At 66.4% G+C, this 56,868-nt stretch carries 52 protein-coding genes and 1 pseudogene (2 of these 53 only partly in view); 24 read left to right on the forward strand and 29 right to left on the reverse strand.

Annotated elements, in window-relative coordinates; translation table 11 throughout:
• The 3 genes from ACGFH6_RS26270 to ACGFH6_RS26280 all read right to left on the reverse strand — a co-directional run.
• Positions 1-723: the 5' end (the start) of a hypothetical protein gene (locus tag ACGFH6_RS26270; protein ID WP_393388893.1), read on the reverse strand. Its footprint begins 3,051 nt before the window's first position; 723 of the gene's 3,774 nt are visible here — the first part of the coding sequence; it begins with the start codon at positions 721-723; its stop codon lies beyond the left edge, outside the window.
• Positions 724-1,830: 1,107 nt separating this feature from the next.
• The gene (locus ACGFH6_RS26275) at positions 1,831-2,160 is read right to left on the reverse strand and encodes a hypothetical protein (protein WP_393388896.1); all 330 of its coding nucleotides are present in this window, start codon (positions 2,158-2,160) and stop codon (positions 1,831-1,833) included.
• Between the two features lie 25 nt (positions 2,161-2,185).
• The gene (locus tag ACGFH6_RS26280; RefSeq protein WP_393388898.1) at positions 2,186-2,446 is read right to left on the reverse strand and encodes a hypothetical protein; all 261 of its coding nucleotides are present in this window, start codon (positions 2,444-2,446) and stop codon (positions 2,186-2,188) included.
• A 370-nt stretch (positions 2,447-2,816) separates the two neighbouring features.
• Here ACGFH6_RS26280 and ACGFH6_RS26285 point away from each other — a divergent pair, with 370 nt between their 5' ends.
• Both ACGFH6_RS26285 and ACGFH6_RS26290 read left to right on the forward strand, forming a co-directional pair.
• The gene (locus tag ACGFH6_RS26285) at positions 2,817-4,202 is read left to right on the forward strand and encodes a helix-turn-helix domain-containing protein (protein WP_393388901.1); all 1,386 of its coding nucleotides are present in this window, start codon (positions 2,817-2,819) and stop codon (positions 4,200-4,202) included.
• Positions 4,199-5,089, forward strand: coding sequence for a phosphotransferase enzyme family protein (locus ACGFH6_RS26290; protein WP_393388903.1), 891 nt, complete (start codon positions 4,199-4,201; stop codon positions 5,087-5,089). The genes ACGFH6_RS26285 and ACGFH6_RS26290 overlap by 4 nt, the downstream gene beginning before the upstream one ends.
• Before the next feature lie 13 nt (positions 5,090-5,102).
• Here ACGFH6_RS26290 and ACGFH6_RS26295 read toward each other — a convergent pair whose 3' ends face one another.
• Complete coding sequence (locus ACGFH6_RS26295) at positions 5,103-5,726, reverse strand: exonuclease domain-containing protein (RefSeq protein ID WP_393388906.1); 624 nt, start codon at positions 5,724-5,726, stop codon at positions 5,103-5,105.
• Positions 5,727-5,890: 164 nt separating this feature from the next.
• On the opposite strand from ACGFH6_RS26295, the gene ACGFH6_RS26300 reads away from it, so the two are divergent.
• A complete protein-coding gene (locus tag ACGFH6_RS26300) occupies positions 5,891-10,294 on the forward strand; it encodes a hypothetical protein (RefSeq protein ID WP_393388909.1) in 4,404 nt (1,467 codons plus the stop codon).
• 289 nt (positions 10,295-10,583) lie between these two features.
• Here ACGFH6_RS26300 and ACGFH6_RS26305 read toward each other — a convergent pair whose 3' ends face one another.
• Entirely contained in the window at positions 10,584-11,117 is a 534-nt protein-coding gene (locus tag ACGFH6_RS26305; protein WP_393388911.1) for a hypothetical protein, read from the reverse strand.
• Between the two features lie 660 nt (positions 11,118-11,777).
• On the opposite strand from ACGFH6_RS26305, the gene ACGFH6_RS26310 reads away from it, so the two are divergent.
• The 4 genes from ACGFH6_RS26310 (at position 11,778) to ACGFH6_RS26325 (ending at position 16,463) form a co-directional block, all read left to right on the forward strand.
• Positions 11,778-11,978: a hypothetical protein gene (locus tag ACGFH6_RS26310; protein ID WP_393388914.1), complete on the forward strand. Its 201-nt coding sequence runs from the start codon at positions 11,778-11,780 to the stop codon at positions 11,976-11,978.
• Positions 11,979-12,584: 606 nt separating this feature from the next.
• A complete protein-coding gene (locus ACGFH6_RS26315; RefSeq protein ID WP_393388916.1) occupies positions 12,585-13,778 on the forward strand; it encodes a hypothetical protein in 1,194 nt (397 codons plus the stop codon).
• Complete coding sequence (locus ACGFH6_RS26320) at positions 13,771-14,463, forward strand: hypothetical protein (protein ID WP_393388919.1); 693 nt, start codon at positions 13,771-13,773, stop codon at positions 14,461-14,463. The genes ACGFH6_RS26315 and ACGFH6_RS26320 overlap by 8 nt, the downstream gene beginning before the upstream one ends.
• 104 nt (positions 14,464-14,567) lie before the next feature.
• Positions 14,568-16,463: a hypothetical protein gene (locus ACGFH6_RS26325; protein WP_393388922.1), complete on the forward strand. Its 1,896-nt coding sequence runs from the start codon at positions 14,568-14,570 to the stop codon at positions 16,461-16,463.
• 1,520 nt (positions 16,464-17,983) lie between these two features.
• Here ACGFH6_RS26325 and ACGFH6_RS26330 read toward each other — a convergent pair.
• Positions 17,984-18,562, reverse strand: coding sequence for a dihydrofolate reductase family protein (locus tag ACGFH6_RS26330; protein ID WP_393388925.1), 579 nt, complete (start codon positions 18,560-18,562; stop codon positions 17,984-17,986).
• Positions 18,563-18,628: 66 nt separating this feature from the next.
• Positions 18,629-19,504 (reverse strand): AraC family transcriptional regulator, encoded by an 876-nt coding sequence (locus ACGFH6_RS26335; protein ID WP_393388928.1) that lies wholly within the window; start codon positions 19,502-19,504, stop codon positions 18,629-18,631.
• A 179-nt stretch (positions 19,505-19,683) separates the two neighbouring features.
• Here ACGFH6_RS26335 and ACGFH6_RS26340 point away from each other — a divergent pair, with 179 nt between their 5' ends.
• A complete protein-coding gene (locus ACGFH6_RS26340) occupies positions 19,684-20,991 on the forward strand; it encodes an adenylate/guanylate cyclase domain-containing protein (protein WP_393388930.1) in 1,308 nt (435 codons plus the stop codon).
• Positions 20,992-21,082: 91 nt separating this feature from the next.
• Here ACGFH6_RS26340 and ACGFH6_RS26345 read toward each other — a convergent pair whose 3' ends face one another.
• From ACGFH6_RS26345 to ACGFH6_RS26400, 12 genes and pseudogenes are all read right to left on the reverse strand, one after another.
• Positions 21,083-23,554 (reverse strand): DUF4132 domain-containing protein, encoded by a 2,472-nt coding sequence (locus ACGFH6_RS26345; RefSeq protein ID WP_393388932.1) that lies wholly within the window; start codon positions 23,552-23,554, stop codon positions 21,083-21,085.
• A gap of 2 nt (positions 23,555-23,556) precedes the next feature.
• Complete coding sequence (locus ACGFH6_RS26350) at positions 23,557-24,003, reverse strand: hypothetical protein (RefSeq protein WP_393388935.1); 447 nt, start codon at positions 24,001-24,003, stop codon at positions 23,557-23,559.
• A 200-nt stretch (positions 24,004-24,203) separates the two neighbouring features.
• The gene (locus ACGFH6_RS26355) at positions 24,204-25,139 is read right to left on the reverse strand and encodes a cyclase family protein (RefSeq protein WP_393388938.1); all 936 of its coding nucleotides are present in this window, start codon (positions 25,137-25,139) and stop codon (positions 24,204-24,206) included.
• Positions 25,136-25,546: pseudogene (locus tag ACGFH6_RS26360) on the reverse strand (nuclear transport factor 2 family protein); the annotation flags it as partial. The pseudogene ACGFH6_RS26360 and the gene ACGFH6_RS26355, both read right to left, overlap by 4 nt.
• A 72-nt stretch (positions 25,547-25,618) precedes the next feature.
• Positions 25,619-26,401: a 2-keto-4-pentenoate hydratase gene (locus ACGFH6_RS26365; RefSeq protein WP_393388940.1), complete on the reverse strand. Its 783-nt coding sequence runs from the start codon at positions 26,399-26,401 to the stop codon at positions 25,619-25,621.
• A gap of 1 nt (position 26,402) precedes the next feature.
• A complete protein-coding gene (locus ACGFH6_RS26370; protein ID WP_393388942.1) occupies positions 26,403-27,500 on the reverse strand; it encodes a mandelate racemase/muconate lactonizing enzyme family protein in 1,098 nt (365 codons plus the stop codon).
• On the reverse strand, positions 27,497-28,282 hold the full coding sequence (locus ACGFH6_RS26375; protein ID WP_393388945.1) for an HpcH/HpaI aldolase/citrate lyase family protein: 786 nt from the start codon (positions 28,280-28,282) through the stop codon (positions 27,497-27,499). The genes ACGFH6_RS26370 and ACGFH6_RS26375 overlap by 4 nt, the downstream gene beginning before the upstream one ends.
• Positions 28,282-29,511 carry a glycoside hydrolase family 172 protein gene (locus tag ACGFH6_RS26380; RefSeq protein WP_393388948.1) on the reverse strand — a complete coding sequence of 410 codons (1,230 nt, stop codon included), beginning with the start codon at positions 29,509-29,511 and terminating at the stop codon, positions 28,282-28,284. The genes ACGFH6_RS26375 and ACGFH6_RS26380 overlap by 1 nt, the downstream gene beginning before the upstream one ends.
• On the reverse strand, positions 29,512-30,513 hold the full coding sequence (locus tag ACGFH6_RS26385; RefSeq protein WP_393388950.1) for an aldo/keto reductase: 1,002 nt from the start codon (positions 30,511-30,513) through the stop codon (positions 29,512-29,514). It lies immediately after the preceding gene.
• Entirely contained in the window at positions 30,510-31,844 is a 1,335-nt protein-coding gene (locus tag ACGFH6_RS26390; protein ID WP_393388953.1) for an ABC transporter substrate-binding protein, read from the reverse strand. Before ACGFH6_RS26390 ends, ACGFH6_RS26385 begins: the two co-directional genes overlap by 4 nt.
• 35 nt (positions 31,845-31,879) lie before the next feature.
• On the reverse strand, positions 31,880-32,758 hold the full coding sequence (locus ACGFH6_RS26395) for a carbohydrate ABC transporter permease (protein WP_393388957.1): 879 nt from the start codon (positions 32,756-32,758) through the stop codon (positions 31,880-31,882).
• Positions 32,758-33,669 (reverse strand): carbohydrate ABC transporter permease, encoded by a 912-nt coding sequence (locus ACGFH6_RS26400; protein ID WP_393388959.1) that lies wholly within the window; start codon positions 33,667-33,669, stop codon positions 32,758-32,760. The genes ACGFH6_RS26395 and ACGFH6_RS26400 overlap by 1 nt, the downstream gene beginning before the upstream one ends.
• Before the next feature lie 267 nt (positions 33,670-33,936).
• Here ACGFH6_RS26400 and ACGFH6_RS26405 point away from each other — a divergent pair, with 267 nt between their 5' ends.
• Both ACGFH6_RS26405 and ACGFH6_RS26410 read left to right on the forward strand, forming a co-directional pair.
• Positions 33,937-34,638 (forward strand): GntR family transcriptional regulator, encoded by a 702-nt coding sequence (locus tag ACGFH6_RS26405; protein WP_393388962.1) that lies wholly within the window; start codon positions 33,937-33,939, stop codon positions 34,636-34,638.
• A gap of 270 nt (positions 34,639-34,908) precedes the next feature.
• The gene (locus ACGFH6_RS26410; RefSeq protein ID WP_393388964.1) at positions 34,909-37,419 is read left to right on the forward strand and encodes a CehA/McbA family metallohydrolase; all 2,511 of its coding nucleotides are present in this window, start codon (positions 34,909-34,911) and stop codon (positions 37,417-37,419) included.
• 229 nt (positions 37,420-37,648) lie between these two features.
• Here ACGFH6_RS26410 and ACGFH6_RS26415 read toward each other — a convergent pair whose 3' ends face one another.
• Positions 37,649-39,016, reverse strand: coding sequence for an FAD-binding oxidoreductase (locus ACGFH6_RS26415; protein ID WP_393388967.1), 1,368 nt, complete (start codon positions 39,014-39,016; stop codon positions 37,649-37,651).
• Positions 39,017-39,156: 140 nt separating this feature from the next.
• Here ACGFH6_RS26415 and ACGFH6_RS26420 point away from each other — a divergent pair, with 140 nt between their 5' ends.
• A complete protein-coding gene (locus ACGFH6_RS26420; protein WP_393388970.1) occupies positions 39,157-39,855 on the forward strand; it encodes a winged helix-turn-helix transcriptional regulator in 699 nt (232 codons plus the stop codon).
• 156 nt (positions 39,856-40,011) lie between these two features.
• Here ACGFH6_RS26420 and ACGFH6_RS26425 read toward each other — a convergent pair whose 3' ends face one another.
• The 3 genes from ACGFH6_RS26425 to ACGFH6_RS26435 form a co-directional block, all read right to left on the reverse strand.
• Positions 40,012-42,009, reverse strand: coding sequence for a hypothetical protein (locus ACGFH6_RS26425; protein WP_393388973.1), 1,998 nt, complete (start codon positions 42,007-42,009; stop codon positions 40,012-40,014).
• Positions 42,010-42,241: 232 nt separating this feature from the next.
• On the reverse strand, positions 42,242-42,781 hold the full coding sequence (locus tag ACGFH6_RS26430) for a GtrA family protein (protein WP_393388975.1): 540 nt from the start codon (positions 42,779-42,781) through the stop codon (positions 42,242-42,244).
• Between the two features lie 7 nt (positions 42,782-42,788).
• Positions 42,789-43,493 (reverse strand): phosphatase PAP2 family protein, encoded by a 705-nt coding sequence (locus ACGFH6_RS26435; protein ID WP_393388978.1) that lies wholly within the window; start codon positions 43,491-43,493, stop codon positions 42,789-42,791.
• Positions 43,494-43,763: 270 nt separating this feature from the next.
• Here ACGFH6_RS26435 and ACGFH6_RS26440 point away from each other — a divergent pair, with 270 nt between their 5' ends.
• From ACGFH6_RS26440 to ACGFH6_RS26470, 7 genes are all read left to right on the forward strand, one after another.
• Positions 43,764-43,955 (forward strand): hypothetical protein, encoded by a 192-nt coding sequence (locus ACGFH6_RS26440; RefSeq protein ID WP_393388981.1) that lies wholly within the window; start codon positions 43,764-43,766, stop codon positions 43,953-43,955.
• A 95-nt stretch (positions 43,956-44,050) separates the two neighbouring features.
• A complete protein-coding gene (locus tag ACGFH6_RS26445; RefSeq protein ID WP_393388984.1) occupies positions 44,051-44,662 on the forward strand; it encodes a hypothetical protein in 612 nt (203 codons plus the stop codon).
• Between the two features lie 139 nt (positions 44,663-44,801).
• Positions 44,802-45,497 carry a response regulator gene (locus ACGFH6_RS26450; RefSeq protein WP_393388987.1) on the forward strand — a complete coding sequence of 232 codons (696 nt, stop codon included), beginning with the start codon at positions 44,802-44,804 and terminating at the stop codon, positions 45,495-45,497.
• A 113-nt stretch (positions 45,498-45,610) separates the two neighbouring features.
• Positions 45,611-46,822: an alpha/beta hydrolase family protein gene (locus tag ACGFH6_RS26455; RefSeq protein ID WP_393388990.1), complete on the forward strand. Its 1,212-nt coding sequence runs from the start codon at positions 45,611-45,613 to the stop codon at positions 46,820-46,822.
• A gap of 92 nt (positions 46,823-46,914) precedes the next feature.
• Entirely contained in the window at positions 46,915-47,613 is a 699-nt protein-coding gene (locus ACGFH6_RS26460) for an ArsR family transcriptional regulator (protein ID WP_393388993.1), read from the forward strand.
• 31 nt (positions 47,614-47,644) lie between these two features.
• A complete protein-coding gene (locus ACGFH6_RS26465; RefSeq protein ID WP_393388996.1) occupies positions 47,645-48,394 on the forward strand; it encodes an aquaporin in 750 nt (249 codons plus the stop codon).
• Complete coding sequence (locus tag ACGFH6_RS26470; protein ID WP_393388999.1) at positions 48,391-48,789, forward strand: arsenate reductase ArsC; 399 nt, start codon at positions 48,391-48,393, stop codon at positions 48,787-48,789. The genes ACGFH6_RS26465 and ACGFH6_RS26470 overlap by 4 nt, the downstream gene beginning before the upstream one ends.
• Here the strand turns inward: ACGFH6_RS26470 and ACGFH6_RS26475 are convergent.
• Positions 48,786-49,151, reverse strand: a complete 366-nt coding sequence (locus tag ACGFH6_RS26475) for a metalloregulator ArsR/SmtB family transcription factor (RefSeq protein ID WP_393389002.1) — start codon at positions 49,149-49,151, stop codon at positions 48,786-48,788. The genes ACGFH6_RS26470 and ACGFH6_RS26475 overlap by 4 nt on opposite strands.
• Positions 49,152-49,223: 72 nt before the next feature.
• Here ACGFH6_RS26475 and ACGFH6_RS26480 point away from each other — a divergent pair, with 72 nt between their 5' ends.
• On the forward strand, positions 49,224-50,621 hold the full coding sequence (locus tag ACGFH6_RS26480) for an FAD-dependent oxidoreductase (RefSeq protein ID WP_393389005.1): 1,398 nt from the start codon (positions 49,224-49,226) through the stop codon (positions 50,619-50,621).
• Between the two features lie 123 nt (positions 50,622-50,744).
• Here ACGFH6_RS26480 and ACGFH6_RS26485 read toward each other — a convergent pair whose 3' ends face one another.
• Together ACGFH6_RS26485 and ACGFH6_RS26490 are read right to left on the reverse strand one after the other, a co-directional pair.
• Entirely contained in the window at positions 50,745-51,257 is a 513-nt protein-coding gene (locus ACGFH6_RS26485; protein ID WP_393389007.1) for a DinB family protein, read from the reverse strand.
• A gap of 67 nt (positions 51,258-51,324) precedes the next feature.
• Positions 51,325-52,155, reverse strand: coding sequence for an MBL fold metallo-hydrolase (locus tag ACGFH6_RS26490; protein WP_393389009.1), 831 nt, complete (start codon positions 52,153-52,155; stop codon positions 51,325-51,327).
• A gap of 106 nt (positions 52,156-52,261) precedes the next feature.
• On the opposite strand from ACGFH6_RS26490, the gene ACGFH6_RS26495 reads away from it, so the two are divergent.
• The 3 genes from ACGFH6_RS26495 (at position 52,262) to ACGFH6_RS26505 (ending at position 54,146) form a co-directional block, all read left to right on the forward strand.
• Entirely contained in the window at positions 52,262-53,194 is a 933-nt protein-coding gene (locus ACGFH6_RS26495; protein WP_393389012.1) for an aminoglycoside phosphotransferase family protein, read from the forward strand.
• A 78-nt stretch (positions 53,195-53,272) separates the two neighbouring features.
• Positions 53,273-53,728 (forward strand): YybH family protein, encoded by a 456-nt coding sequence (locus ACGFH6_RS26500; protein ID WP_393389015.1) that lies wholly within the window; start codon positions 53,273-53,275, stop codon positions 53,726-53,728.
• 88 nt (positions 53,729-53,816) lie between these two features.
• On the forward strand, positions 53,817-54,146 hold the full coding sequence (locus tag ACGFH6_RS26505; protein ID WP_393389018.1) for an Lsr2 family protein: 330 nt from the start codon (positions 53,817-53,819) through the stop codon (positions 54,144-54,146).
• A 20-nt stretch (positions 54,147-54,166) separates the two neighbouring features.
• Here ACGFH6_RS26505 and ACGFH6_RS26510 read toward each other — a convergent pair whose 3' ends face one another.
• From ACGFH6_RS26510 to ACGFH6_RS26520, 3 genes are read right to left on the reverse strand one after another with little or no spacing between them, the layout of a single operon-like run.
• Positions 54,167-54,493, reverse strand: a complete 327-nt coding sequence (locus ACGFH6_RS26510) for a DUF1048 domain-containing protein (protein ID WP_393389020.1) — start codon at positions 54,491-54,493, stop codon at positions 54,167-54,169.
• A 1-nt stretch (position 54,494) separates the two neighbouring features.
• Positions 54,495-54,851, reverse strand: a complete 357-nt coding sequence (locus ACGFH6_RS26515) for a DUF1048 domain-containing protein (RefSeq protein WP_393389023.1) — start codon at positions 54,849-54,851, stop codon at positions 54,495-54,497.
• Positions 54,848-55,174, reverse strand: coding sequence for a PadR family transcriptional regulator (locus ACGFH6_RS26520; protein ID WP_393389029.1), 327 nt, complete (start codon positions 55,172-55,174; stop codon positions 54,848-54,850). Before ACGFH6_RS26520 ends, ACGFH6_RS26515 begins: the two co-directional genes overlap by 4 nt.
• Positions 55,175-55,291: 117 nt before the next feature.
• Between ACGFH6_RS26520 and ACGFH6_RS26525 the strand changes: the two genes are divergently transcribed.
• Both ACGFH6_RS26525 and ACGFH6_RS26530 read left to right on the forward strand, forming a co-directional pair.
• Positions 55,292-56,536 (forward strand): PucR family transcriptional regulator, encoded by a 1,245-nt coding sequence (locus ACGFH6_RS26525; RefSeq protein WP_393389032.1) that lies wholly within the window; start codon positions 55,292-55,294, stop codon positions 56,534-56,536.
• Positions 56,537-56,659: 123 nt separating this feature from the next.
• Positions 56,660-56,868 carry the 5' portion of a molybdopterin cofactor-binding domain-containing protein gene (locus tag ACGFH6_RS26530; RefSeq protein ID WP_393389034.1) on the forward strand. The gene runs 2,134 nt beyond the window's last position, so the window shows 209 of its 2,343 coding nt (coding positions 1-209); its start codon is at positions 56,660-56,662; its stop codon lies beyond the right edge, outside the window.

The following is a 56,868-nucleotide window of genomic DNA, read 5'->3' on the forward strand; positions in this document are numbered from 1 at the left end:
TACGAAGGCCAGCCGGGCAAGGAACTGACCGTCACCTTTAGCGTCCTGGTTCACAGCTGCTGCGGCGACGAATGCGCACACGTCGTCCAAAGATGCGCCTGCGACCGTCAGGGTGCCGCCACCGGCACCGAGGAGGCTAGTCACGGCGGCATTGCGGCCGGCTAACACGACGTCAGGCGTCAGCTCCGGCGATGTCTGAGAACTCCAGGTCGTCCACCATGTCAGACCTGCCCGGAGTCCATGTGGGTTGAGGCCCATCTCTCTGGACACCCATGCCCACGTGACGGCTGCGCTCTGTAGCCAAGTCTCGATGTCATCCAGACCAAGTGCCCGGACCGATTGCCAGGTGCCCTCGGCAGTTCTGGTTGCGGCCCAATCATCGCGAGCAGTCCACGGACGAAGGATTGCCTCGACGTATGTCGTCTGACGGGGTGGCGTGCCGCCTGGGGTGGAATGACGCTTCTCGTAATCATTGTCCGCCTTCACTCCTGGGCTTCCGTCCACTGACAGTTCCCAAACTGAGTAGCCTTGCGGAACCCAGGCGTTCCCATTGACGGCTCTGACGGAACCGTCCCACCCCCCGGCGGCCACACCGTCGCCTGCTGGCATCCCGAGCGACACAATCCCAGGCGTAGTCTCGAGAATCAGTTGCCGCACAAGCCGGGGAAACTCACCCTTGGAGACAAGCTGATCTGCCCAGCCCTTCAGCTTCTGCCGGTCCACGTAACCGGGTTTCGACACTACGCCTTAGCTCCCCACTGTCTGATCTGGAATCGAGCAGCGGCGCCGCATGTCATTTGCGTCGTACTCGGTGCGAGGCGATCCTCGGACCACTCGCATGCTCAGTATGCATGCAACTGTCACGATCAGCGCTCACATTGCGCTCGAAGTCGGGCAGAACGCCCCGGCCAACCATGGCCCAAGAGGGATTAGCTTAGATGTGACACTCGGTGAGGTCTGTTCGACTCGTGAGAGAGGCTGATCTCCAGCGGTGATTGCCGGCCGTGACCGGCGATTCCCGCCGCGTCTCGTGACGGCTCGCCCTTCGCCGACCGTTCGCACGGCGAGGATGTGCGGCCGCTAAAGGTACCCGGCCTATTCCCGAGCACGGCCTTTGCTGCGCCGCCCATCAGGAGGGATGAGGCGCCGCCTGGCTGAACCCAGATCTACCTACCTCGAGACCTGCTTCTGCCGCATCGGACACCCTTCGGGTCGCCGTCTGTTCGGCCGCTGAAGTTGCTGTGGGCAAATTCCTGCTCCGTCACAGCTCCGTGAGACGTTGCCAGACGGCGGTCATTGCTGAGCATCAATGAAAGACATAACCGCAGGTCAGAGCCCACTTTCGGTACATACACCGCTCGGTGCCCGCACATGTGGAAGAGATCTACACCATCTTCGAAGGCACCTCGGAGATCCAGCGTTTGGTCATCGCCCGAGCGATCTCCGGGATGCGGATCAGGTAGTCCGGCCCACGCGCGCTACGCAGGCGCTCCGTCGCTCCGCTCCTCCCGCGCCTGCTACGCGCGCTCCCACCCACCCCCGGCTCATCGCCGTCCTTCCCCTTGCCGGCTACCGCCGTCGGTGCGCGCTGCCGCGCGGGCGATCGCTCCGTAGTGGCGGCGGACCGGGATAGCCGAGCAGGCCCCTGGACGGAGCTCGCTGGGCGCGGCGTTGGACCTGCACACGGTGTGCGCCGTGGTCGCGTCCGCTCAGGGGCACCGCCAGCTTTGGGGAAGGAACGCCATCCCGACGTGATCGGGTGGTGCTCCCGCTGGAGCGGCGGAACGGACGTGGGGTGCAGGGGACTTGAGGAGAACGAGGGATGTCCCCTCAGCACGTCCGCTCCGCCGGATTGGTGGCGATCAGGACCTCGTGGTTGCAGTGGTGCAGGTGGTCTCTGATCTGAGCCGGATGCCCGAGGACGGCGAGGTGGTGCAGTGTCGGAACAACGAGCGGCTGTCCGTCGGACTCCAGGAGCGATTCGAGGAGGTCGAACGCCGCGTTGGGCGGTCCCGGCTCTCCGACGTACACCTTGGTGAGGTGAAGCCCGTGCTCGTCTGCGAGCGCCAGCAGTTCTCGGCAGATGGCGAGGAGTTCGCCGGTGTTGCGTACGAAGGACATGGAGATCAAGCCGAGGGCTGGGGTCGCCGACATGTGCATCACTCGTTCCTTACGGCCGCGGTGTCTAGCCGCCAACCACGATCGTGATGCCATTCGACTCAAGGCGTTGTTTCACCGACGACGGATCGCCCGCGACCTCGAGATGCTGGACATCGGGCGTGATGATCATTCGCCGTGCTTCCTGCATCACGACTGCGAGCAGATCGTGGAAGGCTTCGGGCGATGTCTCAATCTCTTCGACGTGAATCGCGACGAGCTGCACACCACGAGTCTGAGCGGCTTCGACGATGAGCTTCCGAGCGTTCGCCAACTCGGTTTCGTTCATGAGGAAGTGCTTCCGGATATAGCCGTACGCCCGCATGGCGTCGCCTCGCTCGTGGTGATCCGTATCTGGAAGAGTGCTAGTCATCTGTCCCACCGCCGTGTCATTCGTTGCGGCCGGACAGGTCTCGCACCACGTCCGTGACCATTGGGATGGTCAGGCCCGCGGTCAGGCAGATCACGATGAACAGTGGCGTCGTCATGGTGGGCGTCCTTTGTCCGTGGATGTAACACTCTGTGTCCACACCATGGCGCTGTGATGGCGGCCACCACTACAGGCTGTGCTCATCGAGCCGACCTATCGGCCGAGCCGATAGACGCACCGGATGCGCTCGGGCTAACTTCACAGAGCCGCCTAGAGACAAGGAGTGACGATGACGGCAACGCTGCCGCAGCTCGACTCCTCATGGTGGGATCAAGCGGAGCTGCGTCCTGTCCTGGCGTCGCGTGACGTGGCGGGCATCTTCCGCTGGCTGCAGCGGCACGGCTGGAGTCAGACACAAATCGGAGCCCGCACCTATCAATCCCAGGGCGAGGTCTCAGAGATCCTGAACGGCCGTCAGGTCAAGGCGTACGACGTCCTTGAACGTATCGCCGACGCTTTCGAGATTCCGCGCGGACGGATGGGGCTCGCATACAGCACACCTGGCCGAGGGGAGAGCGACAAGTCGAGTGAACTGACCAGCGACGATCGCCGGAACTTCGCCGGTGCGGTGGCGAGCGTCGCGTTCGGTTCGGTCAATGACCAGGCACGGAAGTGGCTACCCGAATTGCCGGACAGTGTGGCCGCAGTACCGGCTGTGATCACCGAATCTGACGTCGAACAAGTGGCGTCGATGACCCTGGAGTTCCGAAAGCTCGATCAGCGTTATGGCGGGGGAGCGGCGGTTGACGCGGCCCGCGGCTTCTATGGGTACGCACGGCGGATGATCCACTCGACCGCGGACCAACGCACCCACCGGGACCTCAAGGTGTCTCTGGCGGATTTCAGCAGCATGCTCGGTTGGTCGTTCCATGACATCGGCGATCAAGCGGCGGCTCGACGTTTCCTGATGAACGCTCTCGTGCTCGCAAAGGATGCCGACGAGCCTTCGCTCGCGGCCTCGATCCTGTACCGGCTCGGTCGGGTCAGCATGCAAGAAGCGCAACCAGTCGAGGCACTCAAGATGCTCCAGCTCGGCCAACTCGCTGCACAGGACGCGGGGGATCCAGCCGAGGTCGCACGACTGCACGCCAACGAAGCGCTCGCCTACGCGATGCTCGGCAAGCACGATCATGTCCTCGACGCACTCGCTCGTGCGGAACATGAGATGGGCCGTGCCGACAAGAGCCGGGTGTCACCGTGGACGACGCTGTACTTCACGCCAGGCGACTACACCGGGCATCAGGCGCTGGTGTACAACTCACTATCTGGCTACTCAAAGGACGGGACACAAGCCCGCCAGTACGCCGTACGCGCCGTCGAATTCGCGCAACAGGCCATAACCGAGTCCGGCCCCGACAGATCGCGCCGAAGCCGCACCTTCGACCGAATCATCTTGTCGACGAACCTGCTGCGTACGAACGAACTGGACGCCGGCGTCGACATAGCTCGCGATGTGATCAACGAAGCCCAAGTCCTCCGCAGTGGCCGTGGCCTCAGCCGCCTTGCGGAGATCGGCACCGCAGCCTCACACCATTCCAGTAGCTCCGACGCCGTGGACTTGCTCCACCAGCTCGAATCCGTCCGCACAACCGCGCCGAAGGCCCTCACCGCATGACGAACCTGTCCCCAGAGCTCGACCAGCGGCTCAAGCACGCCCTCAAGGGAATCTGCCAAGAAGCGGGCCTTCTCCCGGACGAAGCCGAACTCATCAAGTACACGAACAACGCCGTGTACCGACTTCCCAGCCAAGGCGTCGTCGTCAGGTTCGGCGCAGGCGACCTCGCCAGCCAACGCGCCGACCACGTCGCACGAATCGCCACCTGGCTCGAGCAGCATGATGCGCCGGCCGTCAGGCTCGCTCCAGATCTCACCCAACCCGTCCTGTTCGAGAACTACTCGGCCACCATCTGGCAGCTCCTCGAAGGCAGCAACCCCGCGTGGACCGGCGCTGCGCTGGCAGCACCATTGCTCGGCTGGCACAAACTCGAACCGATGCCCAACCTCAAGCCCTGGGACCCGTTCAGCAGCGCGCGCAGCCGCCTCGCCATGGCCGACGGCCTAACCGCCGACGACCACGCCTGGCTCACCGAGCAGTGGGCCAATACCGAAGCCGACTACCGCGCCCTCACACCGGATCTTCAGATGGGCCTGCTCCACGGCGACGCCTACATCGGCAACCTGCTGCGAGAACCCACAGGCCGCTTCGTCCTCTGCGACTTCGACGGCACCAGCATCGGTCCGTTCGCCTACGACCTCGTAGTAGCCGCCGTCAGCGCCCTCCGCTTCGGTGCGACGCAAGACCACGAAGCCCTAGCCACCACCTACGGCCTGGACGTCACCACGCTGTCCTCCTGGCCGACCCTCCGCCGCATCCGCGAATTGGTCCTAGTCACCAGCGTCATCACCGACCTCCGCAACCGCCCCGACATCGCCAAGGTCCACGCCCATCGGCTGGCCACCCTCAGGTCGGGTGCCAACGAGCTGTGGCACCGCTACAAGTAGTTGTACGCGTCGGTTAGAACAGGGTCGCGGCTGGTTCCTCGCCTGCGGTAGCTGTCGTGGACTTACGGACTGTGGCATCCATCAGTTCGGCGAGTGTGCGCGGCTCGCGGCCGGGAGGCGTCGCCAAATGGGAGAGGAGCCGGGCGCAGACGAGCGCGTCGTAGGTCGCGCGATGCGGCACCAGGTCGGCCGGAAGGCCTCTATCTAGGCCGAACGCGTCGACAAGCGCTCCGAGTTTGTAGGAGGCGCGGCCGGGAACAAGCCGCCGAGCTAGCTTGAGGGTGTCCAGGACTTGTGCGGGTTCGAAGCCGGGCAGTTCGCGGCCGAGCACGCCGAGATCGACGCCGGCGTTGTGGGCAACAAACACCTTGTCGCTCAGCGCCTGGCGCAGTTCTGCCTCGATGCGGACGACGGTCGGAGCGTCTGCGAGCTGGTCGTCGGTGATCTTGTGGATGCGTCGCGCCATTGCAGTGATCGGCCGAGGCGGCCGGACCAGCCAGTTCTTCGCTTGGCCGATCAAGCCGTCCTTGATCGCCACAATCGAGATCTCGACGAGATCCGGTGGGTGCTGTCCGTTGCCCTCGACATCGACGACGGCGTAGTCGTACGCCGTCCACGAGTCAGTAGGTTGCGCCACTATTCGTCGCCTCCCTCCGATAGGTCGTGCCGCCGCGGTCTTAGGCGTGGGCGGTTGCGAGCCGCCAGCTCCTCGTCGGAGACAGCAGGCGACGGTCAGGACGGCGGAGCCGTCGGCATACTTGAGCCGTCAGCAGTGCAGCTGAGTTGGAGGGACTAGATATCGTGTCTGCCTTGCCGGGTGGTGATGCCGACAAGTGGGGCAACCGCTACGAGGGACTGTGGACGCTGCTTCGGCTGTGCGACGTCATCGAGGGACGCGCCTCGAGTATCCGGATAGAGCCGCCAGGCCCGGAAGGCGACGGCGTTGAGTTCGTCGTCCACGAACTCAACGGCGTGACCACCGGAGATCAGGTGAAGTCGACACCGCAGCCTTGGTCGGTCCACCGGTTGGTCAGCAACGGCGTCCTGTCATCGATCGCGCAACGGCTGGCTACCGGCGGGCACGTCAACCTGGTCGTGGAATCAGGCGCGCGTGAGCTGGACAGCCTCACTAGGCGTGCCCGGAAGGCCAAGAGTGCCACCGAGTTCGTCGACACCGTCATCACCGACAAGGAGCAAGGACACCTCGCAGCCATCGCGACGCACTGGGGTGTCGACAACGACCTCGCCTGGGAGATGCTGGCGCGAATCAACGTCCGACACCAGCCAGCATCCGGCCTCGAGACGTCGCTGGGGGTGCGGGTCGACGCCCTGATCGGAGGAGACCCAGCCGACGCGATCGACTGGCTCAGAGGATGGATCGATCACCAGACCCAGCAGACCCTGACCGGACCGATCATCCGACAGGCGCTGGAAGGTGCCGGTTTCCACCTCAGCCTCCTGCGCGACGACAAGGGAGCGCTGTTGGAGCTGGAGCAGACAGTCGAACGAGCGGAGCGCCGGGTTGCCCACGCCCGACCACGCGTGCAGGTCGAGACGCCACATGCCACTCGGCTGCGTGAGCTGCTCTCGGTGACCGAAGGGCCGCGAGTGATCGTGGTCCACGGCCGTGCCGGCTCGGGCAAGTCGAAGACTGCGTTCGAAGCAGTCGAGCAGCTGCACAAAGACCGCTGGTACGCAGCGGTCGTGCGGATGGACGGCAAGGAGGTGGAGGAGTTGACAGCGGCTGGTCTCGGCAAGGCCAGCGGCCTCAGCCGGTCGCCAGCCACGCTGCTCGGGGGGATGGTGACCGGTGATGATCCAGACCTAAGAGCAGTCTTGTTGATCGACCAGCTCGACGCAGTCAGTGAGTACAGCGGCCGGATGCCGAGCGCATTCGAAGCCGTCGAGGAGGTACTCCACCAGGCCCGGGAGTTCCCCGCATTGCGAGTCATCTTGGTTGTGCGGACGGTCGATCTGCAGCAAGACGGAAGGATCGGCCAACTCCTCAGCGATGAGGCGAGGGTGACCGCGCTGGAGCTCACCCTACTGGAACCCGACGAACTGCGTCAGGCACTCAACCAGGCCAACATCAACACGTCGACCATGCCAGACGTCACGCTCCAACTGCTCCGCGTGCCTCTGCATCTAGCCGTGTTCCTGAAGCTGTCGACCGCGGCCCAAGCTGAGGCGTACGCAACCCTCCCAGCGCTCTACGACCGCTACACGAAGGACGTCCGTACCACCCTCGACCGCGATCGCCCCACCCTGGATTGGGCCAGGCTGACCTCAACCCTGGTCCAGGCCATGAGCGATGCGCAGCGTCTGCGGGTTCCCGAGGCAGTCGTCGACGATCTCCCACCGACCGACATCAGCACGCTGGTCTCACTGGGCATCCTTGAGACGGATGGGTCGGAAGTCTGGTTCTTTCACGAGACCTATTTCGATTACCTGTTCGCGCGCAACTTCGCCAAGAGCGGACGAGACCTGCACTCCTTCCTCGTCGGCGAAGGCCAGGCTCTCTTCCGCCGAGCTCAGACCCGTCAGGTGCTCGACTACCTCACATCCACGCCCGGCAAGTTCCGAGCGACCGTGGTCGAGCTCCTCACAAGCCAGCAGATCCGTCCACACATCAAAGAGGTCGTCGCAGGTGTGCTGCGACAGCACAAGCCAACGCCGGCAGACTGGGATGCGCTCGAGCCTGTAGCGTTCGGTGCCGATTCGGGCGCGGCCGCGCGTGCGATCTCGCTGCTCTCCTTCCCGGGCTGGTTCGACGCGGCCGACTCGGCAGGCCGGATCGAGGCGTTCCTCGCTGATCCCGGCAAGGTTGACGCGGTCGTTCGACAGATGACGTTTCTCCGCGATGAGTTCGGTGCTCGGTTGTCCGAGCTGCTCCTGCCGTACGTTGGCACCACCCCCGAGTGGCGGGAGCGATTTCGGATGGTCGCCCAGTGGGCGATGAACTCTCAGATGGTCGACCTGATGGTTGCCCTGCTGTCGGCTGGCGAGCTGGATGACCTGCCGGGAGCGATTGCCTCCAATGCCGACCTCTTCACCGATCTCTACGGTCTGCATCACGACAACCCTGCAGGCGCTGCGCGAGTGATCGCAGCAGCGGTGAACCGGGCCGTGAGCCGGGCCGCCGGCATCGGTGAAACGGATCCATTCGAAGCTGGCTTTTTGCCCGACCACAGCCCGGGTGGCGACCGCGTGATCGTGGAGGTCGCATTAGCCGCACCGGAGACATACCTCAACGAGTTGCTGACGACCGTGACGGGCATGATCGAGGCTGAAGCGGTCGAGCCGGCGAACGGTGCCTTGCGTTGGTCGGTGAAGTGGGGACGCTCGTCGCCTGGTGGCCGTGACGGGCTTCCTGGAGCCCTGTACGGGGGACTTGACGCGGCGCTGCGAAAGGTCGCCGCCACCGACCCTGCGGCGGCTATCTCCGCGGTCGCGCCGCTCGCAGAGTCCGACGTCGAGGAGCTTCGGTGGCTGGCGTGCCGCACCTACCAGTGCCTGGACAGTCACGAGGTTGGTCTGTCGTTCCTGCTGGCCGACCAACGCAACCTCAGTCTCGGCTACCGCGACAACCGGCGGTGGACGAGCCGGGAACTGGTCGAGCGCGTTGCAGCCTCCTGCTCCGATGAGCAATTGGCAGACCTCGTCGACGCTTTGACGAACTACACCGCCTGGTGGGCCCAAGACCCTGACGGCGAAGAGTGGCGAGAGCGAGGTTCTTACGAGCTGCTAACCGCGATCCCGGCCGACCGCCGCCAGCGTGATGTCGCGCAACGCATCGCCAGCCTTGAGGCGAAGTATTCGGACCTCGAGGTCGAGCCACCCAAGCCGCTGACGATGGCACCGATGATCGGATCGCCGATCCCTGAAGAAGACTCCAAGAACCTAACCGACGAAGAGTGGCTTCGGGCGATAGGCGACTACCCCGAGCTCCTGAGCACGAATATGCGCGGAGGCGCCTCCCAACTGGCGGCGCAAATTGGGCGCCGAGCAAGCGAGCAGCCAGTCCGCTTCGCCGAACTCGCGCTCAAACTCGATCAGTCAGCACCAGTCGTACACCTACAGCGGATCATCTCCGCCATCGCAGGATCCGTTGACCTCGGTCTGCTGTCTCAGGTCTGCCTACACGCCCACGACATCGCCGGCGCCGAGGTATTGCGCGTCATCTACGACGCCATTCAGAACGTCGCCGCCGCGGACGACCGACTGTTGACCTTGCTCGAGAAAGGCGCAGAGTACGAGGTCGGCAGGCACGACCCGTACGAGTCCGGCAACGACATACTCACGGCTGGCATCAACTCGATTCCGGGAGCGGCAGCGCGCGCGATCGCCACGCTGTGGTTCGCCGGAGACGAACACGGCGAGCGGCTCACTCCTACTCTTGAGAAACTAGCGACCGCCGACTCCGTCGCCACTCGAGCCATGGCCTCCGAGGCCGCGGCCGCGTTGCTCAACCACAATCGAGCCAAGGCACTCGACATCGCAGACGCACTTCTGCAGGGACCAATCGACGACATGATCCGAGCCGTCACGGTTCGCGACCTGCTGATCTACAGCTTCATTCGCGACCCGGAAAGGTTCGCGCCACATCTCCTTCGGGCGCTGAACGGCTCGGCTGACGGGGCTCGCCAAGCTGGCCAGATCTGGGCGATGGCCCTCGTCCAAGACCGACTCGGAGACTCGCTCCCGGCCACGGTCAGCAGCCTGTCAGCAGCCGCCCGCAGAGGCGCGGCAGAGGCGCTCGCGAGCCACCCTCTCAGTGCCCTCGACAGTCTCACGGCTCTCCTGAGCGAGGCTAACCCCGAGATCCGAGCCGCAGCTGCGCCAGCCGTCGGCGCACTCGCCACCGCCGAGGATGGCCTCGCCGAGGAACTGCTCGCACGCTTCCTGGCGTCAGCCGCCTTCGCAGATCACCACGAGGAGGCCATCAGGGCCCTCGCCAAGCGGACACAGGTTTTGCCACCGTCGACTCTCCTCGCCTGTGAGCGAGTCGTTCAAGCTGCTGGCCCAGACATCGGCAACATCGCCACGGCTCCCGCGCGAATGGCCCAGGACCTCAGTCGGCTGGTGCTCCGGCTCTATCGGCAAAGCGACGCAGCCGAGGAACGCGAACGCTGTCTCGACCTGATCGACCAGCTGACCGAATGGCGCGCCTACGGCCTGGCAGAACTCATCGACGACCAGCGGTGACACATTCGAGCGGAGGCTGAAAGGGAAAGCAGGATCAGGATGCCGTCGTTGCCCTCCGTCGTATGCGGCTCAGGACGATGCCTCTCCTGGTCCAGGTCAGAGATCTGCCCCAGCACCACGTTCAAGAGGTTGTTATCGGCAAATTCCTGCTCCGTCACAGCTCTGTGAGAGGCTGACAAACGATGGTCAGCACTATCACCGACGAGAGACAAACCTGCACGTCGGAGGGCGGATTAGCCCATTGGCGAGGAAGCCACGGCCGATCGAAAGAGTTTGATCCGGGCGGTGCTTAGTTGTCTCTGTCGTCGAAGGGGCCACTGATCAACTCCATGAACTCGTGCCCCTTCGGCTTGGTTCGCCGAGCCCTGACTCCGGTCTCGGTCATCATCGTCCGTAGCGGAAGGTCGTCGATGAGGCCGCGCGACGTCAGGTCGACGTTCAGGGTGTCGATGAACGCCTCGTCATCTGCCCACGCAGGGAACGCTGACTTAACGACTGCCAGCAGACTCCCACCGGGCCAGGGCAGGCCGCGCTGCTCGAAGCACGACGGCGGGTTGGCCGCGAGCCGAAGAAGTGCGATATGCGACGATGTCAATTCGTCGACGTAACGCAGGAATATCGCTCGCTTGTCCGCGTCGAGACTGTCACCGGCGCCGACGTTGAACAGAGCGTTCTGGAGGGCGCAGTGCTTGGCGGCGGCCGATGTTGCGGTGGCGATCCGCGCAGCGGCTACCGCGGCATCATAGAACGCGGGGTCGTCCGCAAGGTCCTGCGCTTCCAGGCCATCCACGCGTTGGCCGAGCAGCTCGACGACTTCGGCCATCTCCTCCATCCATCCGCGCGTTCGGTTCTCTTGGGTTGCCGAGAAGTAGGCGGAGAGCGTCGCTGCTAGGAGGCTTCCGGCGAATGGAATCGCCCCAAGTCCGCCTTCCAACGCAACCTCAACTATCGCGCGTTTGTTTGACTTCTCCTCAGGAAGGTCGGGAACTTGCCGATTCAACAGTGCCTCCGGAGTCAGTTGATCAGCACACTCTATTGTGGTGCCGGTAATCGCGTGGTGCAACGCGGCCGGTGCTCGCGCCGGCCGTGCTTCCGCGCTATGAGCCGCACCTAGCATCTGTAGATGGGATCTGGCTTCTCGTGGCACTTCCAACCGCTTTCATTGCCCTTCTACATCCCCCGAACCGTTCTGTTCGCTCACCAGCCAACCTCGGCGACGGCGTGGGTGCTGACTCAATGAAGGCGAGCATGAGGACTGAATCCGCGTTGCGCGACTGGCGGTTGGGATCCGTCCAAGCCGAGCGGCTGTGTGCGGGACTGCTCGAGATCAGCGGGTACTCCAACGTCGATCCGCAGGCGACGCGCGGTGGCCCTGATGGCAAGAAGGACATCACCGCTAGACAGGATGGCAAACCGGTCGTGGCGGCTGGCTACTTCCCGCCGACTGAGCCATCCTTCAGGCAGATCCGAGCCAAGTACATTCGTGATCGCGACGGTGTTGCGATCAGCGGGGCTTCAGGGCTTCGTGTTCTTCGTCAACCAGCAGCTGACTCTGGGCCAGCGCAACTCACTGCGGACGCTCGGGAGCATCGTCGTGACGAGCCTAAGGGAATCGCAGTTCGGCAACGGCCCGCGGCCAGGAAAACTGTGTGACTCCGACTCGAGCGACGTGAAGCGTGTCTGATACGGCACAAGACACTCTAGGTTCCAATGTGGAAATACCTGTGGTCAGGGATCCCCGGCCGGCAAACTGATGAGCCACCGCCCAGCTGCGGCCGTCACACGGGTCCTAGGGTGACCGGAACCACGACGAGCCCGGCCCTCGATAGGCCCTGGCATCCAGGTTCGTCGCCGTGTCGCACTAACCAGATGGTGACGCGATCGCAGACAGCTCGGGAGCCCAGATCTCCTCTGTTGGAAGCTGCTGCTCAGAGAACGCATTATCTTCACGACACGATCCCGATGCAGGAGGCCTGGGCCCGAACCTGAGTTCGCGGTGATGGGCGGTCATCGCGGTGCCTGATTCGACAATCTGTCCAGGAGAGATCGGCAAATGGCCGGCGTCACGGGCCGTTCGAGATGGCGACACTCCCAGTTGCGGTAACGGAGAGTCGCGGCTTGCGATATGAAGGTAGGTGTGGTCGACGGCGCTCGTTGTCAGTTGCGAGTCTCCGCTCACCAGCCGCCGAGTCAGGGGGAACTGTGCACATTACGGAGCTGGCCGGAGCGACGCCACAGTCGTGGCGATGGATCACAACCATCGCGTCGAGACGGCTCACCGGAACCGCGAATGATGCTCGCTGAGCCAGCGCTCCTGTTCGGCCGGTTCGAGCAGGATTCCCTCACCAAGGGTGGCGCCCGCGAGCGCTTCCAGATGCTTGTCAGCGATTTGGTGAAGGTGCAGCATCCGTTGGCGTCGACGGTGGAGGGGTCAGGCGGACGGGACTGGGGGATCGACACCTACGTCGGACAGCTGAGTCCAGGCGATGAGATCTTTGTGTGGCAGTCGAAGTTCATCCTTGAATGGCTCGACAAGACGCCACAGGGTCAGATCCGGGATTCGTTCAAACAGATCATCAAGCAGGCCGAGCTGAACGGCTTCACTCTGAGGTCGTGGACCTTGTGCGTTCCCTGCGATCTGCCACCGGATCAACAGAAGTGGTTCGATGGCTGGTCGGCCAAGATGCGGCGTGATCACGGAGTGCGGGTCTCGCTGTGGAATGGGACTGAGCTTCGCCACCAGCTCATGCGGGAAGATGCTCACCATGTGCGTGCGGAGTACCTGCCGCACACAGTCCCCCCGACACTGACCGGTGTGGAAAGCGCCCAGCCGACCGCTCCTGTGCTGACCACCGACGACTATCAGCAGTTCGACAGCGCGCTCTTTGTCCGCCAGCTCGAGGCCGCGGGGCACGGTGAAACCGATGCCGCTCGTGGCTTGTTCTTCGCGACGGAGGCGTTGTTTCGTGACTATACAGCGAAGGGTGATCTGAGCGCTCTCGCCGCACTGGAGGAGCTTCATCTCGACATCCACAGCATTTGGGAATCAAGTTTCAATTCGGAGAGCCACTCCGCCGATGCCAACGGGCGAATGGCACGTCTGTTCGCGCTGGTCATGTCCGGCGCCGAGGCCAGTCCTGATCCGGAGCAGCTACGGCTCCGGCCAGTGCACAAGAAAGGCGCTGTCCACAGGCTTGTAGAGGCTGCTCGGGCAGGTTGGGTTACTCACTGGCGGCAGATTGCGCTGGAACACCAAGGTGCTGAAGAAGACATAGCTGCAACAGCTGGTGAGACTGCCACAGCACCTGTGGCTGCAGCGGCGCAGACACTAGTTGCCGTCAGTCAGAGGACAGATGCGGGCCCGCCTGTGGCGTCTGCGGACCTGACTCAGGGGCCGTCCGATCAGTTCGCTGAACTCCGCGCTCCCGACGGTTCGTCTGGGGTCACTGACCAAGCCGGATCGCCTGGTGATTCTCGTGGCTGATCACGTGATGGACGTTGATGACGCGACGCTCATGTCGCCAGTGCCCAACGTGCCGGAGAATCGGGATGTCTTCCGGATGGCACGGTTGCTGCTGCTTCTCGACGTGGCACGTACTCGAGGGCGAGACGTGCCAACTATCGATCGCCTTGGTTACTACGAGTTCCTGGCCGACAGTCCGTTCATCGTGGTTCAAGGAGATGGCCAGCGCGACGACGCGGATCGTCTCGCACTCGAGTTGGCTGGCTTCACGGCGACGCAGTTGGCATATGCGAGTTCGGGACAGCGCTTCGCGTCGAGACGTCGACGGCTGCAATACGACCTGGCGAGACTCCTCTCGTATGGGCTGGTCGCGATCGGCGCGCGAGGCTTCGTCGTCACAACCGCAGGTGCGGAGATGGCGGCCAACCTGAACTCGGTCTATGCCGACGCATACCGCGTCTCAGCTGAGGTCATCCTTCGCAGGCTCGCGCCGAAGTCCAATGTCGCTCTCGAGGCCGACGTGAACAAGTGGCTCGGCGAGTCGTGGCTCCTGATCGACTTCCTCGACGACGTCGCCGAGACCGCCGCACCAACTGCCGCCGGCAGTACCTCTCAGCAACCGAATCGAGCAAACCGCGGGCCGTCGGGTCTAAAGGTTGAGCAGGCGCGCAATGGAACAGACGAAATCGAGGGGTCAGAGCAGTGAGCACGGGAATCAGAGTCAATGAGCTACGACTCGCCGGCGCTACTGGCAGCGAAGCGACGTACGGGGTCTCCTTCAGGTCGCACCCGAGCGGGGCGTTCCGTCCGTTGTCGATCATCGCTGGACTGAGTCAGACCGGCAAGACCAGCGTCATCGACTTCATCAGTTACTGCCTCGGTGGCAAGCAACATCCCCAACATCCCGAGATCGTGGAGGCCGTTCGCGCGGCGCTCGTCGAGTTCGAGTTGAACGGGCAGGCCACGACGGTAGAGCGCAGTGCGATCGGCGCCGCGTCGAAGTTCGCGTCTGTGTGGCAAGCTGGAATGGCAGAACTCGCCACCGCGTCCGAACTCAGGATCCCTGCCGAACCGGTGGGAGATCCGGACGGGCTGTCACAGTTCGTGCTAGCTGCCTGCGACCTCAGTGGTATCGAGTTGCCAGAAGCACCCACCCAGTCGGATTCGGCGACAGACCTGCTGAGCATTCGAGACCTCTTTCGGGTCATGTTTGTGCCCAACGAGAGACTCGACAACAAGAACCTGGTGTTCGAACAGTCGAACTTCATGGTCAGGCAGAAGTTCAGCCAGACCATCGACGTGATGTTCGGTGTACTCGACGTCGAGGGTGCCGGCATCGGGGCACGGTATCGAGCCGCTCGAGACGCGGCGCGCGCGGCGGCGCAGACCGCCGTGTCGCTTCGGCGCCTGGCAGACTCCGACTATCCACGGGGACCACTGCTTCTGGCGCAGGACAGTGAACGGGCTCGGGCGGAGCTGGCGGAGCTACAACGCCAATTGGTGCGGATCGATCAAGAACGGCGATCGACCGATACGGCATCGCGAAGTCTGCGAGTGGCCCTCCAAGAGGCGCAGGACCGTTCGAGCCAAGCGGCGGTTCGGGTGCGTGACCGACGAAGTCTGTTGGCACGTCTCGGTGCGCTACGTGGGCAGTATGCGGACGACCAGCGCAAGTTGAACTTCCTTCGTGATGCGGAGCGTCTCTTCGATCCATTGCAGGTCGTGGCTTGTCCCGTGTGTCTCAACGATTTGGACACGCCACCGTCTGTAGAGCAAGGGATCTGCAGCATGTGCGGCCATCATGCAGATGGCAATGCCTCGTCGGTGAACGGAGCGAGCGGTGAGTCGGCGGTCGAGGCTCCCGAAGGGGTTGCGGTGCTTGAAGCCGAGCTACGGGCCGTCTCGAAGCGTTTGACCAGCCTCAATGCCTACTACGAGCGCCTTGATGCACATCTTCGGGTCCTGGTTGACGAGAGCATTGCGGCTGACGAGGCTGCACTGGAGGCAGCTGCTGCCGTCGACGCCGTAACGGACAGCCCGGCACCATGGTTGGCGCTGCGCGATGACATCACGCGAAGGATCGCCGAAGCTCGGCTGGCGATGCAAGCAGCGGATGCAGGACGTAGCCTATGGCAACGCGTCGACGACGCAGAGAGCAACAGAGACCGCTTGGAAGAAGAAGCACGTCGGATCAACAGCCAACGGCGGGAGCTCAAGGCGCGGCCCGATCGCGGTGCAATAGTCAGCGCGCTGTCAGGCCGATTCGGCGAGATCCTCTCGGACATCCGATATCCGAAGCTGAGCGGACCGTTCCTGGACAACAACCTCGTCCCACACGTTCGAGGTCTTTCGTACACAGATGCAAGTAGTGGAGGGCGGGTGCTCATCAGCCTCGCATGGCACCTTGCTCTCTGGGAGATCGCGCACGAACGTGACGCGGCCGCTCCGGGACTGCTCGTGATTGACAGCCCGCAGAAGAACCTTGGTCATGGCGCTGTTGCAGGGGATCCCGAGTTTGCCGACAGCGCCCTGGTCGAGAACTTCTACAATCACGCACGCACCTGGCTCCGGGGCGATGGACTCGGAGCGCAGCTCATCGTGGTCGACAACTCTCCTCCAGATAGCGTCTCCGGCGACATCGTCGTTCGCTACACCAGGGACCCAGACGTCGAGCCATACGGTCTCATCACCACGGCAACTAGTTAGGTCGATTTGGGGACAAGTGCCTGGGTCCGAGCCGACCTGGTCTCTGGTGCCGTCGGTCTGGCTTGGCCATTCGCTACTGTCGTCGATCCGGTCGAGTTCGGCGTCGTGTCAGAAGACGCGCCGCACGTGCTTGGGGTGGCCAACTCTGCGGTTGGGGTCTGCCGTGGCGACCTACTGGATGCCGACGTTGCCGGCCGCTACGTGCGGAGCACCTGTGGCTCTCGTTGTCGAGGTACTGGCTCAGATGACTCATTCCCGCGGCTTCGCATTCCGCCGCCGCAGTCCGAGCCGGGCCGCCCGAGGCACGCACGCCGCTGATCGAAATGTCGATGCTTCGGGGGCCAACAACGCAGGAATCAACCGCTGGGTCGCAGGTCGCTCAAGTGTCCACGGGCAGTTCGGCAGACAAGTGCTCGACGCCCTGTCGAACTTCGGCGCGCGACCGCCAGGCCTCTAAGCGGTGTCAACTATGTGCTACCTCAGTCGGACGAGAGTGCAGCGCCGATGGCACGCTGGAGTGCGCTGCCCGGCTGACGCTTGACCGGCAGTGCCCTTGCGATCGTCACACAGACCATCTGTCGACTGAGATCGCGATGCTGCCGGCCGCACAAGTGTGCCCGCGCAGGTCGACCTCGGTGAGTGGTGAACGCGGACCTGTTTGGTCACGGGCACATCGGTCGTTCGACCTCCCTCACAGGTCCTTAAGGTTGCTGTAGGCAAGTACCTGCTCCGTCACAGCTCCGTGGGACGATGCCAAACGACGATCATGGCCGAGCAAGGCTGGGAGAGAAACGCGCAGGTCAGACTCAGATTTGCCGCCTGCGGCGCGAAATGTCCGCGGGGCTGGAAGAGATCTACACCATCTTCGAAGGCACCTCCGAAATCCAGCGCTTGGTGATCGCACGAGCCATCTCCGGGATGCGGATCAGGTAGCACGTCCCACGCGCGCTATGCAGGCGCTTCGTCGCTCCGCTCCTCCCGCGCCTGCTACGTGCGCTCCCACCCACCCCGGCTCAGCGCCGTCCTTTCCTTGCCGGCTGACGCCGGCGACCTGCGGGCTGCCGCTCGCGGTGCGCGCTGCCGCGCGGGCGCAGTTCCGTGGCGGCGGTGGACCGTGATAGCCGAGAAGCCCCCGGACAGAGCCCGCTGGGCGTGCTGCTGCGTCCAGCGTGCGGGGTGTGCGTCAAGCCATGTCTGTTGAGGGGCAGGAGTAGCGGTGGCGTCGGCTCCGGTATGACACCCGCTTGGAGGGGCGCAGGCTTCTACACGAATTTCGTCGTACGGCCACGCCCTGAGCGTCGTGGACTGGCCCGGGCGCTGGAAGCGATCGTGTGTCAGCTCTTGAGAAAGGTACGACGGAACCGGCAACCAGTGATCTTGGGTTGAGCTTGCCGCAGGTGGGGTGCTGGGGCGGATCGGCGTGGACTGCCAGACCAGCGACAGCGATGCGCAAACGCAACTGGAGGCCCGATCTTGTGTCACGGTCGCAGTGGACCTCTTCGCGTACCCGCTCGGGTCGGTCAACGGCGGACCTGATAGCGCAGGTGGAGCACTCGGTTGCCGTGAATCACGTCGGGATCCTCCAGCAGGTGCTGGGCGTCGACTGACCCGAAGTAGCGCTTGCCGGATCCGAACACGACGGGTACGACGTCCATGCGCACCTCGTCGATCAGGCCAGCGGCAAGCACCTGGCCACCGACGTCGCCGGCGGCGACCTCGACTACGCGGTCACCGGCAAGCTCCTGCGCCTTGGCCATGGCCGCCTCGACGCCGTCGACGAAGTGGAACGGCGCCTCGGGGTCCCAGCCCGCGGGCGCCGGACGGTGCGTCACGACGACCACGTGGTCGATCCCGGCCGGAGGCTTCCCGTCCCAGCCGTCGGTCATGTCGAAGACGTGGCGGCCGGCGACTGTCACCCCGATCTGGTCCCAGTACGCCCGGGTGTAGTCGTAGGAGGTCTGCGACACCTTCACGTAGCCACTCTCGTCCAACGGGACGTCACCGCTGGTCAACCAGTCGAACAGCGGTCCAGGCTGGTCATTCTCGTCCGCGACGAAGCCGTCCACCGACACCGAGCTGTACATGACTACCTTGCCCACGGGGCTCTCCTCTGCTTTGGGGTTCTCCCAAATTAGCGTGCCGTGAGCTGTCGCTCTTGTAAGAAATCAATCGGCCGGCAGCGGCCAGCCGTCCAGCGTGTGGCCGGGATGTTCGCGCAGGAACCGCCGCCGGACTTCGACGTACTGGGTCGGCGTGAGCCCGGTGAACGCGCGGAACTCGTGGCCGAAGTGGGCCTGGTCGAAGTAGCCTGCGCGACCGGCGAGGTCGCCCCAGTCGATCGGTCCCGCGGGGTCGATCGCGAACACGGTGGCGGTGAAGCGGCAGGTGCGGGCCAGCCGCTTCGGCGTGACGCCGATGACCTCCTTGAACCGCTGTGCCAGATGAGTGCCGCTGACACCGGCTGCCAGACTCAGGTCGCCGATCGCCACGGCCCCACCGGTCGCCGCGATGACCCGGCTCGTATGGCGGACCAGCCCCAATCCGGCGGTCTCGCACAGCCGTCGCATCAGCTCCTCCTCGAGCAGCGTCAGCATCTCCTGCGGCCCGTCCGCCGTAGCCATCCGGTCTCGCAGCTCAGCAACGGCGGCCCGGCTCCAAACCTGCTCTATCGTCACCGGTCGGTCACAGAGCTCGGCCACAGGCATCGGCACGAACGGCGCCAACCCCCACGGCTTGAAGTGCACCCCGACGGACCGGGTCCGCAGCGGGTAGCCGAACTCCAACACGCGAGTAGGCATGCTGACCACGCAACCGTCGCCATACTCGGCCGTCTCGATCTCAGCGCCGGCGCGGATCCGGAACGGCGCTCCGAGGTTGACGACAAGCAACGCCGACGGACTCGGCGGCAGCGTCAGCCGGGCATACGGCGGCGCACCCTCCAGGTAGTAGATGTCGCCGATCAGCCCGTCCAGCGGCGGTCGCGGCGGTCTGGACACGTACTCCATGCCCACAGCATCGCCGACGCCCCGCCTGCATCGCATGCCGGGATGGTGCAGCCGCGCTGCCGCCAGCATCGAGCCAGCGCCGGGAGGGGCACCAGCTTGACGGGTTCAGAAAGGCGGGCATTCGGACATGATGTGCATTCGCGTCCTGCTCGGTTGGCTCGGTGGGGTCTGCTGCGGAGGATGTCCCGGGGGGATTGCGCGCATACGATCCTGCTGTGACCGGGTCCTGGTCCCAGGCTGGCGCCCGCGGGCGTGGCCCGGGGCGGACTGTCGTTCGCCGGTTGGAGCGGCTCGGTGATCTCGGCGCTCGGCCGGAAGACACTCACGACGAGCGGCTCCGACAGGGCACGCTGATCTTCTCGTCGCTGCTGATCACGGCGATCTCCACGATCTGGGTGACGACGTACCTCGCCTACGGCGACCCGGTCTCGGCGGCGATCCCGGGCTTCTACCAGGTGGTCACCGTCATCGGGCTGGTAATCCTGGCCCGGACGCGGCGTTTCGCCACGTTCCGCACCACGCAACTGCTGGCGTTTCTGGTGCTGCCGGCCTTGCTGCAGGTCTCACTCGGCGGCTTCGTGGCCTCGAGCGCGATGATCCTCTGGGCGGTGTTCACGCCACTGGCGGCGCTCGCGCTGCTTGGTATCCGGCGCTCCGTGCCGTGGCTGGTGGCGTTCTTCGTCGAGTTGGCCGCTCTCGCCCTGCTTGATTCCCGGCTCGCACAGTCCCCGACGGGGCTGCCACCCGGCTTCGAGGTCACGTTCCTGGTGCTGAACATCGCGGGCGTCATGGTGAGCTCGTACGTGATGCTCGGCTACTTCGTGGAGCAACGGGAGCGAGTCCATCGGGACCTCGAGATCGAGCGGGAGCGTTCGGAGCGGCTTCTGCTCAATGTGCTGCCGGAGCCGATCGCCGAGCGTCTCAAGGCAGCGCCGGGGGTGATCGCGGAACACTACGACGCGGTGAGCGTGCTCTTCGCCGACATCGCCGGCTTCACGGAGCGATCGGCGGTGATGGCGGCGGCGGACGTCGTGAGGCTGCTGGACCAGGTGTTCTCTGCGTTCGACCGGATCGCCGACGCCGAGGGGGTCGAGAAGATCAAGACGATCGGCGACGCGTACATGCTGGTCGGCGGCCTGCCGAACCCGCGGCCGGACCACCTCGCCGCGGTCGCCCGTACGGCGCTGGCCCTGCGCGACGAGGTCGCCCGGATCGCAGCCCTGCCAGGGCAGGACTGGCTTGCGGTTCGGATCGGGATCGACACAGGCCCAGTGGTGGCCGGCGTGATCGGCCGCCGCAAGTTCATCTACGACCTCTGGGGCGACACCGTGAACACTGCCAGCAGAATGGAGTCCCACGGCCAACCCGGCCAAATCCAGATCACCGGCCGGGTAGCAGCCGCCCTTGGCCCAGACTTCGCCGTCCGACCCCGCGGCACCATCGAAGTCAAGGGAAAGGGCCCAATGCAGACCTTCTTCCTCGATCGGCTGGAGCACCCGCCGGCGTCACAGCAGTCTCCGTAGAACGCGCCGAGCTCTCGCTGCTCCACGGCGGCCGGGTCGCCGGTTCTGCAGCCCAACGCAGTCGTCGCCGGGTCGAGCAGACGGTGTCGAGCTAGTGGTGGTTGATCTGGGCTGTGATCGTGGTGTCTTTGATTTTGGTGTCGTTTGCCAGGAGGAACGCCTTGCTGAGGACCAGGCTGAGGACGGGGTCGTCGTCGAAGGGGAGGAAGAGTTTGCCGGCCCGGGGGTCGCGGGCGGCGACGATGCAGAGGTACTGGTCGTTCGGTGACATGAGGATGTTGCCGCTGCCCAGATGGATGCGGTAGGTGCGTAGGTCGCCGCGCACTGTGAGGTAGCGATCCTCGAGTTCACACCGGTCGGCGATGGCAAGACGCGGTACGAGTTGTGCGAGGACGTCGCGGCGGATCTCGCCTGCAGCAGACAGTGTGCCGAAGCCGTAGGTGTGCCAGTACGTGTCGAACTGGCGCTCTGCTCCGCGGTCGAGCCACTCCGGATCGGCTCCGATCGATGTCACCGCGACGAACAGGTCGACGTCACGCATCGCTTCGGTGAGGATCAGTGGCGGCACATCGGCGAGTTCGATCGAGTCATCGCTGTGGAGATCGACGAATCGCACCTGATCGCTGGTGCAGTACGGGTAGAGATCGCTCGCGGTCGGTTCGTGATCGATGATCGGGTCGAAGAAGAACTCGGCACGGATCCCGGCGGTGTCGAAGGTTCGCCGCGCGACTCCGTGGTCGATGCCGTCGTCCCACCACGCGACGGCAACCGGCGTCCACCCGCGCCCTTTCATCAACGCGCGAGCCTGGACCTGCCCGAAGATGTGGCTGGCGAAGCGGTTCGAGTACACGCGGGTCTGCTCCTCGGCGGGCGTGAGCACGTAGAGCTCGCGGAACGCCTGCTTGAGTGGCTGAACGACGTGCTGCTCGAGGAGATGGGCTCGCCAGGAGCGAACCTCGTCCGCGGTCGCGTGGATCGGGTGCCAGAGCCGCACCTCCGCATCAAGCGGAATCGCGACCTGCCGGCCCGAACTGGTGACCGCGGTCGCGGCATCGCGTGGAACTCCGACGATGCTGTCTCCTTGCGGTGTGCTGAACTCCCAGACCAGCGTGCGTGTCAGTCGGCCGGTGATCGGATGGTCCAGGTACCAGGTGCGCCACTCGTCGATCGGCCAACGACGGTCCAGGGACATCAGCCCGTCGAGCCGCAGGCGCTCGCCGGCGATCGTCTTGCGGATCGCCTTGAGGTCGGCGCGGACCGCGGCAAGCGTTTCGGCGTCAGCCTGCTTCACATCCGCCGGAACCGACTTCCGTGGCGTCTGGTTCTCGTCGAGGTAGACAAGTGATGCAGTTCGTCCGTCCACGACGATCAGGGCGGACCCTCGCGACAGCGATACGAGGCGTTCGCCATCCTTGTCGAGATCATGTGTTTCGACAGCGCGTTCCAGCAGTTGCTCGCGTGTCATTCCCTGCGCAGCGGCCAGCGCGTCGATGGCCTTGCGGATCTGTTTCAGCAGCGTCCCGTGCCGAACGGAACGCTCGAGCGCGAGCAGTTCAGTGATGGACGCCGGGGCGCCGATATCGGCCATCGCCTGCGCTGATCCGTTGGCGAGTCGCAGGCTTCGTGGACTGCCGAACTGACCTCCGATCACGGTCACACTCTTGATGGCAAGGCGCCGGAGTTGCGGCAGGAGCGCCGGATCCCCGAGAAGCCCGGCGATCGCGACAACTCCACACAGGAAGGCCTCGTTGCCTGCGGTGGCGTATCGCGTCACGGTGTAGGCCCGATCGCCGTGGCCGTACTCCGTGTTGGTCTCGGCCGCGTCGAGGGCAGCATCGAGGAGCGCGCCGACCAGAGCCGCGGGCCGGGACAACTGGCCGCGAACGCGGCCGGCCTCGGCGAGCCACTTCTTCGAAGGTCGACCGCTTGGGGGATACGCCGCAAGGAGATCGAGCGCCGTCGCACGTGTGCCGATCGATTCCTGTACCTCGGGTCCGAGATCGGGCAGGGGTACCCGGGTGTCGGCCGCCTCGAACGCGGCTCGCAGCCGAGGGCCGATGTCATCACCATCGTCGATCAAGTCGACGCGGATTCCATCACTGGGGCCTACGAGCTTGCGCAGCCTGGTCGCGGTGGCTGCGTCTCGAACCCCTTCGGCCGCACGCCCGAGCAGCGGTTTCAGCCGGTCCTGCTCCGCGTCGGGCAGCGCAGCGTAGGCGTGCTCGATGTGCCGGCTCATCAGGCGGAGGCACTCGCTGTTCCACCACCGCTCCGACTGCCCGACCTGCGCAAGCGGCGGAGTCAGCAACCGCTCCATATGCTCCGCCGACAGCTCGACGCGCTTCCGCGCGATCACCGATAGCAGCTGGACGCTGCGATAACTGTCTATCCGGTCGAAGACGCTGAGAATGCAGTCCCGCCGAAGCGCGTCCGAGCCCCGCAGGATCGCTTGAACCTGCGGCAGCGCCCGAGCTTCCGGCCCGGGCATCCACGACCGACTGCTGAGGGCCTGCAGCGCAGCCGCCACCATCGCGGCTGCCCCACCATCGATTGACTGCGCCACGCTCAGCCACCGACCAGCTGAACAAGGCGGACGAAACGGATGTCGGAGTCCACCGTCAACTCGAGTTCCTCGTCGAGGTCGGTCACCTGCCGGTCGTCGACCAGCACGAAGAACCCGTTGCGCTCGAATGCCTCGATCGCCCGATCAGCCTGCCGCTCCCAATCGAGCCGCCGCTGCTTCGGCAACCGGAAGCCCGCTTCGGTCGCCACTCCTCCCTCGGGCATGACCAAACCGGTGAACACCGGCTCCGGAGCGGCATTGAAGCGCGCCACCTCCTCCCGAACACGCGTCCGCACAAGATCGCGAAGCGCGATCCTGCTCGAAACCCCCTCCAGCATCGTCGTCCCACCGACCCGGCCGGTGCCCGACACATCGATGATCCTCACAGTGATCGACACCGACGCAGCATAAACAGCCAACCGCTCATCCGGGCTGGACGCGGCGCTCACTCGTCTAGATCGCGGCTTCTGAGGAATCCACGGATCTGGGTGGAGCGGCGCTGGAGGTGGACGGCGCGACCGACACGATCCGCGGAGCCGGCCCGGGCGCCTTGAGCGTCGGCGGTGCCCAGACCTTACTGTCCCGGGAACGCTGGGACCTGCCGCGATAGCAGCGCCAGGACCGGGCGATCGTCGTACATCACGCGCGGCTACGCGAGTGCGACTGGGCGGAGGGCGAAGCCGGCGGTGATGCCGCGGAGCTTCGGGACCAGGGCGATGTAGCAGAACCGGTAGGTCTGACTCGCTGCGAGCTCTTCCAGGTAGTGCAGTTCGCACATCGGCACGCCTTGTTCGACCAGCAGGTACGAGTGCACCGGCGACTGGTTGTCGCCGTCGACAGGCGGCATCACCTCGACAGTGGACGTGTCGCTGCCGATGAGCATTGCCCCGCATTCCTCGACCAGCCAGCGTGCGCTCTCGAGGGTCAGACCGGCGGTGTCCGGGCCGGCGAGTGCCGGGTGGTCCGCGCCGATCTCGCCCCAGTGCCGCAGCGCGCCGGTGCGGATGAGGACGACGTCTCCAGGGCGTATCTCGGCGTCCTGCTGGCGCACCGCGTCCTGCAGGTCGGTCGGGGTGATCGGGTGATGCGGGGGAAGCTCGTCGACTCCTGCGGCTGCGGCGACATCAATCAGGATCCCGGGCGCGATGATCGGCGGGAACGTGTGCGCTGCCGATCTTCCCGGCCCGAAATCCCGGCCGTGCGCTTCCGCGGTGGCGCCGTTGTACCAGTGGTGGTCGGGACCGAGCGTGGCGTGGCAGAGCCCGTCGATCTGCGTCCCCGCGTGGTCGGAGACGACGACGAGCGACGTGTTGAAGCTGACGCCGGGGGAGCCGAGCTCGGTCCCGGTGTCCATCGTGAGCCCGTGGGGCGTGCGGAACGTGACGACTTCGGTGCCGACGTGCGGGCTGGCGAGGAACGAGGTTCGATCGACGAGGACGCCGAGGTCGTACGCCGTTCCTGTCGTGACGGACTGCAAGGCGGCCAGGCGCGATGACGCATCGATGGTGTTGAGGGCGCCGATCTCGTCGTCGGCGCCCCACACCCAGCCCCAGCCGCGCGACTGCTGCCAGCCGCGCTGGGTCATGCCGGCTGTTCCCGCGTGAGCGGCGAGCGCATCGGGTAGCCGCGCTCGGCGTAATCGAACCCACCCAGCTCGAGCTGTGAGAGGTCGCTGTCCTGCGGCGAGGCGTAGTACGCGCGGATCTCGCGGATCAGCCCGCTCTCGTCGTCGAAGATGTACCACTCGTCGCCGCGCAGCACCTTCTGCTGGTAGGTCTTGAAGTGGGTCCACTCGATGACCGCGCGCGCCGAGGCGGGATCAGTCACGATCTGGTCGACGGTCCAGACCGAGCCCACTGTCTCGACCGCCTTGACCCACGCCGTGGCGATCGCTTGAGCGCCGACGAAAGGTCCGCCGTACATGCCCGGCGGGAAGTAGTGCACCCCGTCGTCGACGAAGCACGCCTGGATTTTCGCGGCGTCGGCCTCGTTGCAGGCATCGAGTAGGTACGGATGGTCTGCTCCATCCGCTCGTGCGTGAGAACGCTCGACATGCCATTCCTTTCAGGTGAAGAGGCAGGAGACGCTGCCCAGCGTGGCGAACTCGGCGACGTACGTCTCGCCGGGCAGCACCGGAGCAGCGCGGGTCATGGAGCCGGACAGAATGTAGTCGCCCGCCCGTAGCGCTCCGCCGTACTCGGCGATGGCGTTGGCGAGCCAGGCGACCGCTGTCGCCGGATGGCCGAGTACGTCGGCGCCGCTGCCGGCGTCGAATTCGTTGCCGTCGCGGCGCAGGTGGACCCACTCGGCGACCAGATCGAAGTCGGAGGTGTACGGAATCTCCGGCCCGAACACGCATCGCGAGCTGCTGCCGTTGTCGGCGACGGTGTCGGCGAACACGATGCGCCAGTCGCGGATCCGGCTGTCGATGATCTCCAACGCCGGAAGCACCCGAACAGTCGCGGCCAGGACGTCCTCGGCGGTGACGTTCGGTCCGTGCAGGTCGTGACCGAGGACGAAGGCGATCTCCGGCTCGACCATCGGCGCGATCAGCTCCGAGGTGGCGATCGTGCCGCCGGCGGGCACCACCATGTCGTCGAACAGATGGCCGTAGTCCGGGGTGTCGATGCCGAACAGATCCTGGATCGCCCTGCTCGTGCAGCCGATCTTCCGGCCGACGAGCCGAGCGCCGTGTTCGGTGCGCAGCCGCACGTACTCTTCCTGTACCGCATACGCTGCCGACGGGTCCAGGTCCGGATGCCGCTGGCTCAACGGCTCGAACGGGACTGCTTTCTGCTCGGCCAGGTAGATCTCGCGACCAAGCTCCGCCACGATCTTCGCGTCCATGTCACCCCACCCGGTACTGCGCGAACGCTTCGTCGGTGAAGGTGGTCGACGCACCGGGCGTCTCCGACACGTGGAACACGCCGGACCGGATGTCGGCGGGCTCGTGGAACAGCTCCTGCAGCCAGGGGATGCACTCGATCATCGGTGAGCCGGGATGACCGACACCCAGGTGCTGGTGCACCCGCATCATGTCGGCGTGGTGCGGTACGACGGGTACGTGGTACGCGTTGGCCAGGTCGGCGACGGCGAGCCATTCGGTGATGCCGCCGACCCGGGTGGCGTCCACCTGAACGACCCCGATGTTCCCGCGCACGATCAGGTCACGGAACGCGGTGCGCGTGTAGACGTGCTCGCCGACCGCGATCGGGATACTGGTCGCGTCCGCGATCCGGGCATGGCCGTCGACGTCGTCGGGGTCGATCGGTTCCTCGAGCCAGCCGATGTCGAACTCGGCGAACCTTTCCGCCCAGGCCACCGCCTGCGTCCGGTTCCAGCGCTGGTTGACGTCGATCATCAGGTCGATGTCCGGTCCGAGGGCATCGCGCACCGCGGCGACACGGCGCAGGTCCTCGCGCGGATCCTCCTTGCCGATCTTCATCTTGACGCCGGACCAGCCCTGCTCGACGATCCTCGACATCTCGTCGATCAGCCGGGGGACCTCGAAGTTCAGCCAGCCGCCGTCAGTGTTGTACGAGCGCACCTGACCCTGCTTGTGGCCGCCGACAAGCCGCCACAGCGGCAGTCCGCAGTGCTTCGCCTTGAGGTCCCACAGCGCGATGTCGACCGCCGCCAACGCCATGTGCGTGATTCCGAGCCGGCCGACCCAGTGCGCGTCGGACCAGTAGAGCCGGTCCCAGTGCCGTTGGGTGTCGAGCGGGTCCTCCCCGAGCAGCAGGGGCGCATAGATGCGGTCGAGGATGTCCTTGATCGCGAAGTCGCCGTGGGTCAGCGTGCTCGTGTAGCCCGTACCCTCCAGACCCTCGTCGGTCCGGATCCGGACTCCCGGGAGTCCCCATCGGTCGGCCTGGTTGAACGCATCGGTCACCCGCCGTGGGATCGGCGCGTGCAGGACAAACGACTCCACCTCGACGATCTTCATCGTGATCGGCCCTCCGTGTTCAGGTCGTGAAGCTCTTTCACAGTGCGGCGGAAGCCGGCACCGGCCATCGCGATGTCGGCGGACAGCGTGGCCAGCCGGGCGCCGGCCCGCTGCCAGCGCGCGGCGGCCTGCGGCGTCGGGCAGTAGATGCCAGTCCCGACGCCCGCCAGCGCGAGCCGGTCCATCAGGTCACGGACCTTCTCGAGTACGACGGGATGCTCGGGCTCGCCCGGGAGCCCGAGCGAGGCCGACAGATCCACGGGACCGACGAAGACCGCGTCGACACCGGCAACGGCCGCGATGTCGTCGAGGGCGGCGAGACCATCCTTTCCCTCCACCATGACGAGAACGGCGAGGCCGGCGTTGGCCGTGGTGAGGAAGGACTCGGCCGCGTCGTAGCCGGCGGCACGGACATAGGGATTGAGGCTGCGGGACCCGTCCGGCGGGAAGCGGGCGGCGTCGACCGCGTCCCGCGCGTCGTCGGCGCTCTCGACGTGTGGCAGGACCACTCCGTCCACACCGCTGTCGAGTACGCCGCCGATCGTGGCGGGTGTCCGTTCGCCCAACCTGGCCAGGACGTAGACGCCGGCACCGTGCCCGGCCGCCACCAGTCCTGGGAGCTCGGCGACCGCGATCGGTCCGTGCTCCAGGTCGACCACGACGGCGTCGAAACCCGCGTCGGCCAACAGCTCCACCAGCTCCAGCCGCGGGATCAGCAGGAAGGTCGCGGTCAACCGGGTGGTGGGATCCGCGAGTAACTCCCGCAGCGGACGCAGGGTCATCACGCGAAGGTCCCCAAGAGGCGCTCCGTCTTGTCCCACTCACCGCGGTAGAACGCGGAACCGAGCTCGTCGAAGCGCAGCAGGCCCAACGAGTCCCCGTTCTCGCGCGCACGCCTGGCCGTCGCGATCATCCGCTCGTAGAGGTCTTCGTGGCGCTCGTCGAGCGGCGGCAGGAGATCCGTCCGCGACGGCAGTGCGGGTTGGCGGGTCGCGATCGAGTCCTGGTACCAGTACGCCACCGAGGCGTAGCCGTTGGCGAAGTTGTTGGCGTGCCCGTGCTCGATCGTCCACCGGATGTTGCGCTCGAAGCGGAGCGGATCGTGCACGTACCAGCGGTACATCCCCGTCAGTCCGGAGAAATCGGGCGACTCGATCATGTGGAAACCGGTGTACGCCGATGCGTACTCGACGTTCGGGCATGCGCCGCCGCCGAAGATCTCCTCGGTCCCGGTGCCGTGGATGCTGGGCGGCCACGTGGCGTCGTCGATGAACACCATGTCGTCGCCCTCGCCGTACCAGCCGCCGCCCTTGTTGTGCACCTGGAGGTGGAGGCCGACCATGTGACCCCGGCCCTCGGCCTCGAGCGCGACATAGTTGTGCTCGCCGGTGAGGTTGACCGCGTCGTGGAGCGTCTGGTTCGGGGTGTCGCCGATCGCCTCGGTGGTGAGCTCCTGCCGGAACTGGGCGTGGAAGTGCAGCGTCTCGTCCGGCAGCGGCTCGGCGTACACGTCGTAGTCGACGTGAAACCACAGTGCGCCGTGCGGACCTCCGAGGGTCTCGGTTCCCCTGTTCTCCAAGGTGATCAGGGCGTGCTCGGCGAACGGCATCGGGAAGTAGCAGTTGAGGCCGTGTGACGGGCCGTAACCCGGGTTGACCGCCATCATCTGGCTCGAGAACTCTCGGATCCGGGCGTGCGAGAGTCCGAAGAAGTCGCCGAGCGGGACCTCGACCGACGGGATGCTCGAACCCTCCCAGTAGCACCGGACGATCGCGTCGCGGTAGTCGGTGATCCGCGGCATGATCATCGCGGCGTAAAAGTGGGTGACGCAGCCCGGGCCGTCGTGCTCCAGGAGCGTGACGGTATCGCCGGCGCCGACCGAGACCCAGTCGTGGTTCGCGCCGGTCCGGTCCCACGAGCTCGATCGGCGCGAGCTCGCCCGGACCGGGCGGAGCAGATGACCGGCCTGCAGGGCCTGCAGCGGATGGGTCGTTGTCATGGGCAAGCTCATTCAGATCTCCTCAGGTACGGGCGCGTCGTCACGAAGCAACTGCTCTCGCTTCAGGTCTTCCCACAGCGCCGGTGGAATGGGCAGGTCGAACAGAGCCACGTTCTCCTCGAGTTCGGCCGGTGTGCGGGCACCGGTGAGGACGCACGCGACCGCGGGGTGGCCGAGAGGGAACTGCAGGGCAGCGGCCTTGACCGGTACGTCGTGCCGGGCGCAGATCGCGCCGATGCGCCGTGCGCGCTCGACGATCTCCGGTGCGGCGTCGGCGTAGTTGTAGTAGGCCTGCTGGTCGGGGTCGATGAGTACGCCGCTGTTGAAGACCCCGCCGGTGATCACCGAGATTCCGCGGTCGAGGCATTCCGGCAGCAGGCTGTCGAGTGCGCCCTGTTCCAACAGCGTGTACCGGCCGGCCAGCAGGAAGCAGTCGAAGTCGCCGGTTCGCGCGAAGCGGGTGAGCATCTCCGCCTGGTTCATGCCAGCGCTGACTGCGCGAATCCGACCTGCGGCCTTGAGGTCCTGCAAGGCCCGGCGAGCTCCGTCGAGGGCTTCGTCGTAGTGGTCGTCGGGGTCGTGGATGTGGGCGATGTCGAGGCTGTCCAGGCCGAGCCGGTCGAGGCTCTCCTCGTGCGACCGGACGGTGCCGTCGTAGCTGAAGTCGTAGATCGGGTTGACCGGTGGAGTCCCGTGGAACAGTGACGGTTCTTCCGGATCGACCGCCCGGAGCAGTCGGCCGACCTTGGTGGCCACCACGCACTCGTCGCGCGGAAGCTTCGACAACTTCTGCCCCAGCCAGGTCTCGGACAGACCGTGCCCGTAGAGGGGAGCGGTGTCAAAGAACCGGATCCCGGCGTCCCAGGCGGCCTGGATGGTGGCGTCGGCGACAGTGGGGTCGGTCGCCTCCGGCCAGCCGCCGAGCGGTGCCGTTCCGAGTCCGAGACGGGTCACTTCGACGTCGGTCTGGCCGATGCGTACCCGTTGCGTGGCGCGTGTCGGCCGGTCGGTCATCGCTCCCGCCCGAGGATCGTCGTCAATCCGGTGCAGACCTTGTCGACCGCCTGCTGAGTGGACTCCTGGCCGACGATCGCCACCTTGAACTCGTTGTTCCACAGGGTCTGCGCCTCGGCGCCATTCGCGAATGCCACCGCAGGCTTGCGGTTCGACTCCGTGAGCTGGTCGAGGATCATCTGGTTGTCGGCACGGTGCTGCGCACCGCCGTAGTTGAGCCACTGGTTGCTCAACGTGAGGCTCTTCATCGGCGTGATGGAACGACCCCCGTAGATGTCGAGCCAGCTCTGCAGGCCCTCCTCGCTCGACAGCCACTTGACCAGCGTCCAGGCGTCGTCACGCCGCTTCGTGGACGCCGAGATGCCCCACATGTCGGTGAACACCGGGATGACCGGCTCCTGGCCCTGTGGTCCCCGCGGTACCGGACGCACGGCCCAGTCGAGGCCCTTCTGCGCGATCAGCCCCGGCCGCAGCCACGGTCCGAAGATGCCGAACCCGATCGCCCCACCGAGGAAGGCGGCGTTCTCGGCGTTCTGCGTGCCGAACGACGCCAGCGCTCCCGGCGTCGGAGCGGCGTTGTCCTTGACCCTGAGCCCGAAGTAGTAGTCCAGGGCCGCAGCGGCGTTCGGGTCGGTGAGCTTGCAGTCCTTGCCCTGGTAGACCTCGCCTCCGTTGGTCCAGACGAACGGCGACCAGTTCCAGTCGGCGTTGACGAGGATCGTGCCCCACTTGGTGACCTTCGTACCGGTGTTGAGCTTCGTGGTCAGTTCCTTGGCGGTGGCGCGGTACTGCTCCCAGTCCCAGTCCGCGGGTGGCAGCGGGACGCCCGCCTTCTTGAACAGGGTCGTGTTGAGGAAGACGATGACGTTGCTCATGTCCTTCGGCATTCCGTAGAGCTTGTCCTCGTACTTGCTGCCGGCAACCGCCTGCGGCCAGTACGCCGACAGGTCGACCTTGTCCTTGGCGACGAGATCGTCGAGCGGGAGCAGGGCCTTGCGCGACGCGAACGACTCGAACTGTCCCGAGTTCAGCATCATCACGTCCGGGGGAGCGCCGCCCGCGATCATCTGCTGCAACTTGGTCGAGCCGTACGGTCCGCCGTTCACGATGTTGACGAGCTCGACCTGGATCGACGGGTTCGCGGTCTCGAACTTCTTCAGGAACTGCTGCATCGCCTTCAGCTCCTCGGCTCCCAGCCAGACGGTGACCTGGAGCTTGCCTCCGCTGGTCTGGCCGGACGCTCCGTCAGAGCTGCAGGCGGCGAGCAGCGCGGCGCCGGACACAGCCGCTCCGGCGGCGAGCAGTCCGCGACGGGTCAGTGTTCTTTCCATCAATTCCATCTCCCTTGCCAGGTGTGCGCCGGCGGTCAGCGACCGGCCGTGGCACTGAGCGTGATGCCGCGAACGAAGTACTTCTGGAACGCGAAGAAGACCAGTACGACGGGAACCGTCATCACGGCGGCGTACGCCATCATGAGGTTGTAGTTGATCCGGAAGTCGCCCTGGAAAAGGTTGACCGCGAGCGACAACGTCCATTTGTCCTGGGTGTTCAGGTAGACCAGGGGGGCGATGAAGTCGTTCCAGTGCGTCAGCACCGACAAGATGAGGACCGTGGCGAGGCCGGGTCGCGCGAGGGGGAGTGCGATGCTCCACCAGGTCCGGAGGAAGCCGGCGCCATCGAGCCGGGCCGCGTCCTCGACCTCGACCGGGATGCTCTTGAAGAACTGCCGGAGCAGGAAGATGTAGATCGGATGGCCGAACAGCGACGGGATGATGAGCGGCCACAGGGTGTTGACCAGACCGACGTTGCGGAACAACACGAACTGCGGGATCAGCGTGACGATGTACGGCAGCATGATGGTGCTGAGCACCACCACGAACAGTGCGTCCCGGCCGGGGAAGCGCAACCGGGCGAAGGCGTAGGCGACAAGCGCCGAGACCATGACGTTGCCGACCAGCGTCACCAGCGTGATCAGCATGGTGTTCTTGAAGAACGTGAGCAGCGGGGCGACGCGGAAGATCTGCAGGTAGTTGCCCCACTCAACCGGGTTGGGGATCCAGCGGATCGGCATCGTGAGTTCCTGCCCACTGGGCTTGAGCGACGTGCTGATGGCGTAGGCCATCGGGACGAGAGCGGCGAGCGCGATCACGGTGAGGGCGACGTACGCCGCGGTGCGGCCCGAGAACTTGATCAGCATCCTGCGCCGGCGGCCGTCCGCCGCGGCAGGGCTTGCCACCTTCACCATCACGCGTCTCCTTCGTAGTACACCCAGCGCTTCGCGAGCCGGAACTGCCCGAGCGTCAGGATCAAGATCACGAGGAACAAGATCCACGAGAGCACCGACGCGTAGCCCATCGAGAAGTTCTGGAAACCCATTTGGTAGATGTAGAGAACGCCCATCAGCGAGGAGTTTCCGGGCCCGCCCGCGGTCATCACGTACGGCGGTACGAAGACCTGCAGCGCGCCGATCGTGCCGATGATGAGGTTGAAGAAGATCGTCGGCGACAGCATCGGCAGCGTGATGTGCCAGAACCGGCCCAGCGTCCCGGCGCCGTCGATGGCGGCGGCCTCGTGCAGGTGCACCGGTATGTTCTGCAGGCCGGCCAGGAAGATGATCATCGCGTTCCCGAAGGCCCAGACGCCCATGATGATCAGGGCAGGCTTGACCGTATGGCTGTTGTCGAGCCAGTTCAGGGGACCGATGCCGGCCTTGCCGAGCAGCTCGTTGGCGAGTCCCGAGTTCGGGTTGTAGATGATGAACCACAGGATCGCGGTCGCGACGAACGGGATCTGCGACGGCAGGAACACCGCTGCCCGGTAGATGTTGCGGCCGATGATGTCGAGGTTCAGGAGCAGCGCGACCGCTAGCGCCACCACCAGCTGGAGCGGCACGGTCACCGCCGTGTAGAGGACGGTGTTCCACAGCACCTCGCGAAACACGTCGTCCTTCACGAGCCGGGTGAAGTTGCCGAAGCCGATCCACTCCGGGCTGGAGATGAGGTCCCAGCGGGTGAACATCAGGTAGGCCGAGAAGGCCATCGGCCCCGCGGTCAGCAGGAGGAAGCCGAGCAACCAGGGCAGGATCGCGGCGTACCCGGTCAGCGCCTCCCGGCGTCTGAGGGTGAGCCAGGGAGCGCGGCTTCGCGGCGTTGACACGCGTCGGCTGCTCTCACGCACGACCGCCGCGGCACTGTCGCCCTGGCGGTCAACCATGACCCTGCACCCGTACAGCGGTGGTGGTTCCATGCATCCTATATGGAATGAGCATGTAGTTCTCCTCACTCGATGGAGAAGGGTGCGCGCAGGCTCGATCGAGAAGGGTGCGCGCGAGGTGTGACGTCGGTGGGGCCTTCCGAACATCGTCGGCTGGGGAACCCGGGTCGGGGGTCGCCTGCTTCGGCCGTGTGCGTTACCATATACGATATGAAAAACGCTGGCAAGGGTTCGCGATCGCCGTCGCACGCGCAGCGACCGTCACGGCAGATCCTCACCGACGGTGCGTACGAGACGATCAAGGAGCTGGTCATGGACAACCAGCTCGAGCCCGGTGAGCGGATCAACATCGAGGAGCTGGCACGCCAGCTGGAGATCTCCACGACGCCGGTGCGCGAGGCGCTCGCCCGGCTGGAATCCGACGGCCTCGTCCGCAAGCGGGCGCTGACCGGCTATGCCGTCGCGCCGCTGCTCGACCTGGCCTCGCTAGGCCACTTGTTCGAGATCCGGCATCTGCTCGAGCCGCACGCGGCCGGCAAGGCTGCGAAGCTCGCTACCGACACCGAGCTCGCGAACCTGCGTGAGATGGTCGATTTGATGCGGGCCGACGACATCGGCGACGCCTACGGTCACTACCGGGCATTCGCGGCCCACGACACGGAGTTCCATGCGCTGATCGCGCGCTACTCGGGGAACCCGGTGCTCGAGCAGACTCTGGCCGGACTGCATTTCCAGTGGCACCTCTACCGGCTCCGGTTCGAGCCCGAGGTCGGTCTGGACACGATCGCCGAGCACGCGAGCATCGCGACCGCCATTGTGCAGCGAGACGCGGTCGCCGCCGCTGAGGCCATGCGGGAACACCTCCGCCAATCCGAGAAGCGCCTCCTACCGGTCGCCCAAAGAAGCAGCTAGGCCGAGCCTGATCTCCGGCCGAGGGTGACTGTCCTTTGCCGCCGTGAACGACAGCTCTTCTGTCTCAGAGAATCGGGTTCGGTGCGGACGGGGGAGTTGTGCGGCGGCCTGAGGCCGGACGGTTGCAGGTACGGCGGGGGTGGCGGAGCCGGGCCTTGTGTTCTTCCACTGATCGGCGCGAGTCATTGGTGGGCTGTTCATTCTGTGGCGCGTAGGGAGATCTAGCTTCCTGATCAATTACTTGTTCCGCAGAAAGGTCCAGATCGCACCATGGAGACACCAGGGGAGTCCGCCAGCCTGACGCGTCGGCGGTTTGTGATCGCGGCTGGTGCTTCGGTTGCCGTGGCCGGCCTCGGGGCCGGCGCTGTCCAGGCGGCGGCCGTGCCTGCCCTCACGGCGACCGATGCGATGCCGGCGGCTGACGAAAAGGTCGGCAAGGCCGGCGCAGCCAAGGCTCCCAGGGGCACGTGGCTGGCGGGTGATACCCACGTCCACGACGACCACTCGTCGGATGGCAGCGGGCCTCGGCAGACCTCCAAGCAGACCTTGCCCGGAAATCTGCCGGTCGGGGACCAGATCGCGCAGGGCGAGCGGACCGGCCTCGACTTCATGCCGCTGACCGACCACCGGACGTACGACCAGGTCTGGGACCCCCAGTGGAAGTCGTCCGCACTGCTGCTCCTCCCTGGCGAGGAGGCGAACGGTTCGCCACACGCCGTTGTGTTGGGCAACGTCGATGTGATCGTGGACGGCGCCAACCCGCCCGGTTCGCCGGCCTTTCGTCATGTCCAGCAGTCGGTCTGGGACGCGCATGCTCAGGGCGCCGTGTGGTCGCAGGCCCACCCTGACGACGGCGAGTACACCCGGGCCGCGGGCCCGAACGACAACGCCAGCGTCCAGGGCGCGGACCTGGTCGAGGTGCTCAACGTCGCCAGTGACCCGGACGTGGAGATCGAGTACGCCGAGAACCGCTGGAACGCCGGCTTCCGCTTCGGTGTGGCCGCGGCCAGCGACTGCCACTTCCGCGAACTGTGGGACATCGACTCACCCGGCATGCCGACCACCCACGTGTTCGCGGCCGAGCGTTCGGTCCTGGGCATCCTCGACGGGTTCCGAGGCGGACGGACCACGGTCTCGCAGAAGACCGCGGGACCGTTCCTCACGATCGAAGCGGACGTCGACGGTGACGGGGAGTTCGAGGCGATCGGCGGCGACGAGGTCGTCGTCCATGGCCGCAGGCTGTCCGAGGACGCAACGCTGCGCGTGAAGGTCAAGGGTGGCCAGGGCACCAGCGTCCTCGTCTACGCGAGCCCAGGCCGTTCGGCGGGTCCGATCGCGACGTTCCGGCCGGTGCGGGACGACGAGACGTTCGAGCTGCCGCTCCGGCTCCACGGCCTGGTGCACAACTGGTACCGGGTCGAGGCCCGTTCGCCCGGCGGCGCCTCCGGTAGCGGCGCCGACCCGAACCTGCCGGATCAGCTCCGTGGCGCCACCTCGCCGATCTTCGTGTCGGTCGGTGCTCCGGCAAGCCCGCAGCCTGCGATCGCGCTCCCGGCCGCCGACACCACGGACGACAAGGCGATGCTGGTCACCGGCGACAGAGGCACCTTCACCGGCTTCTCCGATGTTGCTGTCGTCGGCGACGTCGTACACGTCGTGGCCGAGGTGCACGACGACCATGTCAGCAAGGTGGTCTACCGCCGAATCAACCACAAGGGCAAAGTCACCAAGTCCATCACCTTGTCCGGTTCGGGGACCGCGCGGTTCCCGCGCGTGGCCGCGACTGCTGACGATGTGTGGGTGGTGTGGGAGGACGAACAGGGTAACGAGCAGCCGCACCAGCCGGTGATCCTGCTGGCGCACAGCACCAACAGCGGTAGCTCGTTCAAGGCCGCGGACAAGATCAGCAAGGGCGACGGCCGTGCTATTCGTCCTGCGCTGGCGCTGATCGACGGCAAGCACCCGCTGGTCGCCTGGTCCGACAACAGTGACGGCGCGTTCGACGTCTACGCGCAGGTCGTCGGCATCGACGCAGCCGGCGTGAACATCTCCGCTGCGGGCAAGACGACCAGTCCTGGCGTGCCTACCGACGCGCGGTCTCCGCGCTATCCCGCCTCGCTGTTCCCGGTCATCGCCGTCGCGAACGGCGGCGAAGCAGTGATCAGCTGGCAGGACGACCGCTACGACCCCGACCCGCTGTGGACCGGCCACACTCCGCCGGCGGGCCAACCGGCCGGCGGTGGCACGGATCCGGACAACTGGCAGATTCTGGCGTCGGCTCGCACGTCTCCGCGCGGCAGTTGGAGCAGCCCGGTCCAGGTCAGCAAGGCCACCGACCGGTCCGACCGGCACCCGGGCTTGACCGTGGACGGGAACGGCGACTTCGTCGCGATCTGGGAGAGCGGCGAACTGCGGAGTTCCGGGACCAACCTCGCGCTCCGAGCCAGCCGTTCCACCGACGGCGGCGCCACCTGGACCGCGTTCGAGCAGGTTGCCTTCGCTCCGAACGCGATGAGTCAGCGGGCCAGGCTGGGCGTGGATCTCGACGGCACGGTACGCGCGGTCTGGTACGACTCTCGTTCGGCGGACTGGCGTTGGAAGGTCTTCACGGCCACCCTCGACGCCAAGACCGGCTGGTCCCCGGCCACGCAGGTGAGCCACCGTGGCAACAACACCTGGCCGGCCGTGCATCGAGGCATCGTGGTCTTCACGAGTGACCGTGGCGCGACGCGTACGCAGCGGGACCACACGCAGCAGATCTTCCTGGCCAAGCTGGCCTGATCTGCTGTTGGGCTGCTCCTCGAGTCGGAGATCTTCGTGGGCCTCTCGATCGCAGCCCTGGCAGTGACCGCCGTACGCCGTACGGTCCGCGACGAGGAGACGCACGTGGACTGGTTCGATCCCAACTCGACGCGATCGAACGCGTCGGCGTCCAGCAATCGCTCGCCCAGCAGATCGACCCGGGAGAGCCACCAGGCTGAACCCCTCCTGATTGATAGAAGCAGGCTGCTCAGGTGGGGTGGATGTTCTTGTTGTGGTGGAAGGTGTTGTCGGGGTCGTACTTGGCCTTGACCTCGGCGAGCCGCCGGTACGTGTGATCGCCGTAGGCCTCTCGGATACGGCTGTCGTCGTCGGCGTCAAGGAAGTTGATGTAGACGCCGGCGGCTCGGTGTGGCTCGAGGGCTTGCAGGAACTGCCGTGCCCACGCGGTCTCGGTGTCGGCCAGCTCGGCGGCCTGGTCTGGCAACCACACTCCTTCGATGACGATGTTGTGGGCCACATCGCGGCCGGCGTAGGCGGTGGCGTCGCGGGGGACTCGGGCGACGGCGCCACCCAGATGGAACATCGCCGCGTACGACCGGGGCGAACCAGCGGTGTAGGCGTGCTCGGCGATGACAGCGATGGCGTCGTCGGAGAGCCCGGCGAGGTTCGTGGACTTCCAGTAGTAGTGCCGGCCGTGGGGAACGGTGTCGTCGATGGCGCTCTGGTGCGCGACGTACGGCGTGGGTGCGACCAGGTCCACGAGCGGCGTCCCGAACCGGCGGAGGCTCCGCACCGCACGCTCGCCATCTTCCACCGCGCCGGCGTAGCAGCAGGCGACAGCGATCGCCGGGCGCCAGTGCAGGTCACCGGGGATCTCCGGCCAGGGAGGGACCGTGCCGAGCCTGACTACGCTGCCGAGCTCGTCGGGGGCTTCGGCGACGAAGTCCCGGTAGAAGCGCAGTACCTCCGCGGTGTCGTCGGCCGCCCAGAAGACGGGACCGGCGGCGACGTCCGGGCCGAGGGAGTGCAGCGCGAACTGGAACGAGGTGACGACGGCGAAGTTGCCGCCGCCGCCTCGTAGTGCCCAGAACAGGTCGGGGTGTTCGTCGGTGGACGCCCGAACGATGCTGCCCTCGGCGGTGACCACCTCGGCGGCCAGCAAGTTGTCGACGGCGAGCCCGTACTTGCGCATGAGCCAGCCGAGGCCGCCACCGAGGGTGAGCCCGGCGACGCCGGTGTGGCTCACGATGCCTCCGGTGGTGGCCAGACCGTGGGCCTGCGTCTCGTGGTCGACGTCGCTCCAGAGGGCACCTCCCTGCACCGAGGCGGTGCGGCCGGCGGGGTCGACCGACACCTCCCGCATCGCCGAGAGGTCGATGACGATCCCGTCGTCGCAGACCGCCGTACCGGCCACGTTGTGCCCCCCGCCCCGGACGGCGATCTCCAGGTCGTGGTCGTGGGCGTAACGCAGGGCCGCGACCACGTCGGCGGTTCCAGTGCAGCGAGCGATCAGTCGGGGGCGCCGGTTGATGACGCCGTTCCACACCGCTCTGGCGGCGTCGTAGTCCGTCTGGTCGGCTGTGATCAGCCGGCCCAGGAACCCGTCGATCTCCATGGCGGTTACCTCCTCGCTCGGGTGGGCCGGCCTTGTCGGCCCTTCCGCTGTCGACGGCACCATCGCATCGCGGTCGACCCCGGCCGTGAAGTCAAGAATCTGGACTTCACACGCGAAGGCCGCGGCAAGACACTGGCGTCGTGAGGACATACGGTCAGTACTGCCCCATCTCTCGCGGCGCCGAGATCTTCGCCGAGCGCTGGACGCCGCTGATCGTGCGCAACCTGTATCTGGGGTGCGGCAGCTTCAGCGAGATCCTGGAGGGCGCGCCCGGGCTGTCTCGCACCCTGCTCTCGCAGCGGCTCAAGCAGCTCGAACGGTTCGGCATAGTCAGCTCGGCACTCAAGCCCGACGGGCGCGGGCGCCACTACGAGCTCGCACCCGCGGGTCAGGACCTGTTCAAGGTCTGCGTGTCGCTCGGCGAATGGGGTGCCGCCTGGCTCGAGATCGCCCCCGAGCACCTCGATCCCTTTGTGGCCCTGTGGTCGATGTGCAACCTGCTCCGGCGAGACCGGCTCCCGGGCCGGCGCGTCGTCGTCCGCTTCGACTTCACCGGCCGCCAACGCCCCGAGCGGTACTGGTTGCTGATCGAGCACGGCGACACGGAGCTGTGCAAGACGTACCCCGGCCTCGACGAGGACCTCTACATCACGGCGGAGGCCGAAGCCTTCGTCAAATGGCACGCCGGCCAGCTCAGCTGGGCCGAGGCCACCCGCACCCGCCGCATCCAACTCCACGGCCCCTCGTCGCTCGTACGAGCCTTCCCCACCTGGAACGCCCGCAGCGCCTTCGCCCACATCAGGCCGGTACCCCGCACTACCGCAAGCCCGGCAGCCTGAGCGCATGTCTGTGCATCGCGGCTATAGCGCGGCCTGGCCTACGACGGCCGGCAGGTGGCGGCCATGGAGATGATCCGCAACGACGACGTTCACCAGGGCTCTGGCTGCGGACCGGACGCGGTGCCCGGTCCGCAGTCGTTCAGCTCGCGGCTGAGGTCACTGACTCAGTTTGGTCAGTCTGGTGTACCAGTTTCCGAGACTGGTGCGCGTGCCTCCGCAGCTTCCGAAATTGGCCAGATCCGGCGAGGGGAAGTACTCCGCCAGCGTGCACGTCTGGCCGATGTACTCCGACGCCAGCCAGATGTTGCCGCCGTCGGTCACGGCGGCGCCGTAGTCACCCCAACGGGTCCGCGGAGGATCCCCGACGAACGCCTTGTACGACGTGAATCCGTCAGCCGGCCCGAGGCCCGCGGCCGCGAGGTGGATCGGTCCCACCGACCCGCGTTCGTCGATGCGGACGTAACCCGCGCTCGGGAAGTTGGTCTCGCCGAGGACCGAGAACGCGATCGCGCCCTTGCCGGCCGGGGTGAAGGCGATGGCCGGCATGGTGAGGTTGTTGTTCGCGAGGGCGAGGTAACCCTGCTTGGTGACCCGCCCCTGGATCTTGCCGGCGCCATTGATCTTCGGGCTCACCGCGAACCAGGCGATGCCCGCCTTGAGCTCGCCGTTCACCCTGACCGCGGTACCGGAGGAACCCCACAGAGTGCCGTTGACGTACCAGGTCTGCTGCATCCGGGAATCCAGCGAGTCCGGCGTGGACTCCACCTCGTCGTGCGCGGGTTCGTCCTCGGGCTCGAAGAACGCCTGCCAGCACCCCGGACCGAACGGTGTCGGCATCGTCGTGTCGTTGATGCAGTCACCCAGCGGGATGTTGCCCGGCTTCTGGTCCGACTCCGGCGGGACGACATACGTCTGGCTGTTCGTCAGCCGGCTCGTGATGCCGAGGTTCGGACTCGCGGAGTTCAACGACGCGGTGTTGGTGATCGCCCAGATGCCCAGCCGACGCGCGGTACCGGTCGGGTTGCCGGTTTCGCTGCCGTCACCGGCGATGGTGCTCAACGCGTACTCCGTGCCGTTCCGTTCGCTGGAGTACTCCCCGGCCGGTGAGTTGGCCGGCCAGACGGTGAAGCCCGGCGAGCCGTCGACGGCGAGGTTCTCGACCAGGGTCACGTTGACGCTGGCCGGGTGGCCGGCCAGCTGCGCCTTCGAGAACGCGAAGATCTGCGCGGCGTTGAAGCCCGGCCCGAACAGGTCGTACTCGTTGGTCGACACGTACACGCCGTTGGCGTCCTGGCCGATGTGCGGGTAGTCCTGGAAACACGGGCCGTGGACGACTCCGTCGACGGTGCAGCCGTGGTCGGGTGTTCCGTCGGTCCCGTCGTTCTGCGCCGGGACGTGGTAGATGGTCCAGGTCCCGAGCGGGCTGCCGGTGTTCGACACGGCGAGGTCGATCGTGTTCTTGCCGGTGAAGTCACCGTTGGGCAGGCTGCCCAAGGTGGTGAGAACCACCATGAAGCGCTGGTGGTCCGGGTCGTACAGGCACACCGGGTCGATGACCTGCGGGCCTATGACGCCGGTCGTGCGGTTGATCGCGGGCGGGTAGCCGAAGAACGTGTTGAGGTCCTGTACCCCGCTCAGCGCGGCGGCGTTCGCCGAGCTGCGGACTCGCAGCACGCTGTTGACCGCCTCGACGACGAACCCGTTGCCCACACACAGCGCCTGGTCGGGCGGCTCGAGCGAGAACTGGTTGCCGCCGTTGGCGAGGCGTTGGTCGCGGTGGGTCAGGCCGTTCACGCTGGCTTGGACATCCGGGTTGGAACCGGCCACGGCGCTGGACGCGACGACCGGTGCGTCGAGCGGCTTCTTCGGGAACTTGCCGTTCTTGAACCCCGGGCGCGGACGGGTGAACTGACCGGCCTCGCCGTCGCCTTCCTCCTCGTCCCGGCCTCCGGGCCGCAGCTCCGGCTGCTGGAGACCGTCCACTCCGAGCGGACGGGTCTGGATACTCGTCGTGCCGCCGCTGGGAATTGAGCGGGTACCTCCGGCGGCCGCACCCATCGAGGTTGTCGGGGTGATCAGGCCGGCGGAGATGACCAGGGACGCAGTTGCCAGACCAATCGCTCGACGGCGGGTCATCTGAGAGGTGAACTTCATGGGTTGCCCTCCATGCTGGTCGCGTGCCACTGGAGTGACGACCGAACGTCAGCATGTCGGCACCCGCGATGCAGTGGTCGGCCTACCGCACCCCGAGTTGCCCGTTCGCCAAGCTTCACCAGCCATTTGAGACCTCAGATGTGGTGGAGCGCAAGGGGTGGCAACTGAGCGTCCACGCGGGGTCGATAGCACCCAGGTCTCTGAGGACCAACTCGAAACAGCGGCGGCCTCCTCACCGGCCGAGCCCGATCTCGGCACCGATGGCTGTCACGACGGTGGTCCGGTTGGCGTCGGCGTTCGGGGTCCTGCGGAAGACGAGCCAGCGGAGGGCGCAGTACATGTACACGCCTTCGCACAGGCCGGCGATGATCCGGGCGAGGTGGTACTCGAGGCCGAGTGCGCCGAGCCCAGCGCCGACGCCGAGGATCCAAACGGCGTAGTTGACCACGACGACGCCGACGTACATCGTGAACTGCCGTCCGACCGGGGCATGGGAACGGAAGTTGAAGGCGCGGTTGAGCACATAGGCGAGACCGAACGCGCAGCCGTAGGCGATCGTGATCGAGAGCCACAGCGGCATGCGCAGACCTGACCGCAAGACGGTCAGAAGCGTGAGGTCGACGCCGAACGTGAGCCCGTTGATCACGATGAAACCCACCAGGCTGGGCGGGACGATTGCCGGCAGTCTCCCCGGCAGGCGTCGGACGATCGACGCCGTCGCGGCGTTGAACCGTGCGCCTCGCGCCTGTGATCGGCGCGGCCCCATCAGCATGCCGTCATTATCCATTGCCGGTGGCAACGTCGCCGGCGGGTGGTCCCGACCGTGCGCGGACGAAGGCGGCGACGTTCAGGACGATGGCGAGCCACACGACGGCAACTGTCCATCCCGCGAGTACGTCGGTGGCCCAGTGGTAGCCGAGGTAGACGCGGCTCAGCCCGATACCGATGCTCATCAGTACCGCGACCGCGAGAATCGCGGCCCGATTCCGGGGCCTGCGGATTCTCTCCCAGACCAACGCGGCCACGGTGATGAAGAAGACCGTCGAGTTCAGCGTGTGACCGGAAGGAAACGCGAAGGAGTGCGTGACGGGTCCCAGGACGAGCGAGACGTCCGGTCGCGAGCGTCCGATGAGTGTCTTCAATCCGGTCGTCAAGACCGACGAGCCGATCATCGCCACCAGCAGTACGGCCGGGATTCGCCAACTCCGGGTCCACCGCCAAAGGATCAGCGCCGTGACGATCGTGAGCGTGACGAGGACGGGCGTGTTGCCGATGAAGGTGAGCGCTCGGGCGACCGCGGTGAGGACGGGAGTCCGGTGTGACACCGCCTCTGCGGTCAGGCCGGGATCGAACGCTGCCAACCCGTCGGACTCGGTCGCGGCGTCGGCCAGGCTGACCAGCCCGAGCGTCCCGGCCACAACCACGGCCGCGCTCGCTCCGAGTACGCCGTACCGATGCCGGGTCGCGTTGTCCGCCGACGTCATTCAGCCGCCTTGTGCTTCGATGACAGAGATCCCAGTGTCACCGATGCTCGCTGAGGATCCGCTGAGAGGATCACCTCCGCACGGATGCTCCCCGTCGCGGCGTACGTCCGAGCGCGAGTTCGGCTTGGCGGCCGGGATCGTGACACCGGGTGACTGAGCGCCTGTGTCGGCGATTCCTGCTAGCGGGTAGTGGTGATTCCGGGCAGCATGCCCAGCGGAGGAGTGCTCACCGCGACGACACGGCCGCCCTTGTCGCGGGATGCTCCGAGGGTGCGAACACTGTGCAGTCCTGACGAGCGGAAGGACCGCTTCGAAGCCGAGGCGACTCCGCTGCGGCCGCGGTTGTACGTCGCTGCCGTCCGGCTGACCGTGATCGAGGCGATCGCGGAGCAGCGGGTTCAGGAGGCGCTGGCAGCGCTGCCAAAGCGTTGCCGGCCCAGGCAAGCAGTCGTGGGCAACTAGACAGGCGGACCCGGCGGTCTTGAGTACTCACCCCTCCACGCCGGGTCCGCCGCTCAACTGCCCGGATTGGACGACGAAACCTTGAGAGGTGCGCGATGCGCTCGAGACGCCAGGCCTACCGGCTTGTGTGGAGCGCGGTGGCCGGAGGGATCGTCGTACCGGGCTTGGTGGCGGGTCTGTTCCTCGTGCCGGCCGATCTGGTGTTCCCGCTGCTCTTCATGGCGACGCTGATCGGATCGATCGTGGCCGCCAGTACCTGGTCCAGGCCGGCGGGGACCACGATGTCCGCGAGCGTGTCCAGATCCGGTCGCATCGCCGGCGCCGCGATTGCAGCGATCGTCGCGTCCGCCGGTTATGCCGTGCTCCTGGGCGCTGCTGGTCCCAGCCTGCTGGTGATCCTCGGTGCCACGTCGCCGCCCGCGATGCGCAGGTACACAACCCGCTGGCGCGCACGAAAGACGACTGATATCCCCACTAGCCGATACTCGGCATCGACCGCGGAGGCGGGCATGGAACGCGCAGAGTGGCTGCATGGTGGCTTCAACTCCACCCAGGCCCGATTTCTGATGATGACGGCGATCACGCACCACCAGGTGAGTTCGCCGATCTGGGGTGCGGACGAGGTCCGCAAGCTCCACATCGAACTCGCCGAGATCGAGCGCTCGGCCCTGCGGTGGATCGCGGGACTCCAGCCCAACCCCGAGTGAGCGGATCGTGATCGCGACTCTGCGGTAGGCGTGGCACACCGCCGTACCCGAACCGGAACGACCGCCGCGGCCGGTCGACCAGCTGCGGCACGGGATCCGGATGGCTGCGGGGCGGGAACGGATCGGGATACTCTTTGTCATGGCGACCGGGCCGTCCCCGCAGCACCGGCACAGCGACGGTGTCGTTGCCCCGCGCGTGCTGCTGGCCGAGGATGATGTCCTCCTTCGTGAGGGCCTGGCCAGTCTGCTGCAGCGATCCGGGTTCGAGGTGGTCGGGCAGACCGGCGACAGTACGTGGATCCTTCCGCTGGTGCGCGAACTCATGCCCGATCTGGTCGTGCTCGACATCCGGATGCCGCCGACGCACACCACCGACGGACTGGATGCCGCGCGGGAGATCCGCACCGAGCTCCCGGAGATCGGCATCCTGGTGTTGTCGGCCCACGCCGAGGTCGAGGATGCGATGGAGCTGCTCGCCACCGGTCAGCGGATCGGCTACCTGCTGAAAAGCCGCGTGACAGATGTGGCCGAGTTCATCGACACACTGGAGCGAATCGTCAAGGGTGGATCGGTGATGGACCCGGCTCTGGTGCAGGAACTGGTGACCGCACGGCGACGCGACGACCCGCTGGCCGGTCTCAGCGAGCGGGAGCACGAGGTGCTTGCGCTGATGGCCGAGGGACGGTCCAACGCAGGCATCGCCCGGCGACTGTGGGTGACCGAGGGCACCGTGGAGAAGCACGTCCGGCACATCCTGTCCAAGCTGAGCCTGTCGGAGACCGACGACGACCACCGCAGGGTGCTCGCAGTGGTCACATACCTCGAGACTCGCTGACACGACGAGTTGCGCTTCCGTATCGTCTGGGAGCCGCGGTCATTCCAGCGGGGGACCGAGGGTCCGTCGCGTGGTGGATTCCTGATGACGAGGGCTGCGCGCAGGGTAGTTGCATGAGTTTGGTTTCACGTCGCACTGTTCTTGCTCTGGCCGCCGGTGGGGCAGCCGCCATCGCTGTGCCGCAGGCCGCGCAGGCCCGGTCTGCGGCTCGTTCGGCACCGTTCCGGTTGACGCTGCCCGAGCCGACCGGTCGGTATCCGATCGGGACGACCGCGCTGCACCTGACCGACGCTGCGCGGAAGGACCCCTGGACGTCGGCTGCACGACGAGAGCTGATGGTCAGTGTCTGGTATCCGGCGTTCCCCGTCGGCCCGAGGGCGCCGTACGCGCCACCGGGATCGGCCGGTCCGCTGGCCGAAGACGTCTCGGGCGTCCTGGGGTTGCCCGCGGGAAGCATCGACTACGCCGGTACGCCGACTCATGCGCACGCTGATGCGCCGGCACTCGGGAGGCACCCGGTCATCCTGTACTCGCCGGGAGCGGGTACGTCGCGCATCCTCGGTACCCACCACGTGGAGGATCTGGCCAGTCGCGGGTACGTCGTGGTGACCATCGACCACACCGGCGAGGCGCCGGTCGAGTTCCCGGGCGGACGTGTTGCTCCGGTTGTCGCCGACAGCAACAATCCGCGCAGGACGGTCGCGGTCCGGGTCGCCGACATCCGCTTCGTGCTGGACAGCCTGGCGGATCTGGCTGAGTCCGAGGACGCGCCTGACCGCCTGGGCCGGGCGTTGGATCTCCGGCGAATCGGGATGTTCGGCTACAGCCAGGGCGGGTTCGCCGCGGCCGAAACGATGCTGCAGGACCACCGGATCAAGGCCGGGGTGAATCTCGACGGCACACTGCAATACGGCTTCCCGGACGGCGACCTGAGCGAATCGGCTCAGCAGGGGATCGATCGGCCGTTCCTTCTCTTCGGCGCCCAAGGGCATGCACACGTGCCGAATCCGGAGTCGCCGCTCAACGACCCGTCATGGACCAGTTTCTGGAATGCCCGGAGCGGCTGGAAACTCGACCTCGAGATCCCGGCCGGCACCCACGGCTCGTTCGCCGACTATCAGTTCTCCGTCCCGGCGATCGCGGCGAGGTTCGGTCTGCCGCCCGAGCAGATCGCGGGCCACCTCGGCACCGTCGACCCTGCGGTGAGCATCCGCGCGCAGCGCGCCTACCTCGGCGCGTTCTTCGACCAGTTCCTCCGCAACCAACCCCAGCCCCTCCTCCGCCACCCAAGCCCGAAGTATCCCCAGATCGTCTTCCACCCCTGACAACACGGCTGGGACAGAGAGGTTCGGTTCGGCCGATGCCGGCCGTCACCCGCGGGTTGACGTCGGACAATAGCTCAGCGATTATTGAGGCAATGGGCATTGAGCGGAGTTCTCTGGTCGAGCGGGCGCGGGTGCATGCGGCGCTCGGGGATGCGGCGCGGTTGGCGATCGTCGACGCGTTGGCGGTGGGGGACGCGGCGCCGGGGGAGTTGGGGGCTCTGCTCGAGATGCCGACGAACCTGGTGGCGCATCACTTGAAGGTCTTGCAGGCTGCCGGGTTGGTGGTGAGGGACAGGTCCGAAGGCGATCATCGTCGGACGTACGTGCGGTTGGTGCCGCAGACGTTGGCGATGCTGCAGGGCCCTTCACTGACCGGCGTGCCGCGGGTGGTGTTCGTGTGTATGCACAACTCGGCGCGGTCGCAGTTGGCGGCGGCGATCTGGGCGCGGCGTAGTCAGGTGCCGGCGGTGTCGGCGGGAACGCGGCCAGCGGAGCGGGTGCATCCCCGGGCGGTGAAGGTTGCGCGGCGGCGTGGGCTTCACCCGGGCCGGTGGCGCCCAGCTCAGATCGCCGACGTTGTGAAACCGAAGGATCTGGTGATCGCGGTGTGCGATGTCGCGTACGAGCAGCTGCCGGCCGAGGCCCGGCCGCAGGTGCACTGGTCGGTTCCGGATCCGGCCCCGGCGGACACGGACGCGGCGTTCGAGGCTGCGTACGACGAGATCGCCGGCCGGATCGATCGACTGGCGCCATTGGTTCCACCCGATCAGGCGAAGAGGACGCGATCATGACCGATATCGCCGTACCTGCTGTGAGCATCCGGTGAGCAAGACTCCGCTGTGGCGACGGACAGTTGCCGAGGGCATCGGAACAGGACTCCTGGTCAGCGTCGTCATCGGATCAGGGATCGCGGCGGCGAAGCTGTCGCCGAGCGACGTCGGACTGCAACTCCTCGAGAACGCGTTCGCGACGGCGCTCGGGCTCGCCGTACTCATCCTGATGCTCGGCCCGGTGTCCGGTGCGCACTTCAACCCGGTGGTCTCGGCCGTCGACTGGTGGCTCGGCCGACGCGGCGGCAGCGGTCTGACGTCGCGTGACCTGAGTGCCTACGTCCCGGCGCAGGTCGTCGGCGCGGTGCTCGGCGCCGTACTCGCGAATCTGATGTACGGCGAAGCCGCGGTGTCCTGGTCGACGACGGATCGCAGCTCCGGACATCTGTGGCTCGGTGAGGTCGTCGCGACGGCCGGGCTGATCGTGCTGATCTTCGCGCTCGCCGCGTCAGGCCGGTCCGCGTTGGCGCCGGCCGCGGTGGGTGCGTACATCGGGTCGGCGTACTGGTTCACCTCGTCGACGTCGTTCGCCAATCCGGCGGCCACGATCGGGCGAACGTTCAGCGACACCTTCGCCGGCATCGCGCCGGGGTCCTTGCCGGGCTTCTTGGTCGCTCAGGTTGCCGGAGCCGCGGTCGGGGTGGGTCTGCTGGCCTTGCTGTATCCGAGCGCCGGGCGAGCGGCGGACCAAGGCGTGACCCCTCAGATCGACACCACTGCGAGGACTGGAGCTTTCGAGTGAGCAAGCCAAGTGTGCTGTTTGTCTGTGTCCACAACGCCGGCCGGTCGCAGATGGCCGCGGGCTGGTTGCGGCAGCTGGCGGGCGACTCGGTCGAGGTCCGCTCGGCCGGGTCGGAACCGAAGGATCAGATCAACCCGGTCGCCGTCGAGGCGATGCGCGAGGTGGGCATCGACATCACGGGCGCGGTCCCGCAGAAGCTCGAGTACGAGACCGCACAGAGCAGCGATGTCATCGTCACGATGGGCTGCGGTGACGCCTGCCCGGTCTTTCCCGGCAAGCGGTACGAGGACTGGGAGCTCACCGACCCGGCCGGGCAGCCGATCGACGTCGTACGCCGCGTCCGCGACGAGATCCGCGGCCGCGTCGAGAAGCTCGTCGGTGAACTGCAGGCCTAGCTGGGGCTTCCAGCGGTGGCGGGAGTAGCCACCGACAGCAGGTTGGAGAGCCAGGTCAGGCGCTCGGGCAGCGGCCAGTAGTAGACCCAGGTTCCGCGGCGTTCGCAGTCGACGAGGCCGGCTTCGCGGAGCACCTTCAGGTGGTGCGAGATCGTCGGGCCGCTGACGTCGAAGTTCGGGGTGATGTCGCAGACGCAGATCTCGTCGCCCGCGGAGGCGATGATCGACATCAGCCGCAGCCGGATCGGGTCTGCCAGTGCCTTGAACGCCGCCGCGCCGTCGACGGCCTGCGCCGGATCGAGCGCTACCTCCGAGATCGGCGCGCAGCAGGCGTTCAGCACGGGCAGTTCCTGATTCGACATGGATCTATCTTGACTCTTGTCGAATCAAGAGGCAAGCTTCGTGATTAGATGAACGTCTAGACAGCACGGAGGATGATCGTGACAGAGCCGGTGGTAGTCATCGGAGCAGGCCCGGTGGGACTGGCCGCAGCGGCGCACCTGGCCGAACGCGGACTCGAGTTCCTGGTGCTCGAATCGGGGCCGAGCGTTGCCGCGGCGATCGACGAATGGCGGCACGTGAAGCTGTTCAGCCCTTGGCGCTACGACATCGACGGGGCCGCGCGCCGGCTGCTGGAGGAGAGCGACTGGATCGAGCCCGACCTGGACCTGCTGCCGACCGGGGGCGACCTGATCGACGAGTACCTGGCGCCGCTGGCGAAGACACCGCAGCTCGCGGACAGGATCCGGTACGGCGCTCAGGTGATCGCAGTGACCAGAGTCGGGTACGACCGCATCCGCACAGCCGGCCGCGAGACCGCGCCGTTCCTGGTGCGCCTGGCAGACGGTCAGGAAGTCCTGGCGTCCGCTGTGATCGACGCGGCCGGGACCTGGCGCCGCCCGAACGTTCTCGGCGGATCGGGCATCCCGGCGCGTGGCGAGACCGAGGTCGCCGATGTGATCTCGCCTTCGCTGCCGGATGTGTTCGGTCGCGACCGGGAACGCTTCGCGGGTCGTCGTACTGCGGTCGTCGGCGCGGGTCACTCGGCGGCGACGACTCTGCTCGAGCTCGGTGAGCTGGCCGAACACGAGCCGGGTACCGAGGTCATCTGGGTGGTTCGGGGCACGGACCAGGCGCGGACGTACGGCGGGGGAGCGGCTGACGAGCTCCCCGCGCGGGGTGCGCTAGGCGCACGCCTCAAGAAGCTGGTGCAGTCGGGCCGGGTGAAGCTGGTGAGCAGCTTCCGCACCGAGTCGCTGGCTCGTGCGACGGATGGCCGGGTGGTACTGACCTCCGGGGACGAGCAGGTCGTGGTGGACACAGTGGTGAACTCGACCGGGTTCCGGCCGGATCACGACATGGTCGGTGAGCTGCGGCTCGATCTGGACCCGATCCTGGGCTCGACCCGGGCGTTGGCGCCGCTGATCGACCCGAACCGGCATTCCTGCGGGACAGTCCCGCCGCACGGCGTCGACGAGCTGACGCATCCGGAGCCGGGGTACTACGCGGTCGGTGCGAAGTCCTACGGCCGGGCGCCGACGTTCCTGCTCGCGACCGGCTACGAGCAGGCCCGCTCGGTTGTCGCCGCGCTGGCCGGCGACTGGGACGCCGCGCGCGACGTCCAGCTCAACCTGCCCGAGACGGGGGTGTGCTCGTCGAACCTCGCGTACGGCGACTCCGACGACGAGGCCGCGGGCGGCTGCTGCGGTCCAGCGCCGCAGGCGGTCAGCATCGAAGCGCCAGTCAGCCGTGGACTCGCAACCGGAATCAGTGGCGGTCTGCTGACCGTCATCGATGCCAAGCCGACCACGCAGTCCGGCTGCTGCAACTGACGACACGCTCCGGGTCTGACCACCACGGTGGCCAGACCCGGACACCCCTCCACCGGCCGATCGTGGACGCACTGCCGCAGCTGCGTCCGGCCTCCAGGACTACCTGAGGATCTGCTGCTGACCTCAGTACAGCGTGAGCTGCCGCCGGTGAAAGTCGAAGTGTTGGGTCGGGAAGTGGTAGACATCGCCCAGCGTCATGTACTCCTTGAAGAACGGATCCCAGCGCGTCGGGTAGTACATCCCTCGCGTCAGATCCGCTTCGCTCTCCGCGTCCAACCGCCGATGCAGCTTCTCGATGACGTGGTCGAACATCACGACCATGCGATGGGGGCTGAGTGTGTTGCCCCCGGCGTACGAACCGAGGAAGTTCACCACGTCGAACGGTTTGGTCCCCGCGTTCAGCAGTCGCGCGTACCCCCGGCTGGCACCGCGCGGCAGGCGCCCGAACACCCGCACCAACCGGAGCAAAGCCCTGATGATCAGGTAGCCGAGCAGCATGTGAAACAACAATTGCCGGTTGCTCCAACGCGTCCCGTTGGATCGCCTGCGCAGGGCTGCGTCGCCGGCATGCTCGACGAGCTCGTGGAACTCGTGGCGTGCCCGCTCCAACTCCTCGTGCACCAGACTCCGGTCCATGTCCCATGGTGGGCTGCGATCACAGCACGGCACCAGCGGAAAGTGGTGTTTGCCGAGTCGAGGGAGCTCAGGTGAGCCAGCGTCGGCCTTGGCCGGCCAGAACTCGGCCGAACTGGAGTTCGGGGAAGTGGGCGCCGGCGCCCAGGGTGTTGCCGTCCTCCAGTTCACGGAACAGGCGCTCGCGAACCTGCTGGGCGAGTTCGGGATCGACGTCGCCCATGGACCGCCAGGTCGGCTCGTCCAGCTGGACCGGGCAGATGATGGCGTCGCCGAGCAGCAGCGCGCGACTCGTTCCGGAGGAGACGATGACGCAAAGGTGACCGGGCGTATGGCCGGGCGTCATGGTCAGGGTGATGCCTGGTGCGACCGTGGTGTCGCGATCGACCAGGCGCAGGCGGTCGCCGCGATCCGCCGCGATCCGGAGGCCGTGCCGGATGTGGTCGCGCATCGCGTGCGCCGGGTCCTGTACGAAGTGATGCCAGTCGCCCGCGCCGATCCAGATGGACGCGTTGGGGAACGTCGGCGCGGCGTCGAGGTCGAAGAGCCAGCCGCAGTGGTCGGAATGCAGATGAGTGCAGATGACGTCGGTGACCTGCGACGGGCTGACGCCGACGGCACGGAGCCCTAACGGCAACTGCCCGCCGATGAGCAGCCGCCGCGGACTGGCGTCGGCGATATCGGGTCCCATGCCCGCGTCGACGAGAACCGTCCGGTCCTTGGTTCGCACGAGGAAGCAGCCGATCGGCAGCCAGGCCATGCCATGGCGGGTGAAGAGATCCTCGTGGCCGTCGGCGCGCACGTGGTCCCCGAAGTACGCGGGCGAAGCCCTGAAAACGCCGTCGGTGACCGGGTGGATGTCGATCTCACCGATCCGCATGGTGCTCCCTGTCGTTGACACCTCCCTACTCTTACTCCGCGTCCGCCCGCGGACGCCAGGGTGGTGCACTCGCCAGATCCTGCTCAATTGGCTGGACACTCTGGCCGCGTTGCTGTTGCGTGCCAACGTGACTGTTCTGCACGACGACGAGATTCCGATCGACCTCGGCCTGGTCCGCAAACTCGTCGATACCGAGTTCCCGCAGTACGCCGGGCTGCCGCTGCGCCGGCTTGGCGCCTCGGGTTCAACCAATGCGCTGTTCCGGTTGGGAGACCGCCTGCTGGTCCGCCTCCCGAGACAGCCCGGGAACGGCGCGGCGATCGAAAAGGAACAGCATTGGGCCGCCGAGTTCGCCCCGCGGCTGCCAGTCAGAGTGCCCCAGATCCTCGCGCTCGGCCGACCGGCCCACGGCTATAGCGAACGGTGGTCAATCGTCGGATGGCTCCCCGGCGAGCATCCGGCGGCGTGCGGCCCGGACGAGCCCCCGAATCAGCAACGGGCGCAGTTGGCCGTCGACCTTGCGGAGTTGATCATCGCGCTCCGCGGCGCACCGATGTCGGACGCGGCAGCACAGGATCCGGCCTTGCGTGGATATCGCGGCGAGGCACTGGCGGGGATCGACGACTGGACCCGGACCAACATCGAGCAATGCCGGTCGATCGTCGGCTTCGACCTTGACCTTGATCTTGCCCTCGCAGTCTGGGAGGACGCGCTCCAGCTGCCGGGAGCGTACGAGGTGGGACCGGACTGCTGGTATCACGGCGATCTGGTCGCTGAGAACCTGCTGCTCACCAATGGTCGACTGTCCGCGGTGCTCGACTTCGGAGTCGGGATCGGTGACCCGACAATCGATCTCCACGGCGCCTGGGAACTCTTCGACCAACCTGCGCGGGAGATCTTTCGCCAGCGGCTCGGTGCGGGAGACGCCGAGTGGCTCCGCGGCCGAGCATGGGCACTCGGCATCGCACTCGGTACCTTCACCTACTACTGGCACACCATGCCCACCCGCCGCGAGCACCGCCTAACGATGGCCCGCAACATCCTCACCGACGCCCAGTAAAGCGCCTCAGTGCGAACTAATGCAGGAGACGTCCGAGGCGGTTCAATGGGGTCGTGGTTGTTGAGGACGGAGGCGGATATGGGGATCACTGAGCAGGACGTTGACGCGTTGGTTGGGCGGTGGGCGGAAGCTGCGCAGTTGTACATGGACGGGGATCTTCGCGGCTACGCGGCCATCGCCAGGCATGCGGGGGACTACACCCTGCTACCGCCTATCGGGGGTGATGCCCGGTCCGGATTCGACGGCTCGGACGATGCCGTCGACTGGACGGCGCGGAACTTTCGAGGTGGACAGGTAGAGCTCGAGGTCTTCAAGACCTACACATCCGGCGACCTGGCTGTCCTGGTGGCCGTCGAGCGACAGGTCGGGACAGTGGGCGACCTGCCGCCACAGGACTGGTCGCTGCGCATCACGCTGGTCTTCCGTCGCGATGAGACTGGCTGGCGGCTCGTGCATCGACATGCCGACCCGCTCGTCCACGGCATCACTCCTGAGCTGTTCGCTGAGATTGCGCGGGGCGATCACGCCTCCTGAGGAACTGCGCGCCGATGACCGCGCGGCAGGATAGTTGCCACCTGCAACGGTGTTGTACGGTTGGGTCGGACTCACTTGGAGGAGCGAGATGGCGCAGCGCATCGTAGTCCGGCTCACCGACGACCTCAGCGGCGCGGAACTCCCGGTTGGAAAGGGCGAAACCGTCACCTTCTGCCTCGACGGCATTACGTACGAGATCGACCTGGCCGCGAAGAACGCCACCGCCCTTCGCAAGGTACTCCGGCCGTACGTCGAAGCCGGTCGCCTGATCAAGCCGTCCCGCCGACGCCCGGTCCGGACCCGGATCGCGGCCGATCCCCGCACCGTCAAGGAATGGGCACGAGCCAACGGCTACCAGGTATCCGACCGCGGGCGAATCCCCAAGGCCGTCATCGACGCCTTCGACGCAGCCAACTGAACCCAGCCTGCCGGTCGGTTCTAGTCGTCGGCCGCGGAGGGTTTTCCGCTGAGGGACTCTTGATAGATGTCGGCGTAGGTGCGCGAGTCCTTGACCAGGTCGTCGCAGAAGGCCGCGACGTCGTTGCCGATGAGCTCCAGGACTCCCTTGCCGGCCGCGACGCCCTCCTCGAAGAAGTCGACGATCTCTGCGAGGAGGTTCCCCTCGGTCAACTCGACCGGTCCGATCTTGAAGAAGTACTTCTGCATCTCCTTGTAGACGATCTGATAGTCCGGCGGAAGCGCCTTGACTCGCGCCATGTGCGCTCGCCACTGCTTCTTGCCCTCGATGATGTCTTGGATGCCCACGTCAGCCTCCTAGCTGGCCCAGTTTCCTTGCGACGTTCCGGTTCAACTGCTCGCGCCACCGGTCGCGATAGCTCCGCGCCCCTTCTCCGCCGGCCAGCGCCGCGCAGAAGCCCTGGACGTCGTCGCCCAGTACGTCGTGAACGCTCTGCCCATCCGCCGCCGTCTCCTCGAGCAGCCCGAGTGCGCCGTCCATGATCGGCATCAGATTGCGGCCCGTGAAGCTCCCGTAGGGAAACAGGTGAGCCTTGATCTGGTCCCACGCCGCCCGGTAGTCGGCCGGCAAGGCCGCGGCCCGGGCTTCGAACGCCTTGTACTCCCTGGTGAGATCGCTGCCTGTCATGCGTTCCCACAAGTTCATCGTCCGCCCTCCTTGAGTTTGTCGATCCGGGATGAGAGGTACTCCCATTTCGCCCAGAACCTCCGCAGTTCCTCGCGCCCCGCGTCGCCGAGCGCATAGAACTTCCGCGGCGGCCCCAGCTCGGATGGTCGTTTCGTCACCTGAACGAGCCCGTTCTTCTCCAGTCGCAGCAAGATGGTGTAGACGGTCCCCTCGACGACGTCGGCGAAGCCGAGCTCGTTCAGCCGGCGCGTGATGGCGTACCCGTAGGTCTCCTCCCGGCCGATGATTTCGAGCACGCAGCCCTCGAGTGTGCCCTTCAGCATCTCCGTCAGGTCGTCCATCGCGGATCCTCCCAGTACTCCGTAGCACCGAGTACCACTATACGGTATCACCGAGTAGTCCGGCGAACTCCGCCAGGACTGTGCCGCGTGGCGACGGTGTGCGATGCTGTGCCGACTATGAGTGAGGTGGTACGGCGGGACGTCGGGCGGACGGTGGTGCCGCGGACCGCGGAGGCGCTGGCCGGGAGCCTGCTGCTGCACCTGCGGCCGGTGACCGACGCGCTCGTGCAGACCATCTACGAGCAGAACCCTGCCTATCGCGAGATGGATGCGGTTCCGCCGGATGATCTGTGGCGGTCATGTCATGACAACGTCGCCCGGGTCGTGCAGATGATCGCCGACACGGACCGCAGGATCGACGGGTCCGCAGCCGACGAGTACTTCGATGCGGCGCGGGAGACGGGACGGCGCCGGGCCGAGCAGCGGATGCCGCTGGACGACGTACTGCGATCGTTCCGCCTCGGTGGTCGGCTGGTGTGGGAGGCGCTGATCGACGAGGCCCGGGCGCAGGGCGTGGTCGACTCCGATGCCCTGCTGGATATCGCGAGCAAGGTCTGGGAGGTGGTCGACAGTACGTCGTCGCAGGTCGCGGCCGCCTATCACAGCGCGGAACGCCAACTCGTCCGCGCCGACGAGCGACGCAGATCGACGCTCTGGGAAGGCCTGCTGCACGGCCGGGCGAAGGACCGGGCGTTCGTCCAGGAGGCCGCGACAGTCCTCGACGTACCAGTGAACGGCCCGTACGCCGTGGTGGCGATCGACAACCTGGTCGACGACGAGTGCACGGTGGCGTCGCTCAGACGGCGGTTGGCCGGCGTCCACGTCGGCTCGGCCTGGCAGGTGCGAACGCACACGGTCGTCGGGTTGCTTGCCTTGGGCGCGGAGTCCCAGGACGCCGTACTCCGATCGCTGCGCGACGCCGTACGGGCGCCCGCGGGCATGTCAGGCGTCGTCTCGGGACTTGCCGATGTGGACGTCGCGTACCGTCAGGCGACGCTGGCCCGGCGAACCCTGCCGAGCGGCGAGACTGGAGTCGCGTCGCTGACCGAGCGGCTTCCGGAGGCATTGCTGCTCAGCGCACCGGAGTTGGCCGAGCAACTCGTCCAGACGTGGCTGGTGCCGCTCATGGAGGTGCCGGCAGCCGAACGTGAGCTACTGCTCGACACCCTCGAGCGGTGGGTCGCCGCCGGCGGTTCGGTCCGGCGCACGGCCGAGTTGGCGTACTGCCACCGCAACACGGTGATCAATCGCCTCCACCGGATCCATCAGATCACCGGTCGGGACCTCACCGACGCCGCCTCCCACCTGGATCTCGGCCTGGCGATCCGGGCCGTCAGGCTGTTTCCGCCTCAGGGCGGCTGAAGACCGGGCTGTGCGTTGTGCACAGTCCGGCCGGGCCAAACGTAGGCGTTCTGGCCATGCCGCGGCGCCTTCTGCGCTGTCAGACTGCGTTCCCTGCACTGGTCGAACCACGGAGGAATCCTCATGGCCGAACACCGTCGGTCGCCGGAAGAGTCAGCACAACAGCCGGCCGGCGAGCGTGGCCTGCTGGGGCGCCGTCGCGTTCTCGGGTACGTTCTCGCCGCACCGACCCTGGCGGTCGGTGTCAGCTGGATCGCCGGCTCGGCCGATCCCCGGCCGGCGGATGCGGCGGTTCCCTCACTGCCGCAGCCCGAGGAGATCTTCGACCTCGG

The organism is Kribbella sp. NPDC049227, from assembly GCF_043197265.1.
GTDB lineage: Bacteria > Actinomycetota > Actinomycetes > Propionibacteriales > Kribbellaceae > Kribbella.

What these genes read in the sequence shown, in the direction of transcription:
- ACGFH6_RS26370 (WP_393388942.1), bottom strand. Translation starts at nt 27,500, where the DNA reads ATGAAGATCGTCGAGGTGGAGTCGTTTGTCCTGCACGCGCCGATCCCA.
- ACGFH6_RS26520 (WP_393389029.1), bottom strand. Translation starts at nt 55,174, where the DNA reads ATGGACGACCTGACGGAGATGCTGAAGGGCACACTCGAGGGCTGCGTG.
- ACGFH6_RS26415 (WP_393388967.1), bottom strand. Translation starts at nt 39,016, where the DNA reads ATGGAGATCGACGGGTTCCTGGGCCGGCTGATCACAGCCGACCAGACG.
- ACGFH6_RS26410 (WP_393388964.1), top strand. Translation starts at nt 34,909, where the DNA reads ATGGAGACACCAGGGGAGTCCGCCAGCCTGACGCGTCGGCGGTTTGTG.
- ACGFH6_RS26275 (WP_393388896.1), bottom strand. Translation starts at nt 2,160, where the DNA reads ATGCACATGTCGGCGACCCCAGCCCTCGGCTTGATCTCCATGTCCTTC.
- ACGFH6_RS26355 (WP_393388938.1), bottom strand. Translation starts at nt 25,139, where the DNA reads ATGACCCAGCGCGGCTGGCAGCAGTCGCGCGGCTGGGGCTGGGTGTGG.
- ACGFH6_RS26395 (WP_393388957.1), bottom strand. Translation starts at nt 32,758, where the DNA reads ATGGTGAAGGTGGCAAGCCCTGCCGCGGCGGACGGCCGCCGGCGCAGG.
- ACGFH6_RS26280 (WP_393388898.1), bottom strand. Translation starts at nt 2,446, where the DNA reads ATGAACGAAACCGAGTTGGCGAACGCTCGGAAGCTCATCGTCGAAGCC.
- ACGFH6_RS26405 (WP_393388962.1), top strand. Translation starts at nt 33,937, where the DNA reads ATGAAAAACGCTGGCAAGGGTTCGCGATCGCCGTCGCACGCGCAGCGA.
- ACGFH6_RS26285 (WP_393388901.1), top strand. Translation starts at nt 2,817, where the DNA reads ATGACGGCAACGCTGCCGCAGCTCGACTCCTCATGGTGGGATCAAGCG.
- ACGFH6_RS26380 (WP_393388948.1), bottom strand. Translation starts at nt 29,511, where the DNA reads ATGAGCTTGCCCATGACAACGACCCATCCGCTGCAGGCCCTGCAGGCC.
- ACGFH6_RS26450 (WP_393388987.1), top strand. Translation starts at nt 44,802, where the DNA reads ATGGCGACCGGGCCGTCCCCGCAGCACCGGCACAGCGACGGTGTCGTT.
- ACGFH6_RS26485 (WP_393389007.1), bottom strand. Translation starts at nt 51,257, where the DNA reads ATGGACCGGAGTCTGGTGCACGAGGAGTTGGAGCGGGCACGCCACGAG.
- ACGFH6_RS26390 (WP_393388953.1), bottom strand. Translation starts at nt 31,844, where the DNA reads ATGGAAAGAACACTGACCCGTCGCGGACTGCTCGCCGCCGGAGCGGCT.
- ACGFH6_RS26435 (WP_393388978.1), bottom strand. Translation starts at nt 43,493, where the DNA reads ATGACGTCGGCGGACAACGCGACCCGGCATCGGTACGGCGTACTCGGA.
- ACGFH6_RS26425 (WP_393388973.1), bottom strand. Translation starts at nt 42,009, where the DNA reads ATGAAGTTCACCTCTCAGATGACCCGCCGTCGAGCGATTGGTCTGGCA.
- ACGFH6_RS26315 (WP_393388916.1), top strand. Translation starts at nt 12,585, where the DNA reads ATGATGCTCGCTGAGCCAGCGCTCCTGTTCGGCCGGTTCGAGCAGGAT.
- ACGFH6_RS26525 (WP_393389032.1), top strand. Translation starts at nt 55,292, where the DNA reads ATGAGTGAGGTGGTACGGCGGGACGTCGGGCGGACGGTGGTGCCGCGG.
- ACGFH6_RS26445 (WP_393388984.1), top strand. Translation starts at nt 44,051, where the DNA reads ATGCGCTCGAGACGCCAGGCCTACCGGCTTGTGTGGAGCGCGGTGGCC.
- ACGFH6_RS26460 (WP_393388993.1), top strand. Translation starts at nt 46,915, where the DNA reads ATGGGCATTGAGCGGAGTTCTCTGGTCGAGCGGGCGCGGGTGCATGCG.
- ACGFH6_RS26480 (WP_393389005.1), top strand. Translation starts at nt 49,224, where the DNA reads ATGATCGTGACAGAGCCGGTGGTAGTCATCGGAGCAGGCCCGGTGGGA.
- ACGFH6_RS26515 (WP_393389023.1), bottom strand. Translation starts at nt 54,851, where the DNA reads ATGAACTTGTGGGAACGCATGACAGGCAGCGATCTCACCAGGGAGTAC.
- ACGFH6_RS26385 (WP_393388950.1), bottom strand. Translation starts at nt 30,513, where the DNA reads ATGACCGACCGGCCGACACGCGCCACGCAACGGGTACGCATCGGCCAG.
- ACGFH6_RS26505 (WP_393389018.1), top strand. Translation starts at nt 53,817, where the DNA reads ATGGCGCAGCGCATCGTAGTCCGGCTCACCGACGACCTCAGCGGCGCG.
- ACGFH6_RS26305 (WP_393388911.1), bottom strand. Translation starts at nt 11,117, where the DNA reads ATGGCCGAAGTCGTCGAGCTGCTCGGCCAACGCGTGGATGGCCTGGAA.
- ACGFH6_RS26500 (WP_393389015.1), top strand. Translation starts at nt 53,273, where the DNA reads ATGGGGATCACTGAGCAGGACGTTGACGCGTTGGTTGGGCGGTGGGCG.
- ACGFH6_RS26475 (WP_393389002.1), bottom strand. Translation starts at nt 49,151, where the DNA reads ATGTCGAATCAGGAACTGCCCGTGCTGAACGCCTGCTGCGCGCCGATC.
- ACGFH6_RS26430 (WP_393388975.1), bottom strand. Translation starts at nt 42,781, where the DNA reads ATGCTGATGGGGCCGCGCCGATCACAGGCGCGAGGCGCACGGTTCAAC.
- ACGFH6_RS26335 (WP_393388928.1), bottom strand. Translation starts at nt 19,504, where the DNA reads ATGCGATGCAGGCGGGGCGTCGGCGATGCTGTGGGCATGGAGTACGTG.
- ACGFH6_RS26290 (WP_393388903.1), top strand. Translation starts at nt 4,199, where the DNA reads ATGACGAACCTGTCCCCAGAGCTCGACCAGCGGCTCAAGCACGCCCTC.
- ACGFH6_RS26375 (WP_393388945.1), bottom strand. Translation starts at nt 28,282, where the DNA reads ATGACCCTGCGTCCGCTGCGGGAGTTACTCGCGGATCCCACCACCCGG.
- ACGFH6_RS26365 (WP_393388940.1), bottom strand. Translation starts at nt 26,401, where the DNA reads ATGGACGCGAAGATCGTGGCGGAGCTTGGTCGCGAGATCTACCTGGCC.
- ACGFH6_RS26455 (WP_393388990.1), top strand. Translation starts at nt 45,611, where the DNA reads ATGAGTTTGGTTTCACGTCGCACTGTTCTTGCTCTGGCCGCCGGTGGG.